General features: G+C 68.6%; 51 protein-coding genes and 1 riboswitch (1 of these 52 running past the window's edge). Of the genes, 39 read left to right on the forward strand and 12 right to left on the reverse strand.

Annotated features, from left to right (window positions below):
- The 6 genes from AB4Z46_RS11130 to AB4Z46_RS11155 form a co-directional block, all read left to right on the forward strand.
- A partial coding sequence (locus AB4Z46_RS11130) for a CoA-transferase (RefSeq protein WP_442283555.1) occupies window positions 1–396 on the forward strand: 396 nt, incomplete at its 5' end.
- A gap of 283 nt (window positions 397–679) precedes the next feature.
- Window positions 680–1,585, forward strand: coding sequence for a glycine--tRNA ligase subunit alpha (gene glyQ / locus AB4Z46_RS11135; protein ID WP_442283556.1), 906 nt, complete (start codon window positions 680–682; stop codon window positions 1,583–1,585).
- Between the two features lie 3 nt (window positions 1,586–1,588).
- Entirely contained in the window at window positions 1,589–3,730 is a 2,142-nt protein-coding gene (glyS, locus tag AB4Z46_RS11140; protein ID WP_442283557.1) for a glycine--tRNA ligase subunit beta, read from the forward strand.
- 11 nt (window positions 3,731–3,741) lie between these two features.
- The gene (gmhB, locus tag AB4Z46_RS11145; RefSeq protein ID WP_442283558.1) at window positions 3,742–4,317 is read left to right on the forward strand and encodes a D-glycero-beta-D-manno-heptose 1,7-bisphosphate 7-phosphatase; all 576 of its coding nucleotides are present in this window, start codon (window positions 3,742–3,744) and stop codon (window positions 4,315–4,317) included.
- Window positions 4,317–5,081, forward strand: a complete 765-nt coding sequence (locus AB4Z46_RS11150; protein WP_442283559.1) for a lysophospholipid acyltransferase family protein — start codon at window positions 4,317–4,319, stop codon at window positions 5,079–5,081. Before gmhB ends, AB4Z46_RS11150 begins: the two co-directional genes overlap by 1 nt.
- Window positions 5,082–5,091: 10 nt before the next feature.
- Window positions 5,092–5,973, forward strand: coding sequence for a M48 family metallopeptidase (locus AB4Z46_RS11155; protein WP_442283560.1), 882 nt, complete (start codon window positions 5,092–5,094; stop codon window positions 5,971–5,973).
- Between the two features lie 25 nt (window positions 5,974–5,998).
- Here the strand turns inward: AB4Z46_RS11155 and AB4Z46_RS11160 are convergent, their stop codons facing one another.
- The 4 genes from AB4Z46_RS11160 to AB4Z46_RS11175 form a co-directional block, all read right to left on the reverse strand.
- Window positions 5,999–6,769, reverse strand: coding sequence for an SDR family oxidoreductase (locus AB4Z46_RS11160; RefSeq protein ID WP_442283561.1), 771 nt, complete (start codon window positions 6,767–6,769; stop codon window positions 5,999–6,001).
- Between the two features lie 117 nt (window positions 6,770–6,886).
- Window positions 6,887–7,792, reverse strand: a complete 906-nt coding sequence (locus AB4Z46_RS11165) for a pseudouridine synthase (protein WP_442283562.1) — start codon at window positions 7,790–7,792, stop codon at window positions 6,887–6,889.
- A complete protein-coding gene (locus tag AB4Z46_RS11170; RefSeq protein ID WP_442283563.1) occupies window positions 7,789–9,105 on the reverse strand; it encodes a leucine-rich repeat-containing protein kinase family protein in 1,317 nt (438 codons plus the stop codon). Before AB4Z46_RS11170 ends, AB4Z46_RS11165 begins: the two co-directional genes overlap by 4 nt.
- A 40-nt stretch (window positions 9,106–9,145) precedes the next feature.
- Window positions 9,146–10,207 carry an MBL fold metallo-hydrolase gene (locus AB4Z46_RS11175; RefSeq protein WP_442283564.1) on the reverse strand — a complete coding sequence of 354 codons (1,062 nt, stop codon included), beginning with the start codon at window positions 10,205–10,207 and terminating at the stop codon, window positions 9,146–9,148.
- 96 nt (window positions 10,208–10,303) lie between these two features.
- Between AB4Z46_RS11175 and AB4Z46_RS11180 the strand changes: the two genes are divergently transcribed.
- The 12 genes from AB4Z46_RS11180 to AB4Z46_RS11235 all read left to right on the forward strand — a co-directional run bounded on the left by AB4Z46_RS11180 (window position 10,304) and on the right by AB4Z46_RS11235 (window position 23,871).
- Window positions 10,304–10,699 (forward strand): MerR family transcriptional regulator, encoded by a 396-nt coding sequence (locus tag AB4Z46_RS11180; protein WP_442283565.1) that lies wholly within the window; start codon window positions 10,304–10,306, stop codon window positions 10,697–10,699.
- A 39-nt stretch (window positions 10,700–10,738) separates the two neighbouring features.
- A complete protein-coding gene (gene can, locus AB4Z46_RS11185) occupies window positions 10,739–11,455 on the forward strand; it encodes a carbonate dehydratase (RefSeq protein ID WP_442283566.1) in 717 nt (238 codons plus the stop codon).
- A 5-nt stretch (window positions 11,456–11,460) separates the two neighbouring features.
- On the forward strand, window positions 11,461–13,272 hold the full coding sequence (gene aceK / locus AB4Z46_RS11190) for a bifunctional isocitrate dehydrogenase kinase/phosphatase (RefSeq protein WP_442283567.1): 1,812 nt from the start codon (window positions 11,461–11,463) through the stop codon (window positions 13,270–13,272).
- 172 nt (window positions 13,273–13,444) lie between these two features.
- Window positions 13,445–14,629 (forward strand): acetyl-CoA C-acyltransferase, encoded by a 1,185-nt coding sequence (locus AB4Z46_RS11195; RefSeq protein WP_442283568.1) that lies wholly within the window; start codon window positions 13,445–13,447, stop codon window positions 14,627–14,629.
- A gap of 43 nt (window positions 14,630–14,672) precedes the next feature.
- Complete coding sequence (locus tag AB4Z46_RS11200) at window positions 14,673–15,923, forward strand: glutamate carboxypeptidase (RefSeq protein WP_442283569.1); 1,251 nt, start codon at window positions 14,673–14,675, stop codon at window positions 15,921–15,923.
- A gap of 10 nt (window positions 15,924–15,933) precedes the next feature.
- Window positions 15,934–17,064, forward strand: coding sequence for an acyl-CoA dehydrogenase family protein (locus AB4Z46_RS11205; protein WP_442283570.1), 1,131 nt, complete (start codon window positions 15,934–15,936; stop codon window positions 17,062–17,064).
- Window positions 17,065–17,142: 78 nt separating this feature from the next.
- Window positions 17,143–17,583 carry a YchJ family protein gene (locus AB4Z46_RS11210; RefSeq protein ID WP_442283571.1) on the forward strand — a complete coding sequence of 147 codons (441 nt, stop codon included), beginning with the start codon at window positions 17,143–17,145 and terminating at the stop codon, window positions 17,581–17,583.
- 219 nt (window positions 17,584–17,802) lie between these two features.
- Window positions 17,803–18,639, forward strand: coding sequence for a DUF3047 domain-containing protein (locus tag AB4Z46_RS11215; RefSeq protein ID WP_442283572.1), 837 nt, complete (start codon window positions 17,803–17,805; stop codon window positions 18,637–18,639).
- A 36-nt stretch (window positions 18,640–18,675) separates the two neighbouring features.
- On the forward strand, window positions 18,676–19,659 hold the full coding sequence (locus AB4Z46_RS11220; RefSeq protein WP_442283573.1) for a VTT domain-containing protein: 984 nt from the start codon (window positions 18,676–18,678) through the stop codon (window positions 19,657–19,659).
- A 27-nt stretch (window positions 19,660–19,686) separates the two neighbouring features.
- Window positions 19,687–19,792: riboswitch (TPP riboswitch) on the forward strand.
- Between the two features lie 81 nt (window positions 19,793–19,873).
- Complete coding sequence (thiC, locus tag AB4Z46_RS11225; protein ID WP_442283574.1) at window positions 19,874–21,754, forward strand: phosphomethylpyrimidine synthase ThiC; 1,881 nt, start codon at window positions 19,874–19,876, stop codon at window positions 21,752–21,754.
- Window positions 21,755–21,793: 39 nt separating this feature from the next.
- A complete protein-coding gene (locus AB4Z46_RS11230; RefSeq protein WP_442283575.1) occupies window positions 21,794–22,486 on the forward strand; it encodes an HAD family hydrolase in 693 nt (230 codons plus the stop codon).
- 8 nt (window positions 22,487–22,494) lie between these two features.
- Window positions 22,495–23,871 carry a patatin-like phospholipase family protein gene (locus AB4Z46_RS11235; protein WP_442283576.1) on the forward strand — a complete coding sequence of 459 codons (1,377 nt, stop codon included), beginning with the start codon at window positions 22,495–22,497 and terminating at the stop codon, window positions 23,869–23,871.
- Between the two features lie 4 nt (window positions 23,872–23,875).
- On the opposite strand, the gene AB4Z46_RS11240 is transcribed toward AB4Z46_RS11235, so the two are convergent.
- The gene (locus tag AB4Z46_RS11240; protein ID WP_442283577.1) at window positions 23,876–24,079 is read right to left on the reverse strand and encodes a hypothetical protein; all 204 of its coding nucleotides are present in this window, start codon (window positions 24,077–24,079) and stop codon (window positions 23,876–23,878) included.
- A gap of 74 nt (window positions 24,080–24,153) precedes the next feature.
- Complete coding sequence (locus tag AB4Z46_RS11245; protein ID WP_442283578.1) at window positions 24,154–25,206, reverse strand: AraC family transcriptional regulator; 1,053 nt, start codon at window positions 25,204–25,206, stop codon at window positions 24,154–24,156.
- 128 nt (window positions 25,207–25,334) lie between these two features.
- Here AB4Z46_RS11245 and AB4Z46_RS11250 point away from each other — a divergent pair, with 128 nt between their 5' ends.
- From AB4Z46_RS11250 to AB4Z46_RS11285, 8 genes are all read left to right on the forward strand, one after another.
- Entirely contained in the window at window positions 25,335–26,507 is a 1,173-nt protein-coding gene (locus AB4Z46_RS11250) for an isovaleryl-CoA dehydrogenase (RefSeq protein WP_442283579.1), read from the forward strand.
- Window positions 26,508–26,517: 10 nt separating this feature from the next.
- A complete protein-coding gene (locus AB4Z46_RS11255; RefSeq protein ID WP_442283580.1) occupies window positions 26,518–28,221 on the forward strand; it encodes an AMP-binding protein in 1,704 nt (567 codons plus the stop codon).
- On the forward strand, window positions 28,218–29,822 hold the full coding sequence (locus AB4Z46_RS11260) for a carboxyl transferase domain-containing protein (RefSeq protein ID WP_442283581.1): 1,605 nt from the start codon (window positions 28,218–28,220) through the stop codon (window positions 29,820–29,822). Before AB4Z46_RS11255 ends, AB4Z46_RS11260 begins: the two co-directional genes overlap by 4 nt.
- A gap of 5 nt (window positions 29,823–29,827) precedes the next feature.
- On the forward strand, window positions 29,828–30,340 hold the full coding sequence (locus AB4Z46_RS11265) for a DinB family protein (RefSeq protein ID WP_442283582.1): 513 nt from the start codon (window positions 29,828–29,830) through the stop codon (window positions 30,338–30,340).
- Window positions 30,337–31,131: an enoyl-CoA hydratase/isomerase family protein gene (locus tag AB4Z46_RS11270; RefSeq protein ID WP_442283583.1), complete on the forward strand. Its 795-nt coding sequence runs from the start codon at window positions 30,337–30,339 to the stop codon at window positions 31,129–31,131. Before AB4Z46_RS11265 ends, AB4Z46_RS11270 begins: the two co-directional genes overlap by 4 nt.
- A 13-nt stretch (window positions 31,132–31,144) precedes the next feature.
- Entirely contained in the window at window positions 31,145–31,816 is a 672-nt protein-coding gene (locus AB4Z46_RS11275) for a DUF4126 domain-containing protein (protein ID WP_442283584.1), read from the forward strand.
- A complete protein-coding gene (locus AB4Z46_RS11280; protein WP_442283585.1) occupies window positions 31,809–33,803 on the forward strand; it encodes an acetyl/propionyl/methylcrotonyl-CoA carboxylase subunit alpha in 1,995 nt (664 codons plus the stop codon). The genes AB4Z46_RS11275 and AB4Z46_RS11280 overlap by 8 nt, the downstream gene beginning before the upstream one ends.
- Before the next feature lie 67 nt (window positions 33,804–33,870).
- On the forward strand, window positions 33,871–34,815 hold the full coding sequence (locus tag AB4Z46_RS11285; protein ID WP_442283586.1) for a 2-hydroxyacid dehydrogenase: 945 nt from the start codon (window positions 33,871–33,873) through the stop codon (window positions 34,813–34,815).
- Between the two features lie 57 nt (window positions 34,816–34,872).
- Here AB4Z46_RS11285 and AB4Z46_RS11290 read toward each other — a convergent pair whose 3' ends face one another.
- The 3 genes from AB4Z46_RS11290 to AB4Z46_RS11300 all read right to left on the reverse strand — a co-directional run bounded on the left by AB4Z46_RS11290 (window position 34,873) and on the right by AB4Z46_RS11300 (window position 36,829).
- Window positions 34,873–35,901 carry a DnaJ C-terminal domain-containing protein gene (locus AB4Z46_RS11290; protein ID WP_442283587.1) on the reverse strand — a complete coding sequence of 343 codons (1,029 nt, stop codon included), beginning with the start codon at window positions 35,899–35,901 and terminating at the stop codon, window positions 34,873–34,875.
- A gap of 70 nt (window positions 35,902–35,971) precedes the next feature.
- The gene (locus AB4Z46_RS11295) at window positions 35,972–36,313 is read right to left on the reverse strand and encodes an antibiotic biosynthesis monooxygenase family protein (protein WP_442283766.1); all 342 of its coding nucleotides are present in this window, start codon (window positions 36,311–36,313) and stop codon (window positions 35,972–35,974) included.
- Window positions 36,314–36,385: 72 nt separating this feature from the next.
- Entirely contained in the window at window positions 36,386–36,829 is a 444-nt protein-coding gene (locus AB4Z46_RS11300; RefSeq protein ID WP_442283588.1) for a hypothetical protein, read from the reverse strand.
- A gap of 281 nt (window positions 36,830–37,110) precedes the next feature.
- Between AB4Z46_RS11300 and AB4Z46_RS11305 the strand changes: the two genes are divergently transcribed.
- The 11 genes from AB4Z46_RS11305 (at window position 37,111) to AB4Z46_RS11355 (ending at window position 52,272) form a co-directional block, all read left to right on the forward strand.
- Window positions 37,111–37,887, forward strand: a complete 777-nt coding sequence (locus AB4Z46_RS11305; protein ID WP_442283589.1) for an IclR family transcriptional regulator — start codon at window positions 37,111–37,113, stop codon at window positions 37,885–37,887.
- A gap of 35 nt (window positions 37,888–37,922) precedes the next feature.
- A complete protein-coding gene (locus AB4Z46_RS11310; RefSeq protein ID WP_442283590.1) occupies window positions 37,923–38,900 on the forward strand; it encodes a Bug family tripartite tricarboxylate transporter substrate binding protein in 978 nt (325 codons plus the stop codon).
- Between the two features lie 158 nt (window positions 38,901–39,058).
- Window positions 39,059–39,979, forward strand: coding sequence for a hydroxymethylglutaryl-CoA lyase (locus tag AB4Z46_RS11315; RefSeq protein ID WP_442283591.1), 921 nt, complete (start codon window positions 39,059–39,061; stop codon window positions 39,977–39,979).
- 82 nt (window positions 39,980–40,061) lie between these two features.
- On the forward strand, window positions 40,062–40,550 hold the full coding sequence (locus tag AB4Z46_RS11320; RefSeq protein WP_442283592.1) for a YbaK/EbsC family protein: 489 nt from the start codon (window positions 40,062–40,064) through the stop codon (window positions 40,548–40,550).
- A 61-nt stretch (window positions 40,551–40,611) separates the two neighbouring features.
- The gene (locus AB4Z46_RS11325; protein WP_442283593.1) at window positions 40,612–40,866 is read left to right on the forward strand and encodes a DUF1289 domain-containing protein; all 255 of its coding nucleotides are present in this window, start codon (window positions 40,612–40,614) and stop codon (window positions 40,864–40,866) included.
- The gene (locus AB4Z46_RS11330; RefSeq protein ID WP_442283594.1) at window positions 40,863–41,504 is read left to right on the forward strand and encodes a 2-hydroxychromene-2-carboxylate isomerase; all 642 of its coding nucleotides are present in this window, start codon (window positions 40,863–40,865) and stop codon (window positions 41,502–41,504) included. The genes AB4Z46_RS11325 and AB4Z46_RS11330 overlap by 4 nt, the downstream gene beginning before the upstream one ends.
- 144 nt (window positions 41,505–41,648) lie before the next feature.
- Window positions 41,649–43,340 carry an MFS transporter gene (locus AB4Z46_RS11335; RefSeq protein WP_442283595.1) on the forward strand — a complete coding sequence of 564 codons (1,692 nt, stop codon included), beginning with the start codon at window positions 41,649–41,651 and terminating at the stop codon, window positions 43,338–43,340.
- Between the two features lie 199 nt (window positions 43,341–43,539).
- Entirely contained in the window at window positions 43,540–43,695 is a 156-nt protein-coding gene (locus tag AB4Z46_RS11340; RefSeq protein WP_442283596.1) for a hypothetical protein, read from the forward strand.
- Window positions 43,696–43,822: 127 nt separating this feature from the next.
- Complete coding sequence (gene uvrA / locus AB4Z46_RS11345) at window positions 43,823–49,621, forward strand: excinuclease ABC subunit UvrA (protein ID WP_442283597.1); 5,799 nt, start codon at window positions 43,823–43,825, stop codon at window positions 49,619–49,621.
- A gap of 540 nt (window positions 49,622–50,161) precedes the next feature.
- Entirely contained in the window at window positions 50,162–51,208 is a 1,047-nt protein-coding gene (locus AB4Z46_RS11350; protein ID WP_442283598.1) for a histone deacetylase family protein, read from the forward strand.
- Window positions 51,209–51,315: 107 nt separating this feature from the next.
- Complete coding sequence (locus AB4Z46_RS11355) at window positions 51,316–52,272, forward strand: tripartite tricarboxylate transporter substrate binding protein (RefSeq protein ID WP_442283599.1); 957 nt, start codon at window positions 51,316–51,318, stop codon at window positions 52,270–52,272.
- Window positions 52,273–52,281: 9 nt separating this feature from the next.
- On the opposite strand, the gene AB4Z46_RS11360 is transcribed toward AB4Z46_RS11355, so the two are convergent.
- A complete protein-coding gene (locus tag AB4Z46_RS11360) occupies window positions 52,282–53,127 on the reverse strand; it encodes a GNAT family N-acetyltransferase (RefSeq protein ID WP_442283600.1) in 846 nt (281 codons plus the stop codon).
- Between the two features lie 55 nt (window positions 53,128–53,182).
- Here AB4Z46_RS11360 and AB4Z46_RS11365 point away from each other — a divergent pair, with 55 nt between their 5' ends.
- Window positions 53,183–53,401 carry a SlyX family protein gene (locus AB4Z46_RS11365; protein ID WP_442283601.1) on the forward strand — a complete coding sequence of 73 codons (219 nt, stop codon included), beginning with the start codon at window positions 53,183–53,185 and terminating at the stop codon, window positions 53,399–53,401.
- Between the two features lie 4 nt (window positions 53,402–53,405).
- Here AB4Z46_RS11365 and amrS read toward each other — a convergent pair whose 3' ends face one another.
- On the reverse strand, window positions 53,406–54,470 hold the full coding sequence (gene amrS, locus AB4Z46_RS11370) for an AmmeMemoRadiSam system radical SAM enzyme (RefSeq protein WP_442283602.1): 1,065 nt from the start codon (window positions 54,468–54,470) through the stop codon (window positions 53,406–53,408).
- A complete protein-coding gene (amrB, locus tag AB4Z46_RS11375) occupies window positions 54,467–55,273 on the reverse strand; it encodes an AmmeMemoRadiSam system protein B (protein ID WP_442283603.1) in 807 nt (268 codons plus the stop codon). The genes amrS and amrB overlap by 4 nt, the downstream gene beginning before the upstream one ends.
- A gap of 180 nt (window positions 55,274–55,453) precedes the next feature.
- Here amrB and AB4Z46_RS11380 point away from each other — a divergent pair, with 180 nt between their 5' ends.
- Window positions 55,454–56,090 carry the 5' portion of a DUF4399 domain-containing protein gene (locus AB4Z46_RS11380; protein WP_442283604.1) on the forward strand. Its footprint extends 215 nt past the window's final position, so only the first 637 of its 852 coding nucleotides appear in the window; the start codon lies at window positions 55,454–55,456; its stop codon lies beyond the right edge, outside the window.

A 56,090-nucleotide genomic window follows, 5' to 3' on the forward strand; every position in this document is an offset into this window, starting at 1 on the left:
AAGACGCGGCTGCCGGGCACCGGCGGCGGCAACGACATCTCGAGCCTGACGCACATGATCGTGGCGATGCGCCATGAGCGGCGCCGCTTCGTGGACAAGGTCGACTTCGTCACCAGCCCGGGCTTCCTCGATGGCGGCAGCAGCCGCCGCGACCGGGGCCTGCTGGCCGGCGGCATGTTCCGCGTCGTGACCGACCTGGGCATCTTCGGCTTCGACGACAAGACCCGGCACATGAAGATCGTCGCGCTGCATCCGGGGGTCACGCTGGAGCAGGTGCAGGACAACACCGGCTTCGAACTGCTGCACGACCAGCACATCGCGACCACCGAGGCACCGAGCGTGCGCGAACTGTCGGCACTCCGGCGGCTGGATTCCGACCGGCTCTACATCGCCTGAATTCCTGGCGGGCCCGCGACCTGGCGATGGTGGCCTCACCAAGACCAAGGATACGAAGGAACTGCGGCGAATTTGACTCGCCCCCCAGGTTGGCTCACTGCGTGTAGCCGCCCACCCCCCTGCCGGGGGGCAATACCGGCGGACCGGCGGAGCCGGATCCGCGGTATTCCTGGAACACGCCCCGGCTGACGCGGGGCGGCTCGTGGGGTGCGGTTCTGGCTCTTAAAATGGCCGGTTCGCCGCGTCGGGGGCGTTTCGCCTCCTTGTGGCCACCGGGCTCAACATGCTGACTTTCCAACAAATCATTCTCAAGCTCCAAGCCTACTGGGATGCCCAGGGCTGCGCGCTCCTGCAGCCCTACGACATGGAGGTCGGCGCCGGCACTTCGCACACGGCCACGTTCCTGCGCGCGCTCGGCCCCGAGCCCTGGAAGGCCGCCTACGTGCAGCCCAGCCGCCGTCCCAAGGACGGCCGCTACGGCGAGAACCCGAACCGGCTGCAGCACTACTACCAGTACCAGGTGGTGCTGAAGCCGGCACCGAGCAACATCCTGGAGCTCTACCTGGGCTCGCTCGAGGCGCTCGGCTTCGACCTCAGGAAGAACGACATCCGCTTCGTCGAGGACGACTGGGAGAATCCCACGCTCGGGGCCTGGGGCCTGGGCTGGGAGGTCTGGCTCAACGGGATGGAGGTGACGCAGTTCACCTACTTCCAGCAGGTCGGCGGCATCGACTGCCGCCCGATCACCGGCGAGATCACCTACGGGCTGGAGCGGCTCGCGATGTACCTGCAGGGCGTGGACAACGTCTATAACCTGAAGTGGACCGAGGGCCTGAGCTACGGTGACGTCTTCAAGCAGAACGAGGTCGAACAGTCGACCTACAACTTCGAGTACAGCGATGCCGAGTTCCTGTTCACCGCCTTCGCCGCGCATGAAAAGCAGGCCAAGGTGCTGATGGAGGCGCAGCTTGCGCTGCCGGCCTACGAGCAGGTGCTCAAGGCGGCCCACAGCTTCAACCTGCTGGACGCGCGCGGCGCGATCAGCGTGACCGAGCGCGCGGCCTACATCGGCCGCATCCGCAACCTCGCGCGCAGCGTCGCGCAGAGCTACTACGAGAGCCGCGAGCGGCTCGGATTCCCGATGGCGCCGCGCGAGTGGGTCGCACAGATGACGAAGAAGGCGGCCTGAGCGATGACTACGAAAAACAACCTGCTCGTCGAACTGTTCGTCGAGGAACTGCCGCCGAAGGCGCTGAAGAAGCTCGGCGACGCCTTTGCCTCGCAGCTGCGCGACCAACTGGTCGCCCTGGGCCTGGCGGATGCCGGCTCGGTGCTCACGGCCTATGCCTCGCCGCGGCGGCTGGCGGCTCACCTCACCGACGTGCTGGCACAGGCTGCCGACAAGGCGGTGTCGCAGAAGCTCATGCCCGTGACGGTGGGCCTCGATGGCGCGGGCCAGGCCACGCCGGCGCTGCTCAAGCGGCTGGCGGCGCTGGGCGCCGATGCGAGCGCGGTGCCGGGGCTGCAGCGCGCGATGGACGGCAAGGCCGAGGCGCTGTTCTTCCAGAGCACCGCCAAGGGCGCGACGCTGGCCGAAGGCCTGCAGAAGGCGCTGGCCGAGGCGATCGCGAAGCTGCCGATCCCCAAGGTCATGAGCTACCAGCTCGAGACGAATTGCGAGCTGCCGGGCTGGAGCAGCGTGAGCTTCGTGCGGCCGGCCCATGGCCTGGTGGCGCTGCACGGCGACGCGATCGTGCCGGTCGGCGCGCTCGGGCTGACGGCCGGTCGGCAGACGCACGGCCACCGTTTCGAGGCCGCGGTCGATCCGATCGAACTGCGCGACGCCAACAGCTATGCCGGTCAGATGAGTGAGCAGGGCGCCGTCATTCCCGGCTTCGAGGCGCGCCGCCACGAGATCGCACGGCAGCTCGCCGAGGCGGCGGTGAAGGTCGGTGGCGGCACGCAGCCGATCAACGACGACGCCCTGCTGGACGAGGTCACGGCGCTGGTCGAGCGGCCCAACGTGCTGGTGTGCGAGTTCGAGCGCGAGTTCCTCGACGTGCCCCAGGAATGCCTGATCCTCACGATGAAGGCCAACCAGAAGTACTTTCCGCTGCTCGACGCAGCGGGCAAGCTCACCAACAAGTTCCTGGTGGTCAGCAACATCAGCCCCGACGACGCCAGCGCGGTCGTCGGCGGCAACGAGCGCGTGGTGCGCCCACGGCTGGCCGACGCCAAGTTCTTCTTCGACCAGGACCGCAAGAAGTCGCTGGCCTCGCGGGTCGAGGCGCTGGCCAAGGTGGTCTATCACAACAAGCTCGGCACCCAGGGCGAGCGGGTCGAGCGCGTGATGCGCATCGCGCGCGCGCTGGCCGAACAGCTCGGCGACGCCGCCCTGGCGCGCCAGGCGACGCAGGCCGCACAGCTCGCCAAGGCCGACCTGGTGACCGACATGGTCGGCGAGTTCCCCGAGCTGCAGGGCATCATGGGCCGCTACTACGCGCTGCATGACGGCCTCGAGCCCGCCGTGGCGGATGCGATCGAGGACCACTACAAGCCGCGCTTCGCGGGCGACGAACTGCCGCGCAACCCGGTGGGCATCGTGGTCGCGCTGGCCGACAAGCTCGAGACCCTGGTCGGCATGTTCGGCATCGGCAACCTGCCCACCGGCGACCGCGACCCCTTCGCGCTGCGCCGCCATGCGCTGGGCGTGATCCGCATGCTGATCGAACGCCGGCTGCCGCTGGAACTGCGCGCGGTGCTCGGCAGCGCCTTCGCCGCTTTCGGCGCGCCGAAGGCCGGCGAGGTCGCACTGGCCGATCCGACCGATGCGCTCGAGGCCTTCATCTACGACCGCCTCGCCGGCAGCCTGCGCGAGCAGGGCGCCAGCGCGCAGGAGGTCGACGCCGTGCTGGCGCCGCGCCCGCAGCGGCTGGGCGAGGTGCCGCAGCTGCTGGCGGCGGTGCGCGCCTTCGCCGCGCTGCCCGAGGCGCCCGCGCTGGCCGCGGCCAACAAGCGCATCGGCAACATCCTCAAGAAGTCGCCCGAGGCCGACGCCCACGTCAGCGAACTGCTGCTGCAGGAGCCGGCCGAGAAGGCGCTGCACGCCGCGATGCGGCAGGTGGTGCCGGTGGCGGACGCGCAGTTCGACAAGGGCGACTACACCGCCTCGCTGCAGACGCTGGCCGCGCTGCGCGAGCCGGTCGATGCCTTCTTCGACGGCGTGATGGTCAATGCCGAGCAGGCCGACCTGCGCCTCAACCGCCTCGGCCTGCTGATGCTGCTGCACGCCGCGATGAACCGGGTGGCGCAGCTCGAGCGGCTGGCCGCCTGAAACGAGACACCATGAAACTCGTCATCCTCGACCGCAACGGCACGCTCAACGCGCACCGCGAGGACTTCGTCAAGAGCGACATCGAGTGGACGCCGCTGCCGGGCTCGCTGGAGGCCGTGGCGCGGCTGAACCATGCGGGCTGGCACGTGGTCATCGCCTCGAACCAGTCGGGCCTCGGGCGCGGGCTGTTCGACGTCGCCTCGCTCAATGCGATGCACGCCAAGATGCACAAGATGCTGGCGGCCGTAGGCGGCCGGGTCGATGCCGTGTTCTATTGCCCGCACAGCCCCGACGAGGGCTGCGACTGCCGCAAGCCCAAGCCCGGCCTGTTCCTGCAGATCGGCGAGCGCTACGGTGTCGATCTGTCCCATGTGCCGACCGCGGGCGACAGCCTGCGCGACCTGCAGGCCGGCGCCGCCGCGGGCTGCGAGCCCCACCTGCTGCTGACCGGCATGGGCCAGGCCTGCCGCGGCGTGCCGCTGCCCCCCGAATACCCGCCGAACACCCGGGTCCACGAGAACCTGGCGGCCTTTGTCGATTTCCTGCTGGAGCGCGAAGAGCGCGCCACGCTGAAAGTAGCTGTCTGATGGATTTCGTCCGTTCCGTCATCCACGCGCTGTGGATGCTCGTCACCGTGATCCCGTGGGGGATCATCATGTGCGTCAGCTCGCTCTGGAAGCGCGGCATCCCGCTGTACTGGATGGCCGCGACCTGGCTCGGCTGGGCCATCGGCGGCGCGCGGGTGCTGCTCGGCATCCGCACCCGCGTCACCGGCATGGAGAACCTGCCGACCGACAAGCTCGCGGGCTGCGTGCTGCTCGTGAAGCACCAGTCGACCTACGAGACCTTCCTGATGCCCACGCTGATGCCGCATCCGCTGGCCTACGTGTTCAAGAAGGAACTGATCTACGTGCCATTCTTCGGCTGGGCCATGGCCCGGCTCGACATGATCCACATCGACCGCAGCCAGAAGACCCAGGCTTTCAACAAGGTCGTGGCGCAGGGCCGCAAGCTGCTCGAGCAGGGCATCTGGATCATCATGTTCCCCGAAGGCACGCGCATCCCGCGCGGCCAGAAGGGCAACTACAAGAGCGGCGGCACGCGGCTCGCCTGCGAGACCGGCGTGCCGGTGGTCCCGATCGCCGTGACTTCGGCCAAGGTCTGGCCGCGCAAGGCCTTCATCAAGCGCCCGGGCGTGGTCGACGTCTCGATCGGACCGGCCATTTCGAGCGTCGGCCGCAAGCCCGACGAGCTGATGCGCGAGGTCGAAGCGTGGATCGAGGCCGAGATGCGCCGCCTCGATCCCGAGGCCTATGCGCCGGCCGCCGCCGCCGCATCCACCGCCGCCTGAGATCCCGACCATGCGCGGCCTGCTGCAGTTCACGCTCGATCTGTTCGACGCGCCTGCGGCCGAGCCGAGTCCGCCGCCGCCTGAAGGACCGCGCGTGCCGGCGATCCCGCTGGCCGACGCGCTGACTCCCGCGAGCTTTGTTCATCCGCGGGCCACGCGCGAAGTCCTGCTCGCCGACGCTCGCGTGGCCTACGAGTTCACACGCGGCAAGCGCCGCACCATCGGCTTCGTCGTCGGTGCCGAAGGCCTGTCGGTGCGGGCGCCGCGATGGGTGGCGCTGCGCGACGTCGATGCCGCCGTCAAGGAGAAGGGCGACTGGATCCTGCGCAAGCTGGCCGAGACGCAGCAGCGCCACGCGCGGCTGGAGTCGGCGCGCATCGAGTGGGCGGACGGCGTCTGCTTTCCCTTCCTCGGCCAGCAGGTGAGCGTGCGGCTCGATCCGCATCACGCCTTCGATGGCATCGGTGCGGTGCTCGACGCCGGGGTGGGCCACGGCGACGAGGCGCCTGTCCTGCGCCTGGCGCTGGCCAGGAACGCGAGCGCGGCGCAGATCCGCGATGCCGCCCAGGCCTGGCTGATGCGCCAGGCACGCCGCATCTTCATCGAGCGGCTCGACCATTTCGCGCCGCGGCTGGGCGTCGCGTGGCACAAGCTGTCGCTGTCGAACGCCTCCACGCGCTGGGGCAGCGCCAGTGCCGACGGTGCCATTCGCCTGCACTGGCGGTTGGTGCACTTCCGGATGTCGGTGATCGACTATGTGGTCGCCCACGAGCTGAGCCACCTGCGCGTGATGGACCACAGCCCGCGCTTCTGGGAAACCGTCGAAAGCGTGCTGCCCGACTACCAGCAGTTGCGCAGGCAGCTCAAGGACGAGCCCGTGCCGCGCTGGTAGATGCGCTCAGGCCGGCGCCGGGCCGTCACCTTGCGTGCGTCACGCCACCGTCGACCACCAGCGTCGAGCCCATCACGTAGTCGCCAGCGCGCGAAGCGAGGTAGATCGCGGCGCCAGCCATGTCCTCCGGCGTGCCGATGCGCCCGGCCGGAATGCGCGCCTTGACCTCTTCGCCGTGATCGCGCGCGTCCTTGTTCATGTCCGACGCGAAGGCGCCCGGCGCGATCGCGCTGACCACGATGCGGTCCTGCGCGAGACGCAGCGCCATCCGGCGCGTGAGCTGGATCAGCCCGGCCTTGCTCGCCGCGTACGAATAGGTTTCCTGCGGATTGACCGAGATGCCGTCGATCGAGGCGATGTTGATGACCTTGGCCAGGTGATCGGTGGCCGCCTTCCTGAGCATCGGCGTCAGCGCCTGGGTCAGGAAGAAGGGCGTCTTGAGGTTCAGGTCGACCACCTTGTCCCAGCCGCTTTCGGGGAACTCGTCGTAGGGTGCGCCCCAGGCCGCGCCGGCGTTGTTGACCAGGATGTCGAGCGCGCCTTCGTGCTTCGCATAGGCGTCGACCAGCCCCTGCGCGCCTTGCAGCGTGGACACGTCGGCCGGCAGCGAGACGCAGTGGCCGAAGGCCGACAGCTCCTTGGCGGTCTGGTCGCAGGCCGCGGCCTTGCGCGCCGAGATGTAGACCCGGGCGCCCTGCGCCAGAAAGCCCTCGGCGATCATGCGACCGATGCCGCGCGAGCCGCCGGTGATGAGCGCGGTGCGCCCCTTGAGCGAGAAGAGTTGGGTGGTGTCCATGCGGTGTGTCTCCTGGGTATGCGGTGCGTTTCGCCGGCCGAGCGGCTTGCCGGAGCTTAGTGCGCACTGCCGCCGGACGGCGTCACCTTGGCGCCAGCCTGGCCCGCTCAGGCCCGCTCAGGTCGGCACCGGCCACGCCAGCGAGCGCAGGCTCGCGAAGCGCCGTTCGGCGCCGGTCACAGGGTCCAGGAAGGCGACTTCCCGGGCCAGCAGCTGAAGCGGCCGGTCGAAGTCGTCGCTGCCTTCGGGCAGGAGCGCCGGGTAGATCGCGTCGTTGCGGATCGGCATGCCGAGCGCGGCGCAATGCACCCGCAGCTGGTGCCGGCGGCCGGTGACCGGCGACAGGCCCAGCCGCGCCCAGCCGTCGTGCGCATCCAGCAGCTCGAAGTGCGTCTCGGCGTTGGGCTCGCCCGCGACCTCGGTCATGCGCATGAAATGGTCGTCGGGCGCGAGCCGGCTCCGGCGCGTGGCCGGCAGCGCGCGCCCGGGCTGCCAGGGCACGATCGCCTCGTAGCGCTTGTGGATGGCGCGGTCGGCGAACAGCGCGCTGTAGGGGCCGCGGCTGGCCGGCAGCACCGAGAACAGCACGATGCCCGCGGTTTCGCGGTCGATGCGGTGCAGCGGTGCCAGGTGTTCGAGGCCCAGCTTGCGCTTGAGGCGTACCAGCAGGCTCTGCTGCACGTACTTGCCGACCGGCGTGACCGGCAGGAAGTGCGGCTTGTCGACCACCAGCAGGTGCGCGTCCCGGTACAGGACCTGTTCGTCGAACGGAATGACCGGCTCCGATTCGAGCGCCCGGTAGTAGTAGACCCGCAGCCGCGGCTGGTAGGGACGCGTGCGGGTGACGCGCACGCCGGCTTCGTCCACCACGTCGCCGGCCTCGATGCGGGCCTCCCAGGTCGTGCGCGGAATCGCCGCAAAGCGCTGCACCAGGAACTCCGCGATCGTGGGCCAGTCGCCGGCGGGCAACGCGACGCAGCTCGGGCCGACGCCGTCTCGCACGGGCAGCGGCAGGGCGGTCATTGCGCGGCCAGCGCGGCGACGATCTCGGCGAACAGCGGGCGCGCGGAGGGGTCGTCGTCGAGGCAGCGCGACCGGATGCCCGCCAGCAGCGCCTGTGTGGCCGCGTCGGCCGGTGCGCAGCGGTCGAGCAGCTCTTCGAGCAGGCAGCCGTAAGCGCGGGCTTCGAGGCGCTGCAGCGCCTGCGACTGCACGGCATCGTCGCGCGGCAGGAACGACGCCGCTCCGAAGTCGCCGAGCAGGCAGTCGCCCTGGCCGTTCCAGAGAATGTTGTGGCCGTAGAGGTCGCCATGCAGGATGCCGCGCGCATGCAGGCGGGCGACGGCCGAGGCGATGCCCCGGGCCATGCGCAGCGCGGTGTCCGGCGACCAGCGGGCATCGTCGGCATAGACGTCGCGCGTGCAGGATTGCAGGCTCGGCGGTCCGGCCAGGTTGCCGAAGCTCGAGTCCACCCGTTCGAGCACCAGCCCGGCGCTCGATGCCGGATGGTTCTCGACCCGCCCCAGCACCGGGATCAGCCCGGGGTGCGTTCCGGCCGCGATGCAGGCCGCCATCTCGCTGTGCGGCCAGCCGTCGCTGGTCACGGCGCCCTTGAACAGCTTCACCGCCACCGGCCGATGGCGGCCGTCCGGCTGCAGCCAGTCGGCCTCGTGGATCACGCCCGAGGCGCCTTCTCCGAGCTTGTGCTTCAGCGAGAGCCGGTGCCAGTCGATGGCCGGCGTCGGCTGGGCATCCATGGCCTTCGATTCAGCGGCTTCGTCGAAGGGATTGCCGGCGAAGGCAAGCCACGACAGGCGCGGCAGCGACGGGAGCCAGCCTGGCAGCGCCTCGAAGCGATTCGCCGAGATGCGCAGCAGTTCGAGGGCGCCGCAGGCGGCCATCGACTCCGGCAGTGCCTGCAGGCGGTTGCCCGCGAGCATCAGCTTCTGCAGCCGCGTGCGCTGGCCGAGCGCGGCCGGCAGCGCGTCGATCCGGTTGTCCGTGAGGATCAGCCAGCGCAGCGCAGGCGGCAAGGCGGACGCGGGCACCTGCTCGATGCGGTTGGCCTTGAAGCCGACCATCTCGAGCCGGCCGCATTGCCCGACCGCCTCGGGCAACTCCGTGAACTGGTTGTCGGAGCAGAAGAGCACCTGCAAGCGGTGCAGCCGGTGAAGATCGGACGGCAGCGAACTCAGCGCATTGCCCGAGAGGTTGAGCACCTCGAGCGAGTCCGCCAGATCGAAGATCTCGCGCGGGAACTCGGTCAGGCCGGCAGACAGGTCGAGCCGCTGCGCCCCGGCCAGCTCGCCCGCGCGCAGTCGGCTCAGTGCTGTCATTGGACAACCTGGGTCTTCGCCTTGGGAGCGGCCCGGCGGCTCACGAGAAGGCGCCGAACCGGTAGATGCCGTCCTCGCCCAGCCGGCGCTGCACCTGCCCGGCGAACCACAGCAGGTGCAGGTGGGCCACGGTCTCGCCCATCGCGAAGGTCATCTGGTGCAGGTCGAGCTGGCGCTTGAACAGGATCGGCAAGCCTTCGACCGCGCTGTGCGGCTGCGCGGTGCAGGCTTCCAGCAGCTCGGCCAGGCGGTCGCGGTGGTGCTCCTTGAGCTGCTCGACGCGGCGATGGATGCCCGTGAAGGGCTTGCCGTGCGAGGGCAGTCCCAGGGTGTCGACCGGCAGCGACTTGAAGCGCTCGATGCTGTCGAGGAAGAGCCGAAGCGAGTTCGCCTCGGGCTCGCCGGCGTACACGCTCACGTTGGTCGAGATGCGCGGCAGCATCATGTCGCCGCCCAGCAGCGCGTTGAGTTCCTCGCAGTAGAGCGCGATGTGTTCCGGCGCGTGGCCGTAGCCGCTGATGCAGCGCCAGCCGCGGCCGCCGATGTCGACCGTGTCGCCGTCCATCATGCGCACGAAGTTCGCGGGCACCGAGGGCACCAGGTTGGCGTAGTAGTTGGTGCGCGACCGGATCTTGGCGACCGCCTCGGCATCGGTGAGCCCGTGCGAGGCGAAGAAGTCGGCCGCCGCGTCGCCGCCGGCCAGCGTGTCGCCGGCGGAGGTGAGCACGCGCGCCACGTGGTAGTCGGTCGAGCTGATCCACAGCGGCGCGTTCCATCGTTCGCACAGCCAGTGCGCGAGGCCGATGTGGTCGGGGTGCATGTGGGTCACGATGACGCGCAGGATCGGCAGCCCCTGCAACTGGGTCTCGAAGATCTGCTCCCACTGCGCGCGCGAGGCGTCGTGCGCGATGCAGCAGTCGACCACGGTCCAGCCCTCGACGCCGTCGAGGGTGTCGCGCAGCAGCCAGAGGTTGATGTGGTCGAGCGCGAAGGGCAGCGCCATTCGGATCCAGCGTACGCCGGGCGCCACTTCGAGGGTCTCGCCGGGGGCCGGCAGGGTGTCGCCGAGGGGGTAGTGGAGTTCGCGTTCGAGGATGTTCATGTACGATTGACGTTAACGTAAACGTCATGGCTTTGAGCCATCATTGTAGGCATTGCCGCCCGAACCTGCTGTCGCACACGCTTTCCGCCGTCTCACATGCCGTCGCAGACCTTCACCATCGGCGAGCTCGCCAAGGAGTTCGATCTCACCACGCGGGCGATCCGCTTCTACGAGGACATGGGGCTGCTGGCGCCGCGTCGCGACGGCCTGCAGCGCATCTACACCTCGCGCGACCGCGCCCGCCTCACGCTCACGCTGCGCGCCAAGCGGCTCGGCCTGAAGCTGAACGAGGCCCGCGAGATCCTCGACATGTACGACAGTCCGCGCGACACCGCAGTGCAGCTCGAGCGCTTCCTCGGCGTGCTCGGCGGCCACCGCGAGCAGCTCGAAAGCCAGCTGGTCGAGCTGCAGGCCAACCTGGCGGAAGTCCGCGCCCAGGAAAAGAAGGCGCGCGCCGCGCTGGCGCGCACCGCGAAGCCGAAGCCGCGTTGAGCGACCGCCGCAGCACCCCTCACACACCACGGAAGACCCATGGACAACACACCTGACCCTCTCGAAGACCTGTTCGCCCACAACCGCGCCTGGTCGGCACGCATGGAACGCGATCGTCCCGGCTTCTTCACCAGCCTGGTGAAGCAGCAGACGCCCAAGTACATGTGGATCGGCTGTTCCGACAGCCGGGTGCCCGCGAACCAGATCACCGGCCTCGAGCCGGGCGAGGTCTTCGTGCACCGCAACGTGGCCAACATCGTTGTCCATTCCGACCTCAACGCGCTGTCGGCCATCCAGTTCGCCGTCGAGCGGCTCAAGGTGCGGCACATCATGGTGGTCGGCCACTACGGCTGCTCGGGCGTGCAGGCGGCGCTCGAGGGGGCGCGCATCGGCATCGCCGACAACTGGATCCGCCACATCCAGGACGTGCGCGACCGGCACCGCGTGATGCTCGAAAGCATGCCCGAAACCGTGCGCGCCGATGCGCTGTGCGAGCTCAACGTGGCCGAGCAGGTCGTCAACGTCAGCGTCAGCACGGTGATGGTCGACGCCTGGAGCCGCGGCCAGGACGTGACCATCCACGGCTGGGCCTTCGGCGTCAACGACGGCCTGCTGCAGGACCTGGGCATGACCATCGACGGCTCCAAGCCGCTCGAGGCGCAGTACCGCGCCGCGGTGCAGCGAATCCGCTACAAGTGGAGCAAGCCGCCGGAGAGCGCCCCGGGCCTGCCGGAGACGATCGACCAGGCCGACTGAACCCCATGTTTCCGCAGCGCCTCGATTCGCCGCTCGCCTACGACATCGCGCGTGCGATGCGCGACGGCTTCGATCGGCACTACCGGCTCTTCCGGGCCGAGTCGGCGCGCGCCAAGCATCGTTTCGAGACTGCCGACTGGCATGGCCAGCAGCGCGCGCAGCGCGAGCGCATCGAGTTCTACGACCTGCGCGTCAGCGAGGCGGTGGCCCGGCTCGAGAAGGAGTTCAAGGCCGGCGAGCAGCCGATGGACGTCTGGCACCAGATCAAGCTGCACTTCATCGGCCTGCTGGTCGACCACCACCAGCCGGAGCTGGCCGAGAGCTTCTTCAACTCGGTGACCACCAAGATCCTGCACCGCGCCTACTTCCAGAACGACTTCATCTTCGTGCGGCCGGCGATCAGCACCGAGTACATCGAGCCGCGTGACGCGCCCACCTACCGCGCCTACTACCCGGAGCGCGACACGCTGGCCGACACGGTCGAGCGCATGCTCGAGGACTACGCGCTGCAGGGCGGCTATGCCGACCGCCGCCGCGATGCCGAGCGGGTGGCGGCCGCGATCCTCGGGCGCTTCCACCAGATCAAGCTGCGTGCCAACTTCCAGCTGCAGGTGCTGTCGGGCCTGTTCTACCGCAACAAGGGCGCCTATGTGGTCGGCAAGATCAACAACGGCTTCATCGAGATGCCGTTCGCACTGCCGATCCTGCACGACGCCGCGGGCAAGTTCTATGTCGACGCGGCGCTGTTCGGCGAGGACGACCTGCAGATGCTGTTCAGCTTCGCGCGTGCCTACTTCATGGTCGACATGGAAGTGCCGTCGGCCTATGTGCAGTTCCTGCGCTCGCTGATGCCGCGCAAGCCGCGGGCCGAGATCTACAACGCGCTCGGGCTCGCCAAGCAGGGCAAGACGCTGTTCTACCGCGACTTCCTGTACCACCTGAACTACTCGACCGACAAGTTCCGCATCGCGCCGGGCATCAAGGGCATGGTGATGCTGGTGTTCGACCTGCCGTCGTTCCCCTACGTGTTCAAGGTCATCAAGGATTTCTACCCGCCGCAGAAGGAGACGACGCGCGAGCAGATCAAGGGCAAGTACATGCTGGTGAAACAGCACGACCGCGTGGGCCGGATGGCCGACACGCTCGAGTACAGCGACGTGGGCTTTCCGCTCGACCGCTTCGAGCCCGAGCTGATCGAGGAGATCCGCAAGTTCGCCCCGAGCCAGCTCGAGATCGGCGACCGCGACGGCAACGGGGAGATGGAGGTGGTGGTCAAGCACGTCTACATCGAGCGCCGCATGATCCCGCTGAACATCTTCCTGCAGGAGTCCTTCGACCTGCTCGAGCAGCCCGAGCATGCCAGGCGGGCGGGCAAGCAGCTGGAGCACGCGGTGATCGAGTACGGCAATGCGATCAAGGACATGGTGGCGGCGAACATCTTCCCGGGCGACATGCTGTGGAAGAACTTCGGCGTCACGCGCGGCGGCAAGGTGGTGTTCTACGACTATGACGAGATCGAGTACCTCACCGACTGCAACTTCCGCAAGGTGCCGACGCCGCGCAACGAGGAGGACGAGATGAGCGGCGAGGTCTGGTATTCGGTCGGCCCGAAGGACGTTTTCCCCGAGACCTTCGAGCCCTTCCTGCTGGGCAACCCCGCGGTGCGCGAGGCCTTCATGGCCCATCACGCCGACCTGCTCGACGCCGCCTTCTGGCAGAGCCACAAGCAGCGCATCCAGGCCGGGCAGATGCTGGACGTTTTTCCTTATGACGAAGCGCAACGCTTCAAGCACGACGGCCACGCGCCGTATTTTTAGCTCGCCCCCAGGTTGGCTCACTTCGTGTAGCCGCCTACCCCCGGCCGGGGGCAACACCAGCGGCCCGGCGAAGCCGGTTCCGCGGTGTTTCTGGTCTCGGGGGCGCCAGTCGCAAGGGGCGTGAGGCCTGCGAGGATTTTTGTATGAACTGTCTTTTTTAGGAGCAATTCAAATGAGCGAATCGATCGTGATCGTCGGCGCCGCCCGCACCCCGATGGGCGGCTTCCAGGGCGACTTTTCTTCCCTTTCTGCCCACGACCTGGGCGGCGTCGCCATCAAGGCGGCCGTCGAGCGCGCAGGAATCCCCGCCGACAGCGTCGGCGAAGTGCTGTTCGGCAACTGCCTGATGGCCGGCCAGGGCCAGGCGCCGGCGCGCCAGGCGGCCTACAAGGGCGGCCTGCCCGACAGCGCGGGCGCGGTCACGCTCAGCAAGATGTGCGGCTCGGCCATGAAGGCCGCGATGCTCGCGCACGACATGCTGCTGGCGGGCACGCATGAAGTCATGGTGGCCGGCGGCATGGAGAGCATGACCAACGCGCCCTACCTGATGCTCAAGGGCCGTGGCGGCTACCGCATGGGCCACGACCGGATCTTCGACCACATGATGCTCGACGGCCTCGAGGACGCCTACCAGCCGGGCCGCTCGATGGGCACCTTCGGCGAGGACTGCGCGGCCAAGTACAAGTTCACGCGCGAGCAGCAGGATGCCTTCGCGATCGCCAGCGTGGAGCGCGCCAAGGCCGCGACGTCTTCTGGCGCCTTCAAGGCCGAGATCGCGGCGGTCACGGTCAAGGGCCGCGGCGGCGACACCGTGATCGAGATCGACGAAGGCCCGGGCAAGGTCAAGCTCGACAAGATTCCGACGCTCAAGCCGGCATTCAAGAAGGACGGCGGCACCATCACCGCGGCCTCGAGCTCGTCGATCAACGACGGCGCCGCGGCGCTGGTGATGATGACCGGCAGCGGCGCGAAGAAGTACGGCGCCAAGCCGATCGCCCGGATCGTCGCCCATGCCACCCACGCGCAGCAGCCCGAGTGGTTCTCCACCGCGCCGGTGGGCGCGGTCGCCAAGCTGTTCCAGAAGACCGGCTGGAGCGTCAAGGACGTCGATCTCTGGGAAGTCAACGAGGCCTTCGCGGTGGTGCCGATGGCGCTGATGCACGAGCTGAACGTGTCGCACGACATCGTCAACGTGCATGGCGGCGCCTGCGCGCTGGGCCATCCGATCGGCGCCAGCGGTGCGCGCATCATGGTCACGCTGATCCATGCCCTGCAGCAGCGCGGCAAGAAGCGCGGCGTCGCGACGCTGTGCATCGGCGGCGGCGAAGGCACGGCGGTGGCGATCGAGCTGCTCTGAGGCGCTGCCTAGAATCGAAATCTTGTACCCATTGGAGTATTCGTTGACTCATTCGGCCTTCCCCCGCAGCGCGCTGGCCGCGCTGCTTGCCACCGCCTTCCTCGCGCCCGCCGCCTGGAGCCAGACGCGCGACCAGGCGCTGTTCGACGCCGCCACGGCCGAGAAGCCAGCCGTGATCAAGACGCTCGAATCACTGGTCAACATCGAGACCGGCACCGGCGATGCCGAAGGCCTTGCCTCGGCCGGCAACTACCTCGAGGCACAGCTCAAGGCACTGGGCTTCACGGTCACGCGCAGCAAGTCCGCCGGCCTGGTGGTCGGTGACAACATCGTCGGCAAGCTGAAGGGCAAGGGCGGCAAGAACCTGCTGCTGCTCTCGCACATGGACACCGTCTATCTCAAGGGCGTCCTGGCCAAGGCACCGTTCAAGGTCGAGGGCGACAAGGCCTATGGCCCAGGCATCGCCGACGACAAGGGCGGCAACGCCGTCATCGTGCATGCACTCAAGCTGCTCAAGGCGCGCGGCTTCCAGGACTTCGGAACCATCACGGTGCTGTTCAACACCGACGAGGAAAAGGGCTCCTTCGGCTCGCGCGACCTGATCCAGGAAGAAGCCGCCAAGGCCGACTACGTGCTCTCATTCGAGCCGACCGGCGCCGGCAAGGAAGACCTGTCGCTGGGCACTTCGGGCATCGCCTACGTGCAGGTCAACATCACGGGCAAGGCCTCGCATGCGGGCGCCGCACCCGAACTCGGCGTGAATGCGCTGGTCGAGGCTTCCGACCTGGTGCTGCGCACCATGGACATCGACGACAAGGCCAAGGGGCTGCGCTTCAACTGGACCATTGCCAAGGCCGGCGCGGTCTCCAACATCATTCCGGCCAGCGCCACGCTGAACGCCGACGTGCGCTACGCGAAGAACGAGGACTTCGACGCCGCGATGAAGACGCTCGAAGCCAGGGCCCAGCAGAAGAAGCTGCCCGACGCCGAGGTCAAGGTGCTCATCACGCGCGGGCGTCCGGCCTTCAACGCGGGCGAGGGCGGCCGCAAGCTGGTCGACAAGGCCGTGGCCTACTACAAGGAAGCCGGCGGCGAGCTCGGCATCGTCGAACGCACCGGCGGCGGCACCGATGCGGCCTACGCCGCGCTTGCGGGCAAGCCGGTCATCGAGAGCCTGGGCCTGCCCGGTTTCGGCTATCACAGCGACAAGGCCGAGTACGTCGACACCAGCGCGATCCCGCGCCGGCTCTACATGGCCAGCAAGCTGATCATGGACCTCGGTCAATCGAAGTAAGGAACATCCCATGCTGCTCAGCGCCGACCAGGAAGCGATCCGCGACGCGGTGCGCGCCTTTGCCCAAGCCGAGCTCTGGCCCCACGCGCCGTCGTGGGACCGCGAGCACAGCTTTCCGAAGGCTGCCCACGAAGGCCTGGCGGCGCTCGGCGCCTACGGCATCTGCGTGCCCGAGGAGGACGGCGGCGCCGGGCTGGATTACCTCACGCTTGCGCTGGTGCTGGAGGAAATCGCCGCCGGCGATGGCGGCACCAGCACCGCGATCAGCGTGACCAACTGCCCGGTCAACGCCATCCTGATGCGCTACGGCAATGCGCAGCAGAAGAAGCAGTGGCTGCAGCCGCTGGCGCAGGGCCGCATGCTCGGCGCCTTCTGCCTGACCGAGCCGCAGGCCGGCAGCGATGCATCGTCCCTGCGCACCACGGCGCGCAAGGACGGCGATGGCTGGGTGATCGACGGCGTCAAGCAATTCATCACCAGCGGCAAGAACGGGCAGGTCGCGATCGTGATCGCCGTCACCGACAAGGGGGCGGGCAAGCGCGGCATGAGCGCCTTCATCGTGCCGACCGACGCGAAGGGCTACAACGTCGCGCGGCTCGAGGACAAGCTGGGCCAGCATTCGAGCGACACCGCGCAGATCAACTTCGATGCCTGCCGCATTCCGCACGAAAACCTGATCGGCCAGGAGGGCGAGGGCTACAAGATCGCCCTCGGCGCGCTCGAGGGCGGGCGCATCGGCATCGCCGCCCAGAGCGTGGGCATGGCGCGCAGCGCCTTCGAGGTGGCCCTGGCCTATGCCAAGGAGCGCCAGGCCTTCGGCGGCAGCATCTTCGACCAGCAGGCGGTGGGCTTCCGGCTGGCCGATTGCGCGACCCAGCTCGAAGCCGCGCGCCAGCTGATCTGGCATGCGGCCAGCCTGCGCGATGCCGGGCGGCCCTGCCTCAAGGAAGCCGCCATGGCCAAGCTGTTCGCCAGCGAGATGGCCGAGCGCGTCTGCAGCGCGGCGATCCAGACGCTGGGCGGCTATGGCTACGTCAACGATTTCCCGCTCGAGCGCATCTATCGCGACGTGCGCGTGTGCCAGATCTACGAAGGCACTTCGGACATCCAGAAGCTGTTGATCCAGCGCGCCCTGGCCTGAGCCGGCGGCGGCGTCCGGGGGCGATTTCCGGGGGTCTGCACAATACGCCCTGGAACTTCCCCCTTTCACGCCCCCTCAATGTCCGCATCCTCCCCCAGCCCCGCCCGTGTTCCCTGTCCTTGCGGGCGCCGCGACCGGCGAGAGCTGCCACTGGTTTTCGCCCAGTGCTGCGGGCGCTATATCGACGATTTCTGCAATTCGCCGGCACCCGACGCCGAGTCGCTCATGCGCTCGCGCTACACGGCCTTCGTGCGCGAGCGGGCGGACTACCTGCTCGCGACCTGGCATCCCTCGACCCGCCCGGCATCCCTGGACTTCGAAGGCGGCGTGAAATGGCTCGGCCTCGAGGTGCGCTCGCGTTCCGTGCTGGACGCCGACCATGCGGAAGTCGAGTTCGTCGCCCGCCAGCGCAGCAGCGCCGGCGTGGCGACCCGGCTGCACGAGCGCAGCCGTTTCGTCCGTCAGGAGGACGAAGCGCTGCAAAGTCGGTGGTACTACCTCGACGGCGACCTTCACTGACTGAATCGGTCAGAAAACTCCACCGACCGGCGCGCGGTCTTGGATGGCTGCTATGGAGTTCATAGCGCTCGAAGCGGATTGTGTCCATCAGGGAGACAATCCGATTCCTTTTGGTCTATTTATCTTGCGCCGATCCTGTTCCACACTTCACGTCTTGTGAGCATTGCGCCGAAGGCGCAACGCCAAAGAGCTCAACCGGCCGCGGGCCAGAGGTGAATCATGGGCAGCAGGACGTTTCTTCGCACGGGAGACTGGCGGCGGCCGTGCACCGTGGTGGCGCTGCCGGCCTTGGCTGCGCTGCTCTGGATGGCCGCGCCGGACGCCCGCGCGGACGGCAAGCCGCTGCTCACGCCGTTCTCGAGCGCGACCGGCACCGAAGCCCCTGCACCGTGGCACTTCACCACCTTGCCCAACAAGACCCCGACCCGTTTCGAGGTCGAACAACTCGATGGCCAGCGCGTGCTCAAGGTCGACGCCGATGGCTCCTACGGCAATCTGGTCCATCCCACCAGGGTGGAACTCAACAGCCAGGCCACGCTGGCGTGGCGCTGGCGGGTCGAGGCGTTCGTCGAGGGCGCCGACCTGCGCACGCGCTCCGGCGACGACGGTGCGGCCAAGGTCTGCGTGTTCTTCGATTTTCCGGCCGACCGGTTGTCCGTCGGCGAGCGCACGCGCCTGGCGCTGGCGCGCCGCGCGACCGGCGAGGCGGTGCCGACCGAGACGCTGTGCTATGTCTGGGACAACAAGGAAGCCAAGGGCAACGAGTTCGACAACGCGTTCACGAAGCGGATCCGGATGGTCGTGCTCGAATCCGGCGCGTCGCCCAAGCCGGCCAGCTGGATCGCCGAACGGCGCAACCTGCTGACCGACTACAAGCGCGCCTTCGGCAACGAGGCCGGCGACATCCTGCCCGACGTGACGGCTGTCGCCATCTCGGCCGACGCGGACAACACGCACGGCCACGGCATCGCCTATTTTTCAGACCTGGACCTGCGCGGCGTCCTGGCGACCCAGAATGCCGCTCCGGCCCCCGCCGAGCGTCCGCAGGGCCAGTAGCAGCGCATCCATTTGGACCTCAGCGTCCCCCAAGCCATGAACGACTTCGTCGCACTCCTCGCCAGCCAGGGCGCCGCCCTGGTCTTCGCCGCCACGCTGGCGACGCGCCTCGGCGCGCCGGTGCCGGCGGTGCCCTTCCTGATCGTCGCCGGCGGGCTGACGGTCGGCGGGCAGGTGTCATTCGTCGCCGTGGTCGTGGCGGCGGTGCTCGGCAACATACTCGGCGATGGCGTCTGGTTCCTGGCCGGGCGCCGCTGGGGTTATCGCGTGATGCGGCTGCTGTGCCGCATCTCGCTGTCGGCCGACTCCTGCGTCAAGCGCAGCGAATCGATCCTCGGCCGCTGGGGCGGCCTGTCGCTGATCGCAGCCAAGTTCGTGCCGGGGGTGTCGGTGGTGGCGCCGCCGATGGCGGGTGCGCTCGGCATGTCGAACCTGCGCTTCCTGTCCTATGAAACCGTGGCGGCGCTGATCTGGACGCTGGGCTTCCTGTTCGTCGGCCGGATCTTCCATGCCGCGATCCAGGATGTGCTCACGGTGATCTCCAACATCGGACTCGGGGCGCTGGCGATCGGCGTGCTGGCCCTGGCGGCGTTCATCGGCTGGCGCTACCGGCAGCGCCGGCTGGCGCAGCAGGCCGACGATATCGTCCACATCCAGGTCGAGGCCCTGCGCGAAGCCCTGGCGGCGGGCGCCGGACCGACGGTGATCGATGTCCGCACCGACGAGGCGCGCGCCCTCGATGCGCGGGCGATCCCGGGCGCGATCGGCATCGGGCTCAAGCAGCTGCCGAAGCGGCTGGGCGCCTTTGCCGATGGCCGCGAGCTGGTCGTCTTCTGCGATTGCCCCGACGACGCTTCGGCGATCGCGGCGGCGCGCGTGCTGATGGCCGCCGGCCTGCCACGGGTGCGCGTGCTGGCGGGCGGACTGGACGCCTGGGCGGCAATGGATGCGGCCGACGAGTCCGGCGCCGCCGAACCGATGCGGGTGGTCGTGCCGCTGGCGGTTGCGCGCACCGCTTGATCCCGCGGCCGGGTGCAGCCTAGAATCGGCCCCGCTCCGGGGTGCACGCAGTTGCGTGCTGAGATGGCCAAGCGGCCGAACCCGCGAACTTGATCTGGTTCATACCAGCGTAAGAAGAGCTGCGACTCCCCGGCATTCCCGTTTCCGTTCAAGGAAGGATGCCGTCCGGAGGCATCGCGGAGCACCCGTTGTTTTCCAAACAGGAGTGCCCCGCATGAATGCCAGCGACAAATTCGCTTCCCTGCTCACGCTCACGCGCGAGCCCTTTCCCGCCTCGACCAAGGGCGCCATCGCCGGCAGCCGGCCCGACCTGCGGGTGCCGGTGCGCGAGGTTGCGCTGACCAACGGCGAGCAGGTCTCGCTCTATGACACCTCCGGCCCGTACACCGATCCGGCCGCCGACATCGACGTGCGTCGCGGGCTGCCGGGCGTGCGCGACGCCTGGATCGCCGAACGCGGCGACACCGAGCGCTACGAAGGCCGGCTGCACCTGGCGCTCGACGACGGCGCAACGCATGCCGACCGCGACGCCCGGCGCATCGCCGAACTGCGTGCCGGCGCCGCCGCGCTGCAGCGCACGCCGCGGCGCGCGAAGTCCGGTGCCAACGTGACGCAGATGCACTACGCGCGGCGTGGCATCGTCACGCCCGAGATGGAGTATGTGGCGCTGCGCGAGAACGGCCGCCGCGAATGGATGGCCGAGTACACGGCCGACGAGGCGCGCGAGAAGCGGCTGGCCGGCAACCCGATGGGCGCCCGCATCCCGAAGATCATCACGCCCGAATTCGTGCGCGACGAAGTGGCGCGCGGCCGTGCCATCATCCCGGCCAACATCAACCACCCCGAAGTCGAGCCGATGGCGATCGGTCGCAACTTCAAGGTCAAGATCAACGCCAACATCGGCAACTCGGCCGTCACCTCGAGCATCGAGGAAGAGGTCGAGAAGCTGGTCTGGGCGATCCGCTGGGGCGCGGACAACGTGATGGATCTTTCGACCGGCCGCAACATCCACACCACGCGCGACTGGATCGTTCGCAACAGCCCGGTGCCGATCGGCACGGTGCCGATCTACCAGGCGCTCGAGAAGGTCGGCGGCGTGGCCGAGGACCTCACCTGGGAGATCTACCGCGACACGCTGATCGAGCAGGCCGAACAGGGCGTGGACTACTTCACGATCCATGCGGGGCTGCGGCTGCCCTTCATCCACCTGACGGCGGACCGGCGCACCGGCATCGTCTCGCGCGGTGGCTCGATCATGGCCAAGTGGTGCATCTCGCACCACAAGGAGAGCTTCCTCTACACGCACTTCGAGGACATCTGCGACATCATGAAGGCCTACGACGTGAGCTTCTCGCTCGGCGACGGCCTGCGCCCCGGCTGCGCCTCGGACGCCAACGACGAGGCCCAGTTCGCCGAACTGCGCACCCTCGGCGAGCTGACGCAGATCGCCTGGAAGCACGACGTCCAGACCATGATCGAAGGCCCGGGCCATGTGCCGATGCACCTGATCCAGGCCAACATGGACGAGCAGCTGAAGCACTGCCACGAGGCGCCCTTCTATACGCTCGGCCCGCTGACCATCGACATCGCGCCGGGCTACGACCATATCGCCAGCGCGATCGGCGCCGCGATGATCGGCTGGGCCGGCACCGCGATGCTGTGCTACGTGACGCCCAAGGAGCACCTGGGGCTGCCGGACCGCGACGACGTCAAGCAGGGGATCATCGCGTACAAGATCGCGGCCCATGCGGCCGACATCGCCAAGGGGCATCCGGGCGCCCGCTCGCGCGACGACGCGCTGTCCAAGGCACGCTTCGAGTTCCGCTGGCAGGACCAGTTCAACCTCGGCCTCGACCCGGACACCGCCCGCGAGTTCCACGACGAGACCCTGCCCAAGGACAGCAGCAAGGTGGCGCACTTCTGCTCGATGTGCGGACCGAAGTTCTGTTCGATGAAGATCACGCAGGAGGTGCGCGAGTACGCGGCGCAGCGCGGCATCGAGGCGAGCGACGCGGCCCTGGACGGCATGGCCGGCAAGTCGGCCGAGTTCAAGGCCGCGGGCGGCGAGCTCTACATTCCGATCCAGCCGGCCTGATTCGGGTGCCTTCGGGGGTTCGTTGTTACGATCGCCCCCATGAATTCCATCCCCTTCGACGCCGTCCTGTTCGACTGCGACGGCGTCCTGGTCGACTCCGAACCCATCACCAACCGCGTGCTCGCCGAGATGCTCGGCGAGCTCGGCTGGAGCCTCAGCGTCGAGGAGTCGATGCGGATCTTCACCGGCAAGGCGGTCAAGGACGAGGCCGCGCTGATCGAGGCGAACACCGGCTTCGCGATCACGCCCGAATGGCTGCACGGCTTCCGCGGCCGCCGCAACGAGGCGCTGGAGCGCGACCTGCTCGCCATTCCCAACGCCGCGCGGGCCGTGCGCGCCCTGCATGCGGCGCTGGACGGCCGCATCGCCTGCGCTTCGGGTGCCGATCGCCACAAGGTGGAACTGCAACTCGAGAAGATCGGTCTGCTCGACTGCTTCGAAGGCCGCATCTTCAGCGGCCACGAAACCCCGCGCTCCAAGCCCGCGCCCGACGTCTACCTGGCCGCCGCGGCCGCGCTCGGCATCGACCCGGCGCGCTGCGCCGTGGTCGAGGACACGGTGACCGGGGCGATGGCCGGCGTCGCCGCCGGCGCCACCGTGTTCGGCTACAGCCCGACCGACCTGGGCCACAGCGGGCCCGAAGCGCTGCGTGCCGTCGGCGTGGCGCATGTCTTCACGGACATGGAACAGCTGCCGGCGCTGCTGGCCGACTGGCGTCCCGCGTTCGCCTGAAAGCCCCGATGCTCGGCCTGCGCGCGCTCTGTGGTCTGCTGATCGCTGCCTGCGTGGCGGGCTGTTCATCGTTGAGGCCGTGGCTCAACGATCCCCTGGTCGACCGGCCGCCGTCGCCCTCCGTCATCATGGCGCCGGAGTCGGGCCGGGATCCGACCATCCTGGTGGCCGTCACGCTGTCGGGCGGCGGTGCCCGCGCCGCCGCTTTCGGCTATGGCGTACTGGCCGAGCTGCGGCGCACCAAGTTCGACCTGAACGGTCGGCACAGCGACCTGCTCGACGCCACCGACGTGATCAGCGGCGTCTCGGGCGGCAGCATCCTCGCGGCCTACTACGCGGCCTTCGGCGCCGAGAAACTGCCCGATTTCGAACGCGATTTCCTGCGCCAGAACTTCCAGAACAGCCTGATCCTGCAGGCGCTGAGGCCCCGCAGCCTGTACGACCTGACCTCGCCCTGGTACGGGCGCAGCCATCTGCTGATGCGCCGGCTCGACGAAATCTACGAGGGCAAGACCTACGCCGACATCGAGAGCAGCGCGCGCCACCCGCAATTGGTGATCGCGGCCACCGACATGTCGCTGGGCACGCCCTTCGAGTTCACCGCCGACCAGTTCGCGTTGATCTGCTCGGACCTGCAGAGCGTGCCGTTGTCCTTCGCGGTCGCGGCTTCGTCGGCGGTGCCGATCCTGCTGAGTCCGCTGACGCTGAAGAACCATTCGCAGGTCTGCCGCGAGCGCGGCATCGTGCCGCGGCTGGCCGTCCGCGGCGGCGGCAATTACCGGGCCCGCATGTTCCGCATGCAGGCCAACAGCTACCTCGACGCCCAGAGCCGGCCCTTCATCCACCTGGTCGATGGCGGCGTGGCCGACAACCTCGCGGTGCGGCGGCTGCTCGACCGCGCGCTGGTCGGCGGCGGCTTGCGCGAAAGCTTCGAGGAAGTCGGCATTCCGCGCGGCAGCGTGCGCAAGCTGGTGGTGATCAGCGTCAATTCGGCCCGCGATCCGGCCAACAACATCGATCAGAGCGACAGGGTGCCCGGCGTCAGGGGAGTCGCCGACACGCTGCTGTTCGGCGCCGGCGCGCGCGCGACCCTGGAAACGCAGGAGTTCCTGCTCGACACCGCGCGCCAATGGCGTGAAGACCTCAAGTCGCGCAGTCTCGACGGTTCGGATGCCTTCGCGCCCGATGCCGAGATCCACGTGGTGCAGGTCAACCTGCGCGATGCCGCGGATGGCGAACTGCGGCAACGGCTGTTGCAGGTGCCGACCGCGTTCTCGATCACCGACGAAGAGGTGACGCGGCTGATCGCGGCGGGGCGCAGCGTGCTGCAGCGCTCGCCCGATTTCCAGGCATTGAAGAAATCGTTGGGCGCAGCCCAGGACTGAAGGCTCAGGCGTTTCCGCGCGGCAGCGTGGCCTTGGCCATCGTGGTGAGCGAGAGCGTCATCGCCTGGGCCCGGTCCGCCCACATGTGCGAAACCAGCTGGTCCGCGTTCTCGGTCACGAAGCCGTTGTTGCGGGTGCGCCCCGAGGTGGCGATGAAGTCCATCAGGTCGGCGAAGGCCGAGCTGTCGGTGTCTGGAATCTGCTGCATGCGGCGATCGTAGGCCGCGGCGGGCCGTCTCCGTGTCGGACGTCGACTTGTCGGGCCTTGTTGGACGCACTATTTCACGGATTCCCGGCCCCGCTGCGCGGCGGCAGGCCGTGCCGCCGGAATGTGCCAGGGGCGACGCCGGCCCAGCCACGGAACGCGCGAGAGAAGCTTTTCTCATTGCGAAATCCGACCGCCAGCGCGATCTGCTTGATCGGCCGGTCGGTACGGCGCAACTGGTCGGCCGCCGTTTCGTGCCGGATCTCGTCCTTGAGCGCCTGCAGCGACACGCCTTCTTCCAACAGCTGGCGGTGCAGGGTGCGGCTCGACAGGTTCAGCAGGGCCGCCAGGGCGTCGGCGGTCGCACCTTCCGCGGCGCGGGTGCGCAACAGCTCGCGCACCCGCTGCCCGAGCAGGCGGTCGCGGCGGTATTGCAGCACCGTGAGCGGCAGGGCGCGCCGCAGCATGGTGCGCAGTGCCGCCTCGTCGCGCCGCAGCGGCAGCGCCAGGTAGCGGGGGTCGAAGCTGTAGCTGGCCCTGGCGGCCCCGAAGCGCAGGCTGGGGCCGAACATCAGGGGATAGGCCTCGCGGTGGGGCGGCGCTTCGAACGGAAACGTGGCGGCCGCGAGCGACACCCGCGAATCGATGGCCCAGCTGGCGTAGCCATGGAGGAAGCGCAGGTTCGACACCAGGCAGAACTCGCGGAAGCCGCCCAGCGAGCGGTGTTCGGTGATCGACACCGTCGCCAGGCCGCCGGCCAGCGACAGGTCGAGCGTGATGTCGTCGGTCAGCAACCGCAGGTGCCGGCACCAGCGCTTGATCGCCACGCCCAGGTCGGGCGCGCCCAGCGAGGCCCGGCACAGCATGCCGTAGCTGCCCCAGGGCAGCTTGCGCGTGAACCAGCCGAGCGCCTCGTCGTCGAGTTGCTGCATCGCGAAGCCGGACAGCGTCTCGAATTGCGCCGCGGTCACGCGGGCGGCTGGATCGGCGAGTTCACGCGGCGCGATCTGTGCCTCGGCCAAGGCCGCCGAAGGGTCGACGCCATAGCGCTCGTAGCCCCGCACGATCGCTTGTACGAAGGCCATTGGCGTGGCCGCGCGGCGGGTACTCTGGAGCGGCGAAGAGGGCATATGGGTGTGCGGCAAGTGTGGCGCGATTTGCAACCATTGTGGCGCCAAATGCACCGGCACACGGCGTAAGCTGCGCCTTTCCGCGCGGGACAGTTCCGCGCGGGCCCGACCGACCAAGGAGACAAACCATGCACGATCCCGGCCTGAACTTCGACCTGGGCGACACCATCGATTCCCTGCGCGACGCGATCCAGGACTTCGCCGCCCACGAGATCGCACCGCGTGCGGCGGACATCGACCGCGACAACCAGTTCCCGGCCGACCTCTGGAAGAAGCTCGGCGACCTCGGCCTGCACGGCATGACCGTCAAGGAAGAATACGGGGGCACCGAGCTCGGCTACCTCGCGCACATCGTCGCGATGGAAGAAGTCTCGCGCGCCTCGGCCTCGGTCGGGCTTTCCTACGGCGCGCACTCCAACCTCTGCGTCAACCAGATCCACCGCAACGGCAGCGCGGCGCAGAAGAAGAAGTACCTGCCCAAGCTGGTGAGCGGCGAGCACGTGGGTGCACTGGCGATGAGCGAACCCAATGCCGGCTCCGACGTGGTGAGCATGAAGCTGCGGGCCGAGAAGAAGGGCGACCGCTACGTGCTCAACGGCGGCAAGATGTGGATCACCAACGGCGGCGATGCCGACACGCTGGTGATCTACGCCAAGACCGAGCCCGAGATGGGCGCCCGCGGCATGACCGCCTTCATCGTCGAGAAGGGCTTCAAGGGCTTCTCGGCCGGCACCAAGCTCGACAAGCTCGGCATGCGCGGCTCCAACACCTTCCCGCTCTACTTCGACAACTGCGAAGTGCCCGAGGAGAACGTCCTGGGCGGCGAGGGCCTGGGCGCCAAGGTTCTGATGAGCGGCCTGGACTTCGAGCGCGCCGTGCTGTCGGGCGGCCCGCTGGGCATCATGGCGGCCTGCATGGACGCGGTGCTGCCCTTCGTCCACGAGCGCCAGCAGTTCGGCCAGAGCATCGGCGAGTTCCAGTTGATGCAGGGCAAGCTGGCCGACATGTATTCGACCTGGCAGGCCACCCGCGCCTACGTCTATGCCGTCGGCAAGGCCTGCGACCGCAGCGACCATGCGCGCACCTTCCGCAAGGACGCGGCCGGCGCCATCCTCTACTCGGCCGAGAAGGCCACCTGGATGGCCGGCGAGGCGATCCAGGCGCTGGGCGGCGTGGGCTACACCAACGAGTTTCCGGTCGGCCGGCTGTGGCGCGACGCCAAGCTGTACGAGATCGGCGCCGGCACCAGCGAAATCCGGCGCATGCTGATCGGGCGCGAGCTGTTCGCCGAAACCGCCTGAAGGAGTTGCCATGACCTTGACGCGCAGCCTGGCGCAAGGCGCCACCGACGTGCCGCTGATCGAACAGACCCTCGGCGATTTCTTCGACGACATGGCCGCGCGGCAGGGCGACCACGAAGCACTGGTCAGCGTGCACGAGGGCAAGCGCTACGGCTACCGCGAACTGCAGCGCGAGGTCAACCGGCTCGCCAGCGCCCTGCTCGGGCTCGGGCTGGTGCCCGGCGACCGCATCGGCATCTGGTCGCACAACAACGCGCCCTGGGTGCTGATGCAGCTGGCCACCGCCAAGGTCGGCATCATCCTGGTCAACATCAACCCGGCCTACCGCACCTCGGAGCTCGAATACGCGCTCAACAAGGTCGCGTGCAAGGCACTGGTGACGATGAAGAGCTTCAAGACCAGCGACTACGTCGGCATGCTGCGCGAGCTGGCGCCCGAGCTGGCCGCGGCGGCGCCCGGTGCATTGAAGGCGGCCCGGCTGCCGCACCTGCGCACGGTGGCCTGGATCGATGCGGCCGGCGAGGAAGGCGAGCTGCCGGGGCTTTTGCGCTTCTCGGCGCTGCACGACAGCGGCCGGGCCGACGACCCGCAGGTCGACGCGATCGCGAAGACGCTCAAGGCCACCGACCCGATCAACATCCAGTTCACCAGCGGCACCACGGGCTTTCCGAAGGGCGCGACGCTGACGCACCGCAACATCCTGAACAACGGCTTCTTCATCGGCGAGTGCATGAAGCTCACGCCGGTCGACCGGCTGTGCATTCCGGTGCCGCTCTACCACTGCTTCGGCATGGTGCTGGGCAACCTGGCCTGCCTCACGCACGGCGCGACCATCGTCTACCCGAACGACGGTTTCGACCCGCTGGCGGTGATGCGGACGGTGCAGGCCGAGAAGTGCACCGGGCTGCACGGCGTGCCGACCATGTTCATCGCCGAGCTCGACCATCCGCGCTTCGAGGAGTTCGACTTCTCGACCTTGCGCACCGGCATCATGGCCGGATCGCCGTGTCCGACCGAGGTCATGAAGCGCGTGGTCGGCCAGATGCACCTGCGCGACATCACGATCGCCTACGGCATGACCGAGACCAGCCCGGTGAGCTGCCAGAGCTCGACCGACACGCCGCTCGACAAGCGCGTGTCCACCGTCGGCACGGTGCAGCCGCATCTGGAGATCAAGGTCATCGACCCGGTGACGGGCGAGATCGTCGCGCCGGGTGAAACGGGCGAGTTCTGCACGCGCGGCTACTCGGTCATGCACGGCTACTGGGAAGACGAGGAGAAGACCCGCGAAGCCATCGACGCAGACGGCTGGATGCACACCGGCGACCTCGCGACGATGGACGCCGAGGGCTACGTCAACATCGTTGGCCGCATCAAGGACCTGGTGATCCGTGGCGGCGAGAACATCTACCCGCGCGAGATCGAGGAGTTCCTCTACCGCCACCCCAAGGTGCAGGACGTGCAGGTGGTCGGCCTGCCCGACAAGAAATACGGCGAGGAGCTCTGTGCCTGGATCATCGCCAAGCCGGGCCAGAGCCTGGGCGCCGAGGAGGTGCGCGAGTTCTGCAAGGGGCAGATCGCGCACTACAAGGTGCCGAGATACATCGAGTTCGTGACCGAGTTTCCGATGACGGTCACGGGCAAGATCCAGAAGTTCAAGATACGTGAAGCAATGAAGCACCAACTGGGGCTGGACGAGGACAAGACCGCATGAAGCTGGATACGAAACTCAATGCCCGTTCGGCCGATTTCCAGGCCAACGCCACGGCCATGCGCGCGCTGGTCGACGACCTGCACGCGCAGTTCGCCAAGGTCGAGGCCGGCGGCGGCGAGGCCGCGCGCAGCAAGCACACGGCGCGCGGCAAGCTCTTGCCGCGCGATCGCGTGGCGCAGCTGCTCGACCCGGGCACGCCTTTCCTCGAGGTGGCGCCACTCGCCGCGCATGCGATGTACCACGGCGCGGCGCCGGGCGCGGGCCTGATCGCGGGCATCGGCCGCGTCAGCGGCGTCGACTGCATGATCGTGTGCAACGACGCCACGGTGAAGGGCGGCACCTACTACCCGGTCACGGTCAAGAAGCACCTGCGGGCGCAGGAGATCGCCGAGCAGAACCGCCTGCCCTGCATCTACCTGGTCGACTCCGGCGGCGCCAACCTGCCGAACCAGGACGAGGTGTTCCCGGACCGCGACCACTTCGGCCGCATCTTCTACAACCAGGCCCAGATGAGCGCGCAGGGCATCGCCCAGATCGCGGTCGTGATGGGTTCCTGCACCGCCGGCGGCGCCTATGTGCCGGCGATGAGCGACGAGAGCATCATCGTCAAGAACCAGGGCACCATCTTCCTGGGTGGGCCGCCACTGGTGAAGGCGGCCACCGGCGAGGTCGTGACCGCCGAGGACCTGGGCGGCGGCGACGTCCACACGCGGCTGTCGGGCGTGGCCGATCACCTGGCGCAGAACGACCTCCATGCGCTGGCGCTGGCGCGCTCGGCAGTGAAGAACCTGGGTGGCAATCGGGCGCAAGCGCCCGATCCTTCCGTGGTCCGCGCCCCCGCCTATCCTGCGGAGGAACTGTACGGCGTCATCCCGACCGACACCCGCAAGCCCTTCGACGTCCGCGAGATCATCGCCCGCATCGTCGACGGCAGCGAGTTCCACGAGTTCAAGTCGCGCTTCGGCAGCACGCTGGTCTGCGGCTTCGCCGAGATCGAGGGCATGCCGGTGGGCATCGTCGCCAACAACGGCATCCTGTTCAGCGAATCGGCGCAGAAGGGCGCCCACTTCATCGAGCTGTGCTGCCAGCGCAAGACGCCGCTGGTGTTCCTGCAGAACATCACCGGCTTCATGGTCGGGCGCAAATACGAGAACGAGGGCATCGCGCGCCACGGCGCCAAGATGGTGACCGCGGTGGCCACGGCCAACGTGCCCAAGTTCACGATCATCATCGGCGGCAGCTTCGGTGCCGGCAACTACGGCATGTGCGGCCGGGCGTACTCGCCGCGCTTCCTCTGGATGTGGCCCAACGCGCGCATCAGCGTGATGGGCGGCGAGCAGGCCGCGAGCGTGCTGGCCACGGTCAAGCGCGACGGCATCGAGGCCAAGGGCGGAAGCTGGAGCGCGGAGGAAGAAGAGGCCTTCAAGTCGCCGATCCGCCAGCAGTACGAGGTCCAGGGCCATCCCTACTACGCCACCGCGCGGCTGTGGGACGACGGCATCATCGACCCGGCCGACACCCGCCGCGTGCTGGCGCTGGGCCTGGCGGCCGCGCGCAATGCGCCGATCCCCGAGCCGAAGTTCGGCATCTTCCGCATGTGAGCGCCATGTCATTGCCGAACTACTTCGCCAGCCTCGCGCGCTACCATGTGTGGGCCACGCAGAAGCTGATCGCTTCGAACCTTGCGGGCCTGTCCGATGCGGACTGGCACCGCGACTGCGGTCTCTACTTTCGTTCGGTGCACCGCACGGTCAACCACCTGCTGGTGACAGACAACATCTGGTTCGCGCGCTTCGCCGAAGGCCAATCGCTGCGCCTGCCGCTGAACACCGAACTGCACGCCGATCGCGCCGAGGTCTGCGAGGCGCTCGGCCGGGCCGTGACGCGCTGGAGCCCGTGGCTCGCGGCCCTGGCGCCCGAGTGCTTCGATGGCGAACTGGCCTATACGCGCAACAACGGCGAAGAGGTGCGCATCCCCTTCGCGCCGGCCCTCGGCCATGTCTTCAACCATGCGACCCATCATCGTGGCCAGCTCACCGCCGCGCTGACCGCGATGGTCCAGCCCGGGCCCGAGTTGGACTGGGTCTATCTGCTTCAACAGGAGGCGCGGACTTCATGAGCACGTCATTCACCACACTGGAACTCTCGATCGACGGCGCGGTCGCGCGCATCTGGCTCAATCGGCCCGAGCTGCGCAACGCCTTCGACGACGTCGTCATCCGCGAACTGGGCGAAGCCTTCGCGCAGGCGAGCGCCGCCGCCGGGGTGCGCGTGATCGTGCTCGGCGCCAACGGCCCGGCCTTCTGCGCCGGCGCCAACCTCAACTGGATGCGCCGCGCGGCCGACTTCACGCACGAGCAGAACATCGCCGACGCCGGCGGCCTGGCCGCCATGCTGCGCGCGATCCACGAATGCCCCAAGCCCGTGATCGCGCGCGTGCAGGGCGACGTCTATGCCGGCGGCATGGGGCTGGTCGCGGCCTGCGACATCGCGGTCAGCGTCGACACCGCCTGGTACTGCCTGAGCGAGGTCAAGATCGGTCTGATCCCGGCGACCATCAGCCCCTATGTGCTGCGCGCGATGGGTACCCGCGCGGCGCAGCGCTGGTTCCTCACGGCCGAGCGTTTCGCGGCGGCCGAGGCGCATCGCATCGGCTTCGTGCACGAGGTGGTGGCGGCCGACGCGCTCGACGCCAAGGTGGCCGAGATCGTCAAGGCGCTCACCAGCGCCAGTCCGGCCGCGGTGCGCGCCTGCAAGACCCTGATTGCCGACGTGGCGGGCCAGGAGATCGACGATGCGCTGGTGGCGAAGACGGTGCAGGGCATTGCCGACATCCGCGCGAGCGAAGAAGGACGCGAAGGCGTTCAATCGTTCCTGCAGAAGCGCAAGCCGTCGTGGTTGACCGCTTGACACGGGCTGCCCCATGACTTCGCTCGACATGCCGCAACTGCTCGCCCTGGCCGCCGCGCTCGGCTGGGCCAGCGGCGTGCGGCTGTACCTGGTGGTGCTGCTGACCGGTCTGGCCGGCTACCTCGGCTGGGTGCCGCTGCCGAACGGCCTTCAGCTGCTGGCGCATCCGGTCGTGATCGCGGCCAGCGGCTTCATGGTCTTCGTCGAGTTCTTCGCCGACAAGATCCCGGGCCTCGATTCGATCTGGGACATGGTCCACACCGCGATCCGCATTCCCGCGGGAGCCGCGCTCGCGGCCGGCGTGTTCGGTGCCGATCACACGGTGATGGCGCTGGTGGCGGCCCTGCTCGGCGGCGGTTTCGCGGCCACGGCGCATGCGGCCAAGGCGACCACGCGGGCCGCGATCAACACCTCGCCCGAACCCTTCAGCAATGTCGGCGCCTCGCTGGTCGAGGACACCGCGGTACCGGTCGGCCTGTGGCTGGCGGTCACGCATCCGCTGGTCTTCGGCTTGCTGTTCATCGTCGTGCTCGTGCTCAGCGTCTGGCTGATCCGCAAGAGCTGGCGCTTCCTCAAATCCTTGTTCGGCCGCGTGGCGCGCATCTTCAGCGGCCGGTCCGACCCCGGCGTGGTGCCCGCCTTCCAGCTCACGAAGAAACCTCCTGGAGACTCATCGAATGTTTAAGAAGATCCTGATCGCCAACCGCGGCGAGATCGCATGCCGCGTGGCCGCGACCGCGCGCCGCATGGCCGTCCGCACGGTCGCCGTGTATTCCGACGCCGACGCCCATGCCAACCACGTGCGTGCCTGCGACGAATCGGTGTACCTCGGCGGCAGCGCGCCCAAGGAGAGCTACCTGCGCTGGGAGAAGATCCTCGAGGCCGCCAAGGCCACGGGCGCCGAGGCGGTGCATCCGGGCTACGGCTTCCTGAGCGAGAACGAGGAGTTCGCGCAGGCCTGCGCCGAGGCCGGCCTGGTCTTCATCGGCCCGCCGCCGTCGGCGATCAAGGCGATGGGGCTGAAGGCCGAATCGAAGCAGTTGATGGAGAAGGCCGGCGTGCCGCTGGTGCCCGGCTACCACGGCAGCGACCAGGACCCGGCGCTGCTGCAGCGCGAGGCCGATCGCATCGGCTATCCCGTGCTGATCAAGGCCAGCGCCGGCGGCGGCGGCAAGGGCATGCGCGTGGTCGAGAAGACGGGCGATTTCGCCGCCGCGCTGGCCTCCTGCCGGCGCGAGGCGATCAACAGCTTCGGCGACGACGCGGTGCTGATCGAGAAGTACGTGCAGCGGCCGCGCCACATCGAGATCCAGGTGTTCGGCGACACGCACGGCAACTACGTCTACCTGTTCGAGCGCGACTGCTCGGTGCAGCGGCGGCACCAGAAGGTGCTTGAGGAAGCGCCCGCACCCGGCATGACCGAAGCCATGCGCAAGCAAATGGGCGAGGCGGCGGTGGCAGCGGCGCGGGCGGTGAACTACGTCGGCGCCGGCACGGTGGAGTTCATCGTCGAGCAGCGTTCGAACGGCGAGATGAACTTCTTCTTCATGGAGATGAACACCCGGCTGCAGGTCGAGCACCCCGTGACCGAAGCCATCACCGGCCTGGACCTGGTCGAATGGCAGTTGCGCGTGGCCTCGGGCGAAGCGCTGCCGCTGCAGCAGGACCAGCTGCAGATCCACGGCCATGCGATCGAGGCGCGCATCTGCGCCGAGAATCCGGACAACAACTTCCTGCCCGCCACCGGCACGCTGCGGGTCTATCGCAAGCCGCAGGCCACCGCCTTCCAGCGCAGCCGCGTGCGCATCGACGACGGCGTGCGCGAGGGCGACGTGATCTCGCCCTTCTACGATTCGATGATCGCCAAGCTGATCGTGCACGGCGCCACGCGCGAGGAAGCCCTGGCGCGGCTCGATCTCGCGCTGGCGCAGACGCATATCGTGGGCGTGGCGACCAATGTGCAGTTCCTGCGCGGCATCCTGCGCACCGACTCGTTCGCGCAAGCGAAGCTCGACACCGCGCTGATCGAGCGCGAGCGCGCGGTGCTGTTCGACCAGGAACCGCTGGGCCTGCCGCTGGCGGCTGCGGCGTCGATCGCGCGCACGCTGCTGGCCGAGGCCGCGACGGCCAGCGCCGATCCGTTCAGCCGGCGCGACGGCTGGCAATCGCACGGCGTCGCGGTGCGGCCCTTCGAGTTCGAGTTCCGTGGCGAGCCGAAGAGCGCCGTGCTGCGCTATCTGCACGATGGCGCGCTTTCGCTGCAGGTCGGCGAGGTCTCGGGCCCGCTGGCGATCGGCAGCTTTCCGTCGGGCGAGCTCGAACTGCAGTTCGACGGCCGGCGCCACACGCTCAACGTCTACCCGGACGAGGCCACGGCCCACGTCTTCGGCGCACAGGGCGCGACCAGGATCATCGCCATCGACCGGCTGGCCCATGCCGGCGAGACGCATGCCGAGGGCGGGCGTCTCACGGCGCCGATGCCCGGCAAGGTCGTGTCCTTCGCGGTCAAGGCTGGCGACAAGGTCAGCCGGGGCCAGCCGCTGGCCGTGATGGAGGCGATGAAGATGGAGCACACGATCGCGGCGCCGGCCGATGGGATGGTCGAGGAGCTGCTGTATGCGCCCGGCGATCAGGTCACCGAGGGGGCGGAGCTGCTGCGCATCGCGGCGTAGGCCGACGCCGGGCCGCCCCAAGGCGGCCTGCGGCCCTTCGGGGGCAGCGGGCATTTAAGCTTCGGGGATGACTTCCTCCCGAATCCGAATCCTCGTCTGCCTGACCGACAACCGCCCCGAACCCTGGATCGAAGGCCTGCGCGCGGCCTTGCCCGAGGCCGAGGTGGAGAACTGGGCGCCCGGCGCCGCGCCCGCCGACCATGCCGTGGTCTGGGCGCCGCCGCAGCAGTTTCTCGACGATCAGCCCGGGCTGCGCGGCCTGTTCAACATCGGCGCCGGCGTCGATGCACTGCTCAAGCTCAGGGTGCCGCCGCAGACCCAGGTGGTCCGGCTCGACGATGCCGGCATGTCGGTGCAGATGGCCGAGTACGTCTGCCACACGCTGATCCGGCATTTTCGCGAATTCGACCTGTACGAGGCCGAGGCCCGCGCGGGCCGCTGGAGCTATCGCAAGCCCCGCGAACGCCGCGACTTCACGGTCGGCGTGATGGGGCTGGGCGTGCTCGGCGAACGCGTGGCCAAGGCGGTGGCGCAGTTCGAGTTTCCGGTCAACGGCTGGAGCCGTTCGGCCAAGGCGATCGACGGCCTGCGCTGCTTCGCCGGCGAGGCGCAGTTCGATGACTTTCTGGGCGCGAGCCGCGTGCTGGTGAACCTGCTGCCGCTGACCTCCGATACGCGCGGCATCCTGAGCCGCGAGACGCTTTTGAAGCTCAACGGCGGCCGCCCCGGCGGCTACCTGATCAACGTGGCGCGCGGCGCGCACCTGGTCGACGACGATCTGATCCCGCTGCTCGACAGTGGCCAGCTCGCCGGCGCGACCCTCGACGTGTTCGACGTCGAGCCGCTGCCGGCCGGGCACCCGTTCTGGAGCCATCCGAAGATCACGGTGACGCCGCATGGGTCGGCGCGCACCGAGCGCGAAGCCTCGATCGCGCAGATCGCCGGCAAGATCCGGGCGATGGAGCAGGGTGCGCCGATCGCGGGTGTGGTGGACGTCGAGCGCGGCTACTGAGCCGGCCTCGGGCGCTTCGCCGCGGCTCCTCGAAGCTGCCGCGCATGGCGCGGCACGTCAGCGGCTGCGTCCCGACAGGCCTCGTTCCCAGGCTCTCATGCCCCGGTTCCAGTTGCGCAGTCGGGCGTCCGGGGCCTGAGCGCTGGTGGCCAGCAACTGGTCGAGCAGGATCTCCTGGTCGGTGCTGAGCGTGTCGGGAAATATCGGCAGGACAGTGATCCACTGGTCGCCGCGCGATCCTCGGCGCTCGATCGGAAAGCCCTGGCCGTCCAGGCGGTACGACAGTCGATCGCGCTGGAGCTGCAGCGCTTGCGGGCCCGCGACGGTCGGCACCTGGATCGGCCGGTTGGCGATCCAGGCGAAGCCATCGACCGGGATCTCGCAGCGGATGGTGCCGTCGTCATCGAGCTGGAAGAACGCGTGCGGCGCCACTTCGACGCGGATTTCCAGATCGGCGGGCGGCAGGTTCTTGTGCGAGTGTCCGCCGCCGACATGCAGCAGATCGCCGTGGCGCACGCCGCTCGGAATGCGCACGTTGACCTTGTAGCTGCGCGCCGCCGTCTTGCCGGCGCCTTCGCACGCCGGGCACAGCTGCCTCGCGATGCCGCCGCCCAGGCAGGCCTCGCATTCGGTCACGCCGGCGGGCCAACCGAAGAAGGAGCGCTTGGGAATCGCGCCCGAGCCGCCGCAATGCGCGCAATTGCCGCCGAGCACCCGGTGTCCGGCACCCGCGCAGGTGGAACAAGGCTCGGTGACCTTGCCGCGCATCACCTTGATGCAGCCCATCGCCGCTTCCTCGAGCGTGAGCTTGACCTTGCGGCTGATCGGGCGGCGCTGCCGGCCCGATGCGGGTTCGTGCTTCGGGGTCTCGTCTTCGTCGACTCCGCCGCTTGCTGCGCGAAGCAGCCCGGCGCGGCGGATTTCCTCGAAGGCCTGGTTGATGCGCTGCATCTTCGCGACCGCGTCGGCGTTGTCGTTGCGATCCGGATGCCACTGCGAGACCAGCCGGCGCCATGCCGCCTTGACCTCGCTCCCGGTAGCGTCGGATGCCAAGCCCAGTTCGGCGAAAGCGTTCTCGGTAGCCAAATCGACATCCTCGTGCAGGCCGGGAAGGTGATGGCCGCTCGGTTTGGATGTTAGCCGAAGGCGCTGGCCTTCAATGCGAGTCGCTCGCCGCCCGTGATGCAGCGGACGGCTGGCCCAGGCCGGTGTCGCCGTAAGTTCGAAGCACCTCCGAGATCACGACCTTGTACCCGTCGAGCCACCTGGCTTGGGCCGCCTTGGCCTCGAGGTGTCGCGGGTGTTGCATCAGCACCTGGAGAGCATCGAGCGATTCCCAGCAATAGACGTTCGAGATCAACCCCGTGGCGGGGTTCTCCCACGTTTCTTCACCGAGGTATCCGGGGATCGACTTGGCGGCTTCCGCGATCGCTTGATCGAGACGATGGAACTCATCGTCGAATTGCTTCTTGGCGAAGATGAAGGTGGATGAATACATGAGTGCTTTTGCTTGAATTGCGCGGCGGCCGGACGCGTTGGCCCCGACCCGCGATGCCGGGATTTCAATCATTCAAGTGGCGGAAAGTGCGCGCAGCAAGTGGAGGCCGGCGCCCCAGGTGAACATCAGAGCGGAGGCCATGGACAGAACGACGCCCAGGATGTTTGCGAAATAGGCGGCTGTCGAACCGATGCCCGTTTCGGGTGCCGTGCCTCTGTGGCCTTTCCATGCACCGAACGTCAGAGCGAACGTGAATGACCAGGCAGAGATGCAGAGCAAGCTCGACGCAATCAACTTCAAGGTTTGCGGCAACTCGACGCTGGGAAGGTTGGGTGCAATCGCGAGCAACATCACGCCGCCGCCGACCAGGCTCGAATGCGCGACACGCCATGCGCGAACCTTCGCTTCCATCTCGCCCTTGTTGATTGCGCTTCCCAACGGAGCGCCGCATAGGAAGCCAATGAGCAGTACCAACAGGCCATTGGCTGAAAGCAGCGTCGAAGACAGATTCATCATGGAACTTTCATTTTTTTCGACAAGGGCGGCAGCGATTCGAGGCCGGGTCGCCGCTGCGAGCAGGGGCGGCCCGCAGCGGTATTCCGAGCTGCAGCGCGAGAACGCGCTCACTGCGGCGAGGCGCCACTCTACGAAAGTGCGATCAGGCTGTCTGCGGGCAAGGCGCCCGCACTTGCTGCAGAAAATTCTGCGGTTCTCCGTCGGTCGCATTGCCGGTGCAATCGGGTCCGCTCCGGAAAAACCCGGCTGCGTTGATATTTCTCTTACGTGAAAATAAATTCATGGGTGTGAAAACAGCATTGCGCGTGTTCGAGATCATCGAAGCCTTCGCGCAGGAGAAGCAGCCGCTCGCGCTGTCGGAGATGGCGCGGCTGCTCGAGATGCCGATGTCGAGTTGCCTGGGCCTGCTGCGCACGCTCGAGGAGCGCGGCTATCTCTACGAGACCGGTCGCCGCCAGGGCTACTACCCGACCAGCCGGCTGCTGGCGATGGCGCAGGTGATCGCCGCGCACGATCCGGTGCTGGACCGCGTCAAGCCGGCCTTGCTCGAACTGCGCGACAGCGTGCGCGAAACCGTGATGTTCGGCAAGCTGCGCGATGGCGGGCAGGCGGTCTACCTCGAGGTGGTCGATGCACCGCAGAGCATCCGCTACACCATCGGCGTCGGCGAGACGCGGCCGGCCTATGCCAATTCCCTGGGCCGCGCGCTGCTGTCCACCTTGACGCCGGAGGCGCGGCGGGACTGCCTCAAGGCCACGAAGCTCGTGCGCCTGACCGACTCGACGCTGACCACCGCCGCTGCGCTGGCCGAGGAACTCGAGCGCTCCGCCGGCCGCGGCTGGTACGGCAACCTCGGCGAGAGCGTTCCCGACCTCGCCGGCATCGCCTGGCCCGTGCACATCGGCGGCCAGGCCTATGCCGTCTCGATCGCCGGGCCACGCTATCGCGTCGAGCCGCGGATCGAGGAGATCGCCGCGATGCTGCGCGCCGCCTGCCGCTCCATCGAGGACCCGCACCGCGCCGCCGCCACGCCGCCGCCGCCGCCACGAAAACGGTGACCGCCCGCCGCGGTCGATTCACGGAGGAGTCCATGATGAAGAAGAGTCCCTTTCGACGTCGGCTGCTGCTGGGGTTGGCCGCGCTGGCCTCGATGACCGTTCCGGCCTGGGGCAGCGAGGCCTATCCGAGCCGATCGATCCGCCTGGTGGTGCCGTTCGCGCCGGGCGGCGCCACCGACATCGTGGCGCGCATGCTGTCGCAGAAGTTGTCCGAGGGGCTGAAGCAGCCGGTGGTGATCGACAACAAGCCGGGTGCCAACGGCATCATCGGCACCGACCTGGTCGCGCGCGCCGCGCCCGACGGCTACACCCTGCTGCTGAACACGGCCGGCGCCCAGGTGCTGAGCCCGGTGCTCTACAAGGCGCCCTATGAACCCCTCGCCAGCTTCGCGCCGATCAGCCTGATCAGCAACATCGGGCTCGTGATGGTGGTGCATCCCTCGGTGCCGGCCTCGACGATGCAGGAGTTCATCGCCCTGGCCCGCACGGGCACCCGGCCGATGAGCTTCTCGGCCGGCAGCAGCATGATCGGATTGATCGGCGAGCAGTTCAAGACCAGCATCGGCGTCCCCAGCATGGTCAACGTGCCGTACAAGGGCACCGGGCCGCAGATGCAGGCCGTGGTGGCCGGCGAGGTCGACATGACGATCGACCCTTTCAATGCGGTGCAGATGATCCGGGCCGGCAAGCTGCGCCCGCTGGCCGTGCTGTCGCCGCAGCGCTCGCCGACGCTGCCGCAGGTGCCGACGATGCAGGAGTCCGGCGTCACGGGCATGAATTTCAGTTCGTGGGCCGGCCTGCTGGCCCCGGCCGGCACGCCGCCGGCGATCGTCCAGCGCCTGCACGCCGAAGTGGTCCGGATACTGGCGCTGCCCGAGGTCCGCGAACAGTTGGCGCGAATCGATTACGAGCCGGTCGGCGGCAGCCCCGAGCAATTCGCCGCCACCATTGCCGAAGACTCGGCGCGCTGGGCGAAGCTCGTGAAAGACAGCAATTTCAAGGCGACGCCCTGAGACGTACCGGAGACAGGGATGCAGAAGATGGCGGCTGCAGTCCCGACAAAGCCGGTTCCGCGGCGTGCCCCGAAAGGGCTTCCCTGCGCCAGCCAGGGCGAGCCCCATTTCCCGGAGAAAATGACGGCCGATCCTTCCACATCGACTGCGAGCGCCCCATGAAACTTCCCTCCAGAGTCAAGATCGTCGACGTCGGCCCGCGTGACGGCCTGCAGAACGAGAAGCAACCCGTGTCGGCCGAGATCAAGATCGGCCTCGTGCACCGCCTGCAGGAGGCCGGCGTCAGGGAGATCGAGGTCACCAGCTTCGTCTCGCCCAAGTGGGTGCCGCAGATGGCCGACAACGCCGAGGTCATGCACGGCCTGCGCCGCAAGCCCGGCGTGCGCTATTCGGTGCTGACGCCCAACATGAAGGGCTTCGAGGCCGCGATCGCCGCGCCGCGTGCCGAATGGCCCGACGAGATCGTGGTCTTCGGCGCCGCCAGCGAGGCCTTCAGCCAGCGCAACATCAACTGCTCGATCGCCGAGAGCATCGAGCGCTTCCGGCCGGTGGTCGCGGCAGCCCGCGAGCACGGCATCTACGTGCGCGGCGCGATGTCGTGCGCCGTGGGCTGCCCCTACGAGGGCGAGATCGCGCCCTCGCGCGTCGAGATGCTGGCCGGCCTCATGAAGGAGATCGGCGTGCAGCACGTGGGCGTGGCCGACACCATCGGCGTCGGCACGCCGCTGAAGGTGCAGCGCGCCATCGAGGCCACGCTGAGGCACTACGGCGTCGACGACATCTCGGGCCACTACCACGACACCTACGGCCAGGCGCTGGGCAACACGCTCGCCAGCCTGGACATGGGCGTCTGGCAGTACGACACCTCCTCGGCCGGGCTCGGCGGCTGTCCCTACGCCAAGGGCGCGACCGGCAACGTCGCGACCGAGGACGTGGTCTACATGCTGCACGGCATGGGCATCGAGACCGGCATCGACCTCGACCTGCTGATCGACGCCGGCGTCTACATCAGCGAGGCGCTCGGACGCGAGCCGAATTCGCGTGCCTCCAAGGCCATCCGGACCAAGAGGGCCGCATGAGCGTCGCCGGGCCGCTCCCAAGACGCGAAGGCCCCCTCGGGGGGCAGCGCAGCACACGCAGTGGCAAGCGTGGGGGCCAGTGATGTGCGGTGCCGAACTGACTTCCCTGCCGGAGGGCGTGCAGCGCGTCGCCCGCCTGCTGCGGGACAAGGGCCATCCCCACGCGCCGCAGATGCTCGACGACGCCGCGCGCACCGCGCAGCAGGCCGCCGATGCGCTGGGCATCGAGGTCGGCCAGATCGCCAAGAGCATCGTGTTCCGCCGCAAGTCCGACGACAGCGCGGTGCTGGTCGTGACCTCGGGCGACAAGCGCGTCGACGAGAAGAAGGTCGAGGCCCTGGTCGGCAAGCTGGGTCGCGCCGATGCCGACTTCGTCAAGTCGCGTACCGGCTTCTCGATCGGCGGCGTCTCGCCCTTCGCCCATGCCACGGATCCGGTCATGCTGATCGACCGCGAGCTGTTCCGCTTCGAGGACGTCTGGGCCGCGGCCGGCCATCCGCATGCGGTGGTGCGCCTGCGTCCGCAGGACCTCGAAGGCCTGACCGGCGCGCCGGTCGCGGACGTGGTGTGAGCGCAGCGCCGGGCCGCCCCGAGCCCGCTCGCGCCGCAGCGCGTCGCAAGGAGGCTTTCGAATGAACACCGCCACGCTGGCGTCGCTGCCCGAGCGCGCGGCGGCCGCATGCGCCATGGCCCGCGACCTGCCGTCGCCCTGCATCTCGATCTGCCGCATGGACCCGGCCAGCGGCTTCTGCGAAGGTTGCCTGCGCACGCTGCCCGAGATCGCCGGCTGGAGCCGCATGGACGATGCGGACAAGCGCGGCGTCTGGCGCGCCATCGAGCTGCGCGCCGGGGCCGGGTTCGGGCTGGCCGACGGGGACACGCCATGAAGCACATCACCTTCCATCTCGATTTCATCTCGCCCTATGCCTATCTCGCCTTCGAGCATCTGCCGCAGGCGCTCGAGGGCCTGAGCTACAGCGTGGCCTACCGGCCGGTGCTGCTCGGCGCGCTGCTCAAGCACCACGGGCAGCTCGGTCCGGCCGAGATCCCGGCGAAGCGAAGCTGGACCTACCGCCATGTGCTGTGGCTCGGCCAGGCGCACGGCATTCCGATCCGGATGCCCGCCACGCACCCTTTCAACCCCTTGCCGCACCTGCGGCTGGCGCTGGCGACCAGCACCGGCGCAGACATCAATCGCCATGTGGCCGAGACCGTCTTCCGGGACGTCTGGCGCACGGGCGGCGAGCCCGGCGACGCCGCGCGCCTCGCTGCGCTCGCCGCATCGCTGCGGCTGCGGCGCGAAACGGGCAGCGACGAAGTCAAGGCGCAACTCAAGGCCAACACCGACGACGCCATCGCGCGCGGCGTGTTCGGGGTGCCGGCCTTCGAGGTCGACGGCCGCCTGTTCTGGGGCTTCGACGGTCTGGCGATGCTGCGCGCCTGCCTGCAAGGCGAGGCCTGGTTCGACGGCCCGGACTGGGATGCCGCCGACCAGCGACCCTTGCTGCTGCGCAGCAAAAGCTAGATTTCCTGCGATCTGAAACGTCGGCCGCGGGTTTGACCTTAAACCGTCAGCGACCGTTCAGTTTCGCGACAGCCTCGGGTCAGTCGCCACTCCAAGAATCAGACACGTCCCACGCCGTGGGCGGAAATTTCTACAGGAGACGACATGGCAGCCACACTAGATTCGCGGGGAGCGGCAAACGCTCCCCGGCCCATGAGCAAGGAGGAGAAGAAGGTCATCTTCGCCTCGTCGCTGGGGACCGTGTTCGAGTGGTACGACTTCTATCTGTACGGCTCGCTCGCGCCCGTGATCGCGCGCCAGTTCTTCAGCGGCCTCGATGCCGGCGCGGCCTTCATCTTCGCGCTGCTGGCCTTTGCCGCCGGCTTCCTGGTGCGACCCTTCGGCGCCATCGTGTTCGGCCGGCTCGGCGACATGATCGGCCGCAAGTACACCTTCCTGGTCACCATCCTGATCATGGGCCTGTCGACCTTCATCGTCGGCCTGTTGCCCAGCTACGCGACCATCGGCGTCGCGGCGCCCGTGATCCTGATCGCGCTGCGCATGCTGCAGGGCCTCGCGCTCGGCGGCGAGTACGGCGGTGCCGCCACCTACGTGGCCGAGCATTCGCCCCATGGCAAGCGCGGCGCCTACACCTCGTGGATCCAGACCACCGCCACGCTCGGCCTGTTCCTGAGTCTGCTGGTGATCCTGGGCGTGCGTGAAGGCGTGGGCGAGGCCGCCTTCGCCGAGTGGGCCTGGCGCATTCCCTTCCTGGTGTCGATCCTGCTGCTCGGCATCTCGGTCTGGATCCGGCTGTCGCTGTCGGAGTCGCCCGCCTTCCAGAAGATGAAGGCCGAGGGCAAGACCTCGAAGGCGCCGCTGTCCGAATCCTTCGGCCAGTGGAAGAACCTGAAGATCGTGATCCTGGCGCTGGTCGGCCTCACCGCCGGCCAGGCCGTGGTCTGGTATTCGGGCCAGTTCTACGCGCTGTTCTTCCTGACGCAGCAGCTCAAGGTCGATGCGACCACCGCCAACCTGATGATCGCCGCCGCGCTGCTGCTCGGCACGCCCTTCTTCGTGGTGTTCGGCACGCTGTCCGACAAGATCGGCCGCAAGCCGATCATCATGGCCGGCTGCCTGCTGGCCGTGGTGACCTACTTCCCGGTCTTCAAGATGCTGACCGAGAACGCCAATCCGGACCTGGCCCGGGCCCAGGCCACGGCCGGCGTCGTCGTGACCGCCGATCCGCGTTCCTGCTCGTTCCAGGGCAACCCGGTGGCCCGCGAGATCGACTTCAGCAGCTCCTGCGACATCGCCAAGCGCTATCTGGTGCAGAACTCGGTGAGCTACGAGCGCGCCGACGGCCCGGCCGGTTCGCCCGCCGTCGTCAAGATCGGCGAGGTGGCGATCACGGCACCCCAGGGCAACGTGGTCAACCACAAGTTCGACGAGGCTTCGGCCAAGGAAATCGCGGCCTTCAAGAAGAACGTCGCCGAGCAACTGAAGGCGGCGGGCTATCCCACCAAGGCCGACCCGGCCAAGATCAACAAGGTCATGACCGTGGTGCTGCTGTTCTGGCTGGTGCTGCTGGTGACGATGGTCTACGGCCCGATCGCCGCCATGCTGGTCGAACTGTTCCCGACCCGCATCCGCTACACCTCGATGAGCCTGCCGTACCACATCGGCAACGGCTGGTTCGGCGGCCTGCTGCCGACCACCGCCTTCGCGATCGTGGCCAGCACCGGCAACATGTACAACGGCCTCTGGTATCCGATCATCATCGCCGCCATGACGCTGGTGATCGGCACGATCTTCATCCGGGAAACCAAGGACGTGGACATCTACGCCAATGATTGAGCACCCCGCCGGGTTGGCTCACTTCGTGTAGCCGCCACCCCCTTGCAGGGGGCAATGCCAGCGGCCCGGCGAAGCCGGTTCCGCGGCATTCCCGGAAGGGGATGGCGTCCACTCCCGGCCCACCAGGCCTGGTCAACAAAAGGGCTTCGCGCCGAATCGGTGCGAGGCCTTTTTCTTGAACACTTCAGGAGACCTCATCATGTGGAAGATCATCGTCGGCTTCGTCATCTTCGCGGCCATCGTGCTGTACGTGCTTACCAAGGCAGGCGGCAATGTCGACATGTCGGGCGAGAAGCACGGCGGCGACGCGACGCACGCGCCGGCACCGGCAGCGCCGGCCGAACCCGTGAAGTAGTGCCTGTGTCCGCATGTAAGCGGACTCTCGACACCTGAAGTCCCTGCGCGGCCGTGGACCATCCGGGTCCGGCCGCCCCGGCCCCGCCGGTGTTCCTAGAATGTCTGCCCCACCCCCCAAGGCATTCATGACACAGGGCTCCATCCGGATTCGCGGTGCACGCCAGCACAACCTCCAGAACCTCGACCTCGACATCCGCACCGGCGAGATGACGGTGGTCACCGGCCCGAGCGGCTCGGGCAAGTCGAGCCTGGTGTTCGACACGCTCTACGCCGAGGGCCAGCGCCGCTACGTCGAGACCTTCTCGGCCTATGCGCGCCAGTTCCTCGATCGCATGGACAAGCCGGCGGTCGACAAGGTGGAGGGCGTGCCGCCCGCCATCGCGATCGACCAGACCAATCCGGTGCGCTCCTCGCGCTCGACCGTCGGCACGATGACCGAGCTCAACGACCACCTGAAGCTGCTGTTCGCGCGTGCCGCCCAGCTGTTCGACCGCGAGACGGCCCTGCCGGTGCGGCACGATTCGCCCGATTCGATCTACGCCGAACTGGTGGCGCGGGCCGCCGCGGCCGGCGATCCGCGGGTGGTGCTGACCTTCCCGGTCGAGCTGCCGGCCGGCACTTCAGCCGAGGAGGTGACGCAGTGGCTGTCCGCCAGCGGATTCACGCGCGTGCAGTCCGAGCGCGAGGTGGCCACGCCGACCGGCCCGCGCAAGGTGCTCGACGTGGTGGCCGACCGCTTTCGCATCGCCGGGGCCGAGCGGGCCCGCGTGGTCGAGGCGATCGAGGTCGCGCTCAAGCGCGGCAGCGGGCGGCTGACCGTGTATGCGGTGGCGGCGGAGGAGGGCGTCGAGCCCGAGGTGTGGAAGTTCTCCACCGGCCTTCACTGCCCCGAGAGCGACATCCGCTACACCGATCCGATCCCCTCGATGTTCTCGTTCAACTCGGCGGTCGGCGCCTGCGAGACCTGCCGCGGTTTCGGCCGCGTGATCGGGGTCGACCTCGGTCTCGTGATCCCGAACGACAAGCTCACCTTGCGCGCCGGCGCGATCAAGACCATCCAGACGCCGGCCTGGAAAGAGGCCCAGGACGACCTCATGCGCCACGCCGAGGCGGCCGGCATCCCGCGCGACACGCCGTGGAACAAGCTCACGCCCGAGCAGCAGAACTGGGTCATCGAAGGGTCGCCCAACTGGAAGGGCAAGTGGAACCAGCAGTGGTATGGCGTGCGTCGCTTCTTCGCCTACCTCGAGAGCAAGGCCTACAAGATGCACATCCGCGTGCTGCTGTCGAAGTACCGCAGCTACACGCCGTGTCCGGTCTGCGCAGGCGCGCGGCTCAAGCTCGAGAGCCTGCTGTGGCGTATCGGCAGCAAGGAAGACGCCGATGCGGTGCTCGCCCCTGCGAAGCGCTTCATGCCGGTCGGCGTGAAGTGGACACGCCTGCAGCTCGAGGCCTTGCCGGGCCTCAGCCTGCACGACCTGATGCTGCTGCCGATCGAGCGGCTGCGCCGCCTTTTCGACGGCATCGAAAGCCACGGCAACAGCGCCACGGCGAGCGAAGGCGACGTGCAGGCGCTCAAGCTGCTGTTCGAGGAGATCACCACCCGGCTGCGCTACCTGCACGACGTCGGCATCGGCTACCTGACGCTGGATCGCCAGAGCCGCACGCTGAGCGGCGGCGAGGTGCAGCGCATCAACCTCACGACGGCGCTCGGCACCTCGCTGGTCAACACGCTGTTCGTGCTCGACGAGCCCAGCATCGGCTTGCATCCGCGTGACATGAACCGCATCACCGAGGCGATGCTGCGGCTGCGCGACGCCGGCAACACGCTGGTGGTGGTGGAGCACGACCCGGCCGTGATGCTGGCCGCCGACCGCGTGATCGACATGGGCCCCGGCCCCGGCGTGCGCGGCGGCCAGATCGTCTTCGACGGCAGCACCGACGCGCTGCGCGATGCCGAAACGCTCACCGGCCAGTACCTGGGCGGACGCAAGCAGATCGGCATGGGCTTCCGGCGGATGGTTAGCGACAACACCCCGCGCCTGATCCTCGAAGGCGTGCGCGAGCACAACCTGCAGGACATCACCGTGGAACTGCCGCTCTCGCGGCTGGTCTGCATCACCGGCGTCAGCGGCTCGGGCAAGTCGACCCTGGTGCAGGACGTGCTGGCGCCGGCGCTGATGCGCCACTTCGGCAAGGCCACCGAAACGGCGGGGGCGCACGACCGCATGCTCGGCGCCGATCACCTGAGCGACGTGGTCTTCGTCGATCAGTCGCCGATCGGCAAGACGGCGCGCTCCAACCCCGCGAGCTACGTCGGCGCCTGGGATGCGATCCGCGAGATCTTCGCCACGGCGGCGCTGTCGCGGCAGCGCGGCTACACGGCGTCCAAGTTCAGCTTCAACAGCGGCGACGGCCGCTGTCCGACCTGCGGCGGTTCGGGCTTCGAGCATGTCGAGATGCAGTTCCTGTCGGACGTCTACCTGCGCTGCCCGGACTGCGACGGCAAGCGCTACCGGCCCGAGATCCTCGAGGTGACGATCGAGCGCGCGGACCGCAATCTCAATGTGGCCGACGTGCTCGACCTCACCGTGGCCGAGGCGGCCGCCGCCTTCGGGGCCGACCGCGAGGTGCTGCGCGTGCTGCAGCCGATCGTCGACGTCGGCCTCGACTACGTGAAGCTGGGCCAGCCCGTGCCCACGCTGAGCGGCGGCGAGGCGCAGCGCCTGAAGCTCGCGGGCTTCCTGGCCGAAGCGGCGAAGAGCGGCAGCGCCAGCAAGCAGCCGCTGGCGCGCAAGGGCACGCTGTTCCTGTTCGACGAGCCCACCACCGGGCTGCACTTCGACGACATCGCGCGCCTGATGCGGGCGCTGCGCAAGCTGCTCGACGCCGGCCATTCGCTGGTCGTGATCGAGCACAACCTCGACGTCATCCGCGCCAGCGACTGGATCATCGACCTCGGGCCCGAAGGCGGCGAGGGCGGTGGCCAGGTGGTCGCGGTCGGCACGCCCGAACAGGTGCGCGAGAACCCCGCCTCGCTGACCGGCGCGGCGCTGGCCGACTACGAACTCGCGGTCGGACCGGGCGCCTACAAGGTGGCGGAACGCGCCGCGCGCTCGTATGCGGCACGCGCGCTGCCGGCCCCCGGGCGCGACGCCATCCAGATCGTCAACGCGCGCGAGCACAACCTCAAGAACCTCTCGGTCGACATTCCGCGCGGCAAGTTCAGCGTGGTCACCGGCGTCAGCGGATCCGGCAAGTCGACGCTGGCCTTCGACATCCTGTTCAACGAAGGGCAGCGGCGCTATCTCGAATCGCTCAACGCCTATGCGCGCAGCATCGTGCAGCCCGCGGGCCGGCCGGAGGTGGATGCGGTCTACGGCATTCCGCCCACGGTCGCGATCGAGCAGCGGCTGTCGCGCGGCGGCCGCAAGAGCACCGTCGGCACCACCACCGAGGTCTGGCACTTCCTGCGCCTGCTGTACGTCAAGCTCGGCATCCAGCACTGCATCCACGACGGTGCGGCGGTGCAGCCGCAGACGCCCGACAGCATCGCGGCGCAACTGCTGAAGAACTTCAAGGGCCAGCACATCGGCCTGCTGGCGCCGCTGGTGAGCAACCGCAAGGGCGTCTACACCGAGCTGGCCGACTGGGCGCGGCCGCGCGGCTACACGCACCTGCGGGTCGATGGCGAGTTCCTGCCGACCACGGGCTTTCCGCGCATCGACCGCTTCAAGGAGCACAGCATCGAGCTGCCGGTGGCCAGCCTCGATGTGCTGCCGGCGCGGGAGACCGAGCTGCGCCAGGCCCTGACCCGGGCGCTGGAGCATGGCAAGGGCGTGCTGCACGTGCTGAGCGAACTCACCGGCCTGCGCGGCGCGATGATGGCCGGCGCCCCGACCGCGGGCATCGGTCGCACCCAGGTCTTCTCGACCCTGCGCGCCTGCCCGGTCTGCAGCACCAGCTATGCAGAACTCGACCCGCGCCTGTTCTCCTACAACAGCAAGCACGGCTGGTGCCCCGATTGCGTGGGCACCGGCGTCAAGCTGACCAAGGAGCAGCGCAAGGTCTACGACGACTCGGTGATGGCCGACGACCAGAAGGGGCGCGAGCAGACCTTCGCCGAGCCCGAGGCCGAAGACGTGGGCGACGTGGCCTGCCCGACCTGCGAGGGCACGCGGCTGAATGCGACCGCGCGCGCCGTGCTGTTCGGCGAAGGTGGCGGCATCGGCATCACCGAGCTGGCGCGCATGAGCGTGACCGACATCCGCATCTGGTTCGAGAACATCGCGCTCAGCGGCCGACAGGCCGAGATCGCACGCGACCTGGTGCCCGAGATCAAGAGCCGGCTCGAATTCCTCGAGGAGGTCGGCCTGGGCTACCTCACGCTCGACCGCGGCGCGCCCACGCTCTCCGGCGGCGAGGCGCAGCGCATCCGGCTCGCCGCGCAGCTGGGCAGCAATCTCCAGGGCGTCTGCTACGTGCTCGACGAGCCGACCATCGGCCTGCATGCGCGCGACAATCAGATCCTGCTCGACGCGCTGCACAAGCTCGGCGACAAGGGCAACACGCTGGTGGTGGTCGAGCACGACGAGGACACGATCCGGCGTGCCGACCACATCATCGACATCGGTCCCAGCGCGGGCAAGCGCGGCGGTCGGCTGGTGGCCGAAGGCAGCGTCGCAGACATCGAGGGCGCGGGCGACTCGCAGACCGGCCGCTACCTGCGCGACGCGATCAAGCATCCGCTGCAGGCACGACGCATCGTGCCATCCCCGGAACCCGGCGCGCCCGACTGGCTCAGCGTGCGCGGCGCCGACCTGCACAACCTGAAGGACGTCACGGTCTCGTTGCCGCTGCATCGGCTGGTGGCCGTCACCGGCGTCAGCGGCTCGGGCAAGTCGACCCTGGCGCGCGACGTGCTGCTGGCCAACGTGTACGCGGTGGTGGTGCAGCGCATGACCAAGGCCGGCCGCGATGCCGATGCCGCGGGCAAGCGTCCGAAATGGGTGGGCTGCAGCGCGGTCGAGGGCTACGAGACCATCGACCGCGTGCTCGAGGTCGACCAGACCCCGATCGGCAAGACGCCGCGCAGCTGCCCGGCGACCTACATCGGTTTCTGGGACACGATCCGCAAGCTGTTCGCCGACACGCTGGAAGCCAAGGCGCGCGGCTATGGGCCTGCACGCTTCAGCTTCAACACCGGCGAGGGCCGCTGCCCGGGCTGCGACGGCGCGGGCGTGCGCACCATCGAGATGAGTTTCCTGCCCGACGTCAAGGTGGCGTGCGAGGTGTGCCACGGCGCGCGCTTCAACCCCGAGACACTGGCCGTCAGCTGGCGCGGCAAGAGCATCGGCGACGTGCTGCAGATGGAGGTCGACGAGGCGGTCGATTTCTTTGCCTCGATGCCGAACATCAGCCATCCGCTGCAGCTGCTGAAGGATGTCGGGCTCGGCTACCTGACGCTGGGCCAGCCGTCGCCGACGCTGTCGGGCGGCGAGGCGCAGCGCATCAAGCTCGTGACCGAGCTCAGCAAGGTGCGCGACGACGTCACGCGGCGCGGCAACAAGGCGCCCCACACGCTCTACGTGCTCGACGAGCCGACGGTCGGCCTGCACATGGCCGACGTCGAGAAGCTGATCCACGTGCTGCACCGGCTGGTCAACGGCGGCCACAGCGTGGTCGTGATCGAGCACGATCTCGACGTCATCGCCGAAGCCGACTGGCTGATCGACCTCGGGCCCGAAGGCGGCAATGCCGGCGGCCGGGTGGTGGCGGCGGCGCCGCCCGAGGAGGTCGTGAAGCTGGGCACCCACACCGGCGTGGCGCTGGCGCCGGTGCTGGCGCGCTCGCGGGAGCGGCATGAGGTGGTGATGTTGCCGGTGCGAGAGACGGAGCCGACGCCGAAGCGGCGCGAAGCCTGATGGCCCCGGCCTGATCGTTTGGAGGTCCGCCCGGCACGCGGTGCGTCCCGTGCGACCCCACTGCACCGGCCCTTCGGGCTGCCTTGCGCTGCTCGCCTTTCGCGGGGTCTCGCTCAAACTCGCTTCGCTCAAACAGTCGCGAGCCCTGATCCGCGAAAGGCTGCGCTGCTCAGCGGCGCAGAGGGGATCGCCCGCGCCGCACCGCATGCCGGGCTCCGGGGTGCGCGACGGGCGCGAGCGCCTCGAACGTCGAGAGCCTGCGCGCAGGTGATGCGTTGGAGGCGAACAGTTCAACCCCGGCGTGTCAGCGGTGGTGGGTGGTATGCCCCGGGCCGGCCGTTGAGGCACCGCCGAGCAGCGCAGCGGTACGCGGATCAGGGCTCGCGACTGTTTGAGTGGAGCGCAGCGGAGCGAGTTTGAGCGAGACCCCGCGTACCGTGAGCAGCAGCAGGGCAGCCGCGAAGCGGCCGGTGACGTCGGCCGGCCCGGGGCATGCCGCCCGCCGCCGCCCTCACGCTCTTTCCGCATTACCCTAGCGCCATGCTCACGATCTACAACGACCGCCACCCGCTGCACCACGGCAAGGTCGAGATGTTCCGCGGCGAACTGGTGCCGTGCTTCGAGGTGCCGGCACGCGCCGACTTCGTGCTGCAGGAGCTCGAACGGCGCAAACTCGGTGCGATCGAAAGGCCCGACGCTTTCGACGATGCTGCGATTGCGCGCGTCCATGCGCCGCGCTACCTCGACTTCCTGTCGAAGGCCTGGGACGAGTGGGTGGCGATGGATCCGGCCAATGCCGGCCGCGACGCGCTGCCCTCGTACTGGCCGATCCGCACGTTTCGCTCCGACGTGCTGCCCGCGAGCTTTCCCGCGCGCATGGGCCTGTTCTCGTACGACGCAGGCACGCCGCTGACCGCGGGCACCTGGACGGCGGCACGCGCGGGTGCCTGCTGTGCATTGACCGCCGCGGCACGCGTGCTGCGGGGCGAGCGGGCGGCTTTCGCGCTCACGCGGCCGCCGGGCCATCACGCAGGCGCGGACTTCTTCGGCGGCTATTGCTTCCTCAACAACGCTGCGATCGCGGCCCAGGCGCTGCGCGACGCCGGTGTCGACCGCGTCGCGGTGCTCGACATCGACTACCACCACGGCAACGGCACGCAGGCCATCTTCTACGAGCGCGCCGACGTCCGGTTCACCAGCCTGCACGGCGATCCGCACACCGAGTACCCCTACTACCTGGGCTACGCCGACGAGCGCGGCGCGGGCGAGGGACTGGGCTTCAACCACAACCTGCCGCTGGCGCGCGGCAGCGGCTTCACGGCCTGGCGAGAAGCGCTGGCGACCGCGCTGCGCGGTATCGCGGACTTCAAGCCGGGCGCGCTGGTGGTCTCGCTCGGGCTCGACACCTTCGAGGGCGACCCGATCGCCGGCTTCACCCTTGCCACGCCCGACTACCTGAAGGTCGGCGAGGACATCGCACGCGCCGGCCTGCCGACCGTGTTCGTCTTCGAGGGCGGCTACGCGGTGGCGGAGGTGGGCGTGAACGCGGTCAACGTGCTCGACGGCTTCATGCAGCGGGCGGGCTGAGCCGGGGCGCCGGCGCGGCGGCGACTGCGACCGGGGAGATACCCGCTTGTTCCGCCGATGTCCCTGCGGCCCAATGCGGCCATTCATCCTGCCCCGGAGGCCGCCCCATGATTCGTCGTTCCTTGTTGTGCGCCGCCCTGCTCGGCGCGGCCGTGACGGCTGCGCATGCGCAGACTTTCCCCACCCGGCCGATCAAGCTGATCATTGCCTTCCCCGCCGGCGGCCCGACGGACATCACGATGCGGCAACTGGCCGACAACGCATCGAAGATCCTGGGCCAGCCGATCGTGGTGGACAACAAGCCGGGCGCCGGCGGCACGCTGCCCGCGCAGGCGCTGCAGACCGCGCAGCCCGACGGCTACACCATCGGCCAGATTCCGCTCGGCGTGTTTCGCCTGCCCTACACCACCAAGATCAACTGGGACCCGGTCAAGGACATCAGCTACGTGATCAACGTCACCGGCTACGCCTTCGGCATCGCGGTGCCGGCCGACAGCCCCTTCAAGACCTGGAACGACTTCGTCGCCTATGCCAAGGCCAACCCGGGCAAGCTCACCTACGGCTCGACCGGCAACCTGACCAGCCCGCACCTGACGACCGAGCTGATGGCGCAGCAGCTCGGCATCCAGCTGCAGCACGTGCCGTACAAGGGCAGCGCCGATCTGGCGCAGGCGGTGCTCGGCAACCACCTGATGGCGATCGCCGATTCGACCGGCTTCGCGCCCCTGGTGGAGTCGGGCAAGCTGCGGGTGCTCAACACCTGGGGCGACAAGCGGCTCGCCAAGTTCCCGGATGCGCCGACGCTCAAGGAGCTCGGGATGGACATCGTGCAGAACTCGCCCTTCGGCATCGGAGCGCCCAGGGGCACGCCGCCGGAGGTCGTGAAGAAGCTGCACGACGCGTTCAAGCAGGCGATGGAGGAGCCGAGCTATGTGGCGGCCCTGGGGCGCTACGACATGCTGCCGATCTACATGAGTTCCGCCGACTATGCGAAGTTCGCGCAGACGACCTTCGCGCGGGAGAAGGCGTTGATCGAGAAGCTGGGGCTGGCCAAGCCGCAGTGACGGGACAGGCTAGCCGAGTTCGAAGCTGGTGAGCCCGTACAGGCGCTCCAGTTCGCAGGCCGGCGCGGTGCCGGCGTACATGCGCGCGGTCTCGAACACGCTGCGCATGCCTTCTGCCCGCGCCATCGCGACCGCCTCGGCATTCGGCAGCGGGACGTCGAGGTAAACCGCGTCGCCGGCCGGCACGGCGGCGCGCAGTGCCGCCAGCAGTGCGCGCGCCACTTGCGGATCGTCCGCCACCAGCGGCGCAATCTTGTGGCCGTTGCGGCAGCGCCGGATCAGCCCCCAGCCCGCCAGCCGGCCCTGGTCGACCCAGGCCAGGCCGGTCGCATCGGGCATGCCGATCCAGGCGCGCAGGAAGGCCTCGCGCGGCGCCGGGAAAACGCGGCGGTCGTCGGCGCACAGTGCGGCGAAGTCGACGGTGGCCAGGGGAACGATCTGCGGCGGTGGCGTCTCGCCGCCGCTGCGGGCGACACCTTCGAACCGGGCGTTGTTCCATGCCAGCGCAAAACCGCTGCGCCGGTAGTTGTCCTGCTGGGCCGGCACGCCGTCGAGCCCCACCACCTGGCCGGCCAGCCGAGCCATGCCTCCGCGCCAGAGGCGGATGCCGAAGCCCTTGCCGCGCCATGCCGGCGCCACGATGTAGAGGCCGATGAAGCCGAAGCACCCGGCGTAGGAGACCGCGCTGATGCAACCCACCACCTCGCCGCGATGCTCGGCGACCAGGAATCCGCCGGGGTCCGCGGCGTGGAAGCAGACCGCATCGTGCAGGCCGGGGTTCCAGCCTTCGCGCGCGGCCATGTCGATCACGAGCGGCATCTCTTCGCGGGCGAGTGTGCGAATCGTCGGGTCCATGCGCGACATTTTGAACGGGCGTGCGCCCGGTGCGACTTCCTGTCCAATAGCGACCATGGAAACCTCGCACGATGCGGACCGCCGCCTGACCGAGCTCGAGATCAAGGCGAGCTACACCGAAGACCTGCTGGACCAGCTGAACCTGACGATCTACCGCCAACAGCAGCAGATCGACAGCCTGGTGCTGCAGGTCACGCAACTGAGGCAGCAAAGCCCCGATCCGGGCAGCGGCGCCGCGCGCAGCCTGCGCGACGAGCTGCCGCCTCACTATTGACGGGCTAGGCGGCCAGCCGCACCGGAATCCGTCGCCGGCCGAAGCCGCCGCCGAACGACCCGAAGCGACCCGCGATCGGCGTGCCGCAATGCGGGCAGGTGCCGTGCGCATCGAGCTCGCAGGCCAGCACGGCATACCAGTCGCGCCGCACCAGCGCCTGGTGGCAACCCGGACAGAAGGTCGTGCCGCCTTCGACGTCGTGTACGTTGCCGGTGTAGACGTGGTGCAGGCCGTTGCCGAGCGCGATCGCGCGGGCCTGCGTCAGCGTGGCGGGCGGCGTCGGCACCACGTCGGTCATCTTGTAGTCCGGATGGAAGGCCGTGAAGTGCAGCGGCACATCGGGCCCGAGCCGGTCGGCGATCCAGCGTGTCATGGCGTCGATCTCGGTGTCGCTGTCGTTGTGCTGCGGGATCAGCAGGGTCGTGATCTCGAACCAGCAGTCGGTCTCGTGCCTCAGGTACTGCAGCGTGTCGAGCACCGGCGCCAGGTGGGCGCCGGTCTGCTGGAAGTAGAACTGCTCGGTGAAGGCCTTGAGGTCGACGTTGGCCGCGTCCATCCTGGCGTAGAACTCGCGCCTGGGCGCGGCGTGCATGTAGCCCGCCGTCACCGCGACGCTGTGCAGGCCGAGCGCGTGGCAGGCGTCGGCGGTGTCCATCGCGTACTCGGCGAAGATCACGGGGTCGTTGTAGGTGAACGCCACACTCGCAGCACCGCTCGCGCGGGCCGCCTCGGCGATTCGCCCGGGTGAGGCCGCGTCCTGCAGGCGGTCCATCTCGCGGCTCTTCGAGATGTCCCAGTTCTGGCAGAACTTGCACGCGAGGTTGCAGCCCGCGGTGCCGAAGCTCAACACGCTGCTGCCGGGATAGAAGTGGTTGAGCGGTTTCTTCTCGATCGGGTCGATGCAGAAGCCCGAGCTGCGGCCGTAGGTCGCGAGCACCATGGCATCGCCGACGCGCTGGCGCACGAAGCACATGCCGCGTTGGCCTTCGTGCAGCCGGCAGTCGCGCGGACACAGGTCGCACTGGATGCGTCCGTCGTCGAGCCGGTGCCACCAGCGTCCAGGCGTCATGTCAGCCCCTCGAACGCGAATGCGCCGTAGCCGACGACGCGGTTGCGATCGCCCGCGGTGTCGCCGGAGTTGCGCAGGTCGAGCAGGCGGGGTGCGAGGCCGTGGCCGCGCGCGGCCAGCAGCGCACCGTTGATCGCCGCCGACCCGCAGGCCTCGTGCGGCGCGAGGCCGGCATCGAGCGCCAGGATGCGCTGCGCGGTGGCATGGTCGACGGCTTGCGCCTGCGCGTACGGAAGGTAGTGCGACAGGTCGGAGCTGATCACGATCAGCGTCTCCGCGCCGCCCCAGAGCCGCTCGAGCACCTGCGCCACCGCCTCGGCGCCGGCGTCGCTGACGACCAGCGGCACCAGGGTGAAACTGCCGAGCAGCGTCTGCAGGAACGGCAGCTGGACCTCGAGCGAATGCTCGCGCTCGTGCGCCCGTTCGCTGCGCACCATCTGGGGCAGGTCGCCGAGGCTGGCGAGTGCGGCCACATCGAGCGTGACCTCGCCCAGCGGCGTCTCGAAGGCGTCCGCCTCGGGGACCGCCAGGCCGCGCACCCAGACGTGATGCGCGGGGCCGAGCAGCACCACACGGCGGATGGCCGGCTCGCGCTGCCGCTCGAGCAGGGCATAGGCATGCGCCGCCACCGCGCCGCAGTACTCGTAGCCGGCATGGGGGGTGATCAGCAGCTTCGCTGGCAAGCGTGCCGCATCGTCGTCGGCGCCGACGCCGGCCAGGTAGCCCGCGACCTGCCCGCGCAGCGCCTCGGGCGCGGCGGGGTAGAACAGGCCGTCGACAACGGCGCGGCGTACGGCAGGCATCGAGCAGGACTCCTGACGCTGAATCTGAACCCTCCGAGACCGAAAATCAACACCTTTCCAGGGCGCGTGCGGATGCTGCCGCCTCCCCACTGGCGGCCTTTTGTCACGCTATGTCAGCAAGAAGCTCTCACAACTCAAAACTTCCTGATACACAATTCGGCAACCACTGGAGGAGCAGGCATGAGCGGTCGAAATCGTCACGGTACGCGGGCGGGAATGGTGGCAGCGGCGGCCTGGCTGCTGCTGCTGGCGGGATCGGCTTGGGCTCAGTCGCCTCAGGCTCCCGCGCCGCCATCGGCGGCCGACAGTGCCGATCTGGTGGTCCACCCCTGGGTGGTGCCGCCGCCCAACTGGTCGCCCGAGGCCTACTTCACCAACCTGAAGGATGGCGCCACCGTGGAGGCGCCCTTCGTCGCGCGCTTCGGCCTTTCGATGCGCGGCATCGTCCCGGCCGGCAAGACCGCGGGCTCGGCTGGCCACCACCACCTGCTGATCAATCAGCCGCTGCCGCTCGACTTCACCAAGCCGCTGCCTTTCACCGAGCACTACATCCACTTCGGCAAGGGCCAGATGGAGACCGTGGTCGACCTGCCGCCGGGCACCTACACGATGCGGCTGGTGTTGGCGGACCAGGGGCACATTCCGTATTTCGTCTACAGCAAGCCGCTCAGGTTCACGGTCAGCAAGCAGAACAAGGGCGTCACGCCGGCCAGCCTGCTCGGCGAGCCGCGCATCGAATTGCTGAGCCCCGCCGATCGCAGCACGGTGCAGCTGCCGCTGCGCGTGCAGTTCCATGCGAGCGGCCTGAACGTGTCGA

Source organism: Variovorax sp. M-6 (assembly GCF_052114385.1).
GTDB lineage: Bacteria > Pseudomonadota > Gammaproteobacteria > Burkholderiales > Burkholderiaceae_C > Variovorax.

Coding starts and splice junctions, on each gene's coding strand:
- uvrA (WP_442283597.1), top strand. CDS start 43,823: ATGACACAGGGCTCCATCCGGATTCGCGGTGCACGCCAGCACAACCTC.
- AB4Z46_RS11245 (WP_442283578.1), bottom strand. CDS start 25,206: ATGCCCTCTTCGCCGCTCCAGAGTACCCGCCGCGCGGCCACGCCAATG.
- AB4Z46_RS11285 (WP_442283586.1), top strand. CDS start 33,871: ATGACTTCCTCCCGAATCCGAATCCTCGTCTGCCTGACCGACAACCGC.
- AB4Z46_RS11220 (WP_442283573.1), top strand. CDS start 18,676: ATGAACGACTTCGTCGCACTCCTCGCCAGCCAGGGCGCCGCCCTGGTC.
- gmhB (WP_442283558.1), top strand. CDS start 3,742: ATGAAACTCGTCATCCTCGACCGCAACGGCACGCTCAACGCGCACCGC.
- aceK (WP_442283567.1), top strand. CDS start 11,461: ATGTTTCCGCAGCGCCTCGATTCGCCGCTCGCCTACGACATCGCGCGT.
- AB4Z46_RS11215 (WP_442283572.1), top strand. CDS start 17,803: ATGGGCAGCAGGACGTTTCTTCGCACGGGAGACTGGCGGCGGCCGTGC.
- AB4Z46_RS11260 (WP_442283581.1), top strand. CDS start 28,218: ATGAAGCTGGATACGAAACTCAATGCCCGTTCGGCCGATTTCCAGGCC.
- AB4Z46_RS11325 (WP_442283593.1), top strand. CDS start 40,612: ATGAACACCGCCACGCTGGCGTCGCTGCCCGAGCGCGCGGCGGCCGCA.
- AB4Z46_RS11230 (WP_442283575.1), top strand. CDS start 21,794: ATGAATTCCATCCCCTTCGACGCCGTCCTGTTCGACTGCGACGGCGTC.
- AB4Z46_RS11255 (WP_442283580.1), top strand. CDS start 26,518: ATGACCTTGACGCGCAGCCTGGCGCAAGGCGCCACCGACGTGCCGCTG.
- AB4Z46_RS11340 (WP_442283596.1), top strand. CDS start 43,540: ATGTGGAAGATCATCGTCGGCTTCGTCATCTTCGCGGCCATCGTGCTG.
- AB4Z46_RS11210 (WP_442283571.1), top strand. CDS start 17,143: ATGTCCGCATCCTCCCCCAGCCCCGCCCGTGTTCCCTGTCCTTGCGGG.
- AB4Z46_RS11310 (WP_442283590.1), top strand. CDS start 37,923: ATGAAGAAGAGTCCCTTTCGACGTCGGCTGCTGCTGGGGTTGGCCGCG.
- AB4Z46_RS11335 (WP_442283595.1), top strand. CDS start 41,649: ATGGCAGCCACACTAGATTCGCGGGGAGCGGCAAACGCTCCCCGGCCC.
- AB4Z46_RS11195 (WP_442283568.1), top strand. CDS start 13,445: ATGAGCGAATCGATCGTGATCGTCGGCGCCGCCCGCACCCCGATGGGC.
- AB4Z46_RS11360 (WP_442283600.1), bottom strand. CDS start 53,127: ATGGACCCGACGATTCGCACACTCGCCCGCGAAGAGATGCCGCTCGTG.
- AB4Z46_RS11170 (WP_442283563.1), bottom strand. CDS start 9,105: ATGACAGCACTGAGCCGACTGCGCGCGGGCGAGCTGGCCGGGGCGCAG.
- AB4Z46_RS11165 (WP_442283562.1), bottom strand. CDS start 7,792: ATGACCGCCCTGCCGCTGCCCGTGCGAGACGGCGTCGGCCCGAGCTGC.
- AB4Z46_RS11205 (WP_442283570.1), top strand. CDS start 15,934: ATGCTGCTCAGCGCCGACCAGGAAGCGATCCGCGACGCGGTGCGCGCC.
- AB4Z46_RS11350 (WP_442283598.1), top strand. CDS start 50,162: ATGCTCACGATCTACAACGACCGCCACCCGCTGCACCACGGCAAGGTC.
- AB4Z46_RS11150 (WP_442283559.1), top strand. CDS start 4,317: ATGGATTTCGTCCGTTCCGTCATCCACGCGCTGTGGATGCTCGTCACC.
- thiC (WP_442283574.1), top strand. CDS start 19,874: ATGAATGCCAGCGACAAATTCGCTTCCCTGCTCACGCTCACGCGCGAG.
- AB4Z46_RS11320 (WP_442283592.1), top strand. CDS start 40,062: ATGTGCGGTGCCGAACTGACTTCCCTGCCGGAGGGCGTGCAGCGCGTC.
- AB4Z46_RS11305 (WP_442283589.1), top strand. CDS start 37,111: ATGGGTGTGAAAACAGCATTGCGCGTGTTCGAGATCATCGAAGCCTTC.
- AB4Z46_RS11240 (WP_442283577.1), bottom strand. CDS start 24,079: ATGCAGCAGATTCCAGACACCGACAGCTCGGCCTTCGCCGACCTGATG.
- glyS (WP_442283557.1), top strand. CDS start 1,589: ATGACTACGAAAAACAACCTGCTCGTCGAACTGTTCGTCGAGGAACTG.
- AB4Z46_RS11275 (WP_442283584.1), top strand. CDS start 31,145: ATGACTTCGCTCGACATGCCGCAACTGCTCGCCCTGGCCGCCGCGCTC.
- AB4Z46_RS11365 (WP_442283601.1), top strand. CDS start 53,183: ATGGAAACCTCGCACGATGCGGACCGCCGCCTGACCGAGCTCGAGATC.
- AB4Z46_RS11280 (WP_442283585.1), top strand. CDS start 31,809: ATGTTTAAGAAGATCCTGATCGCCAACCGCGGCGAGATCGCATGCCGC.
- AB4Z46_RS11160 (WP_442283561.1), bottom strand. CDS start 6,769: ATGGACACCACCCAACTCTTCTCGCTCAAGGGGCGCACCGCGCTCATC.
- AB4Z46_RS11330 (WP_442283594.1), top strand. CDS start 40,863: ATGAAGCACATCACCTTCCATCTCGATTTCATCTCGCCCTATGCCTAT.
- can (WP_442283566.1), top strand. CDS start 10,739: ATGGACAACACACCTGACCCTCTCGAAGACCTGTTCGCCCACAACCGC.
- AB4Z46_RS11265 (WP_442283582.1), top strand. CDS start 29,828: ATGTCATTGCCGAACTACTTCGCCAGCCTCGCGCGCTACCATGTGTGG.
- AB4Z46_RS11175 (WP_442283564.1), bottom strand. CDS start 10,207: ATGAACATCCTCGAACGCGAACTCCACTACCCCCTCGGCGACACCCTG.
- AB4Z46_RS11315 (WP_442283591.1), top strand. CDS start 39,059: ATGAAACTTCCCTCCAGAGTCAAGATCGTCGACGTCGGCCCGCGTGAC.
- AB4Z46_RS11295 (WP_442283766.1), bottom strand. CDS start 36,313: ATGTATTCATCCACCTTCATCTTCGCCAAGAAGCAATTCGACGATGAG.
- AB4Z46_RS11155 (WP_442283560.1), top strand. CDS start 5,092: ATGCGCGGCCTGCTGCAGTTCACGCTCGATCTGTTCGACGCGCCTGCG.
- AB4Z46_RS11180 (WP_442283565.1), top strand. CDS start 10,304: ATGCCGTCGCAGACCTTCACCATCGGCGAGCTCGCCAAGGAGTTCGAT.
- AB4Z46_RS11235 (WP_442283576.1), top strand. CDS start 22,495: ATGCTCGGCCTGCGCGCGCTCTGTGGTCTGCTGATCGCTGCCTGCGTG.
- AB4Z46_RS11355 (WP_442283599.1), top strand. CDS start 51,316: ATGATTCGTCGTTCCTTGTTGTGCGCCGCCCTGCTCGGCGCGGCCGTG.
- AB4Z46_RS11300 (WP_442283588.1), bottom strand. CDS start 36,829: ATGATGAATCTGTCTTCGACGCTGCTTTCAGCCAATGGCCTGTTGGTA.
- AB4Z46_RS11250 (WP_442283579.1), top strand. CDS start 25,335: ATGCACGATCCCGGCCTGAACTTCGACCTGGGCGACACCATCGATTCC.
- AB4Z46_RS11270 (WP_442283583.1), top strand. CDS start 30,337: ATGAGCACGTCATTCACCACACTGGAACTCTCGATCGACGGCGCGGTC.
- amrS (WP_442283602.1), bottom strand. CDS start 54,470: ATGACGCCTGGACGCTGGTGGCACCGGCTCGACGACGGACGCATCCAG.
- glyQ (WP_442283556.1), top strand. CDS start 680: ATGCTGACTTTCCAACAAATCATTCTCAAGCTCCAAGCCTACTGGGAT.
- amrB (WP_442283603.1), bottom strand. CDS start 55,273: ATGCCTGCCGTACGCCGCGCCGTTGTCGACGGCCTGTTCTACCCCGCC.